This is a genomic window from Pseudomonas sp. IT-P100, assembly GCF_949767185.1.
Classification (GTDB): Bacteria; Pseudomonadota; Gammaproteobacteria; order Pseudomonadales; family Pseudomonadaceae; genus Aquipseudomonas; species Aquipseudomonas fluorescens_B.
This window is the reverse complement of sequence record NZ_CATKQK010000059.1, coordinates 169,138-226,808: the sequence shown is the minus strand read 5'-3', so window position 1 is coordinate 226,808 and position 57,671 is coordinate 169,138. Positions and strand designations below refer to the sequence as shown.

The following is a 57,671-nucleotide window of genomic DNA, read 5'->3' as shown; positions in this document are numbered from 1 at the left end:
GACCCGCGCCTGCAAGTGGTGGTGTGCACCGCATATTCCGACTATTCGTGGGATGACCTGCTGGACCGTTTGCAGGCCCATGACCGGCTGCTGATTCTGAAAAAACCGTTCGACAACATTGAAGTCCAGCAGATGGCCAACACCCTGCTGACCAAATGGGACATGACCGAACGGGCCTTGGTGCAGATGAGCCACCTGGAGCATCTGGTGGATCAACGCACGGCCCAGTTCAAACAGGCCAGCGAGGCGTTGCAGCGGGAAATCGACGAGCGCAAACAGCTTGAGTCACAACTGGTGCAATCGGAGAAACTCGCTTCACTGGGGCAACTGGCGGCCGGTGTCGCCCATGAAATCAACAACCCCATCGGTTTCATTTCCTCCAACCTCGGCGCCCTCGATGGCTATTTCAAACAGCTGCAGGAAATGCTCGACGCCTATCGTGATGCGGAAAAGGCGATGGGTTCCAGCGAACTGGTCGAGCGTTTGCAACAGCTTCGTGACCGGGTGGAACTGGAATTCCTGCGCGACGACATACCGTTGCTGATCAAGGAATCCAAGGACGGTATCAACCGCGTCGGGCAGATCGTCAGGGACTTGAAGGACTTCTCGCGGGTGGATTCCAACCAGGAATGGCAGTGGGCGAATCTGCAAAACGGCATCGAATCGACGCTGAACATCGTGGCCAATGAACTGAAGTACAAGGCCGATGTGGTGAAGGACTATCAGGCCCTTCCCGATATCGAATGCCTGCCTTCGCAGATCAACCAGGTGATCATGAACCTGATCGTCAACGCGTCGCAGGCCATCGGCGCGGAACGCGGCACCCTCACCCTGCGCACCGGGTCTGAAGGGGAAACCGTATGGATCGAAGTCGCCGACACCGGCACCGGCATCCCGCCGGAAAGCCTGCAGAAAATCTTCGACCCGTTCTTCACCACCAAACCGGTCGGCCAGGGGACAGGGCTGGGGTTGTCCCTGTCCTATGGCATCGTGAAGAAACACCGGGGGAATATCCTGGTGCGCAGTGAAGTCGGCGTTGGCAGCACTTTCCGCGTCGAATTGCCGATCCACCAATCAAAACCGGCTGCCTGAACACAACTCCACATGTGGGAGCGCACCCTTGTGGGAGGGAGCTTGCTCCCGCTGGGTCGCGAAGCGGCCCCAAAAGCATTGCGACTGCTACGCCCGGACGCGGATCGGCCGGCGGGAGCAAGCTCCCTAACCACAAAAGGCTCGCTCCCACAGCGTTCTTCATCAGTCCGGTGGTCAGGTGGCTTCCTGAAAATCCATCTCCGGTGGCTGACGACGGAATCCGCCCGTCAGCACCGCCAGGTACACCACGCCAATCGCCAGCCAGCTCAGCCCCAGATAGATCGCCAGGTGATCGAGGCTGACCATCAGCCACAAATCCGCCGCCAGGCCTATGAACGGGAAGATCAGGAACAGCACCAATTCACGCAGGCCTTTCTTCTCGCCGCCGATCCAGTAGTGAAAGATCACCGACAGGTTCACCAGACTGAACGCCAGGAACGCGCCGAAGTTGATGAAGGAAGTCGAGGTGGTGACGTCCAGTTTCAGCGCCAGCAACGCTACCACTGCGCACAGCAGGATGCTGTTGATCGGCGTCCCGAAACGTTCATGCAACGCTCCGAAGAAGGATTTCGGCAGCACGCCGTCCCGGCCCATGGCATAGAGCAGACGCGAACCGCTGGCCTGAGCCGACAGCCCCGAGGCAAATTGACCGACGATCAGACCGATCAGGAAGATCGACACAAACAGGTCGCCACCGATGTTGCGGGCAATTTCATAGGCCGCCGAATCGACGCTGTCGAACTGGAACGACGGGTGCGCAATCTGCACGAAGTACGACACGCCGACGAAGATCAGCCCGCCGATCAGGGTAATCAGCATGATCGCCCGCGGGATGGTGCGGCGCGGGTCGCGGGTTTCTTCGGTGAGGGTGCTGACCGCGTCGAAACCGAGGAACGAGTAACAGGCGATAGCGGCACCGCTCATGATCAGTGGCATCTGCATGTCACCGTTGAAGAACGGTTTGACCGACCACAACGGCGTGCTCGCATCGCCGCCGACGTAATGCACGCACAGCGCAACGAAGGCGATCAGCACCAGAAACTGCACCAGCATCAGCAAGGCGTTGATACCGTTGGCCAGTTTCAGGCCGACGATGTTGATCGCGCTGGTGATGCCGATGAACGCCAGCACCCAGATCCACTGCGGCACTGCCGGGAACGCGGAGTTGAGGTACGCCGCGCCGATCAGCCAGATCGCCATCGGCAGGAACAGGTAATCGAGCAGCACCGCCCACCCGGCGATGAAACCGAGTTTCGGGCTGATCGCCTTGCGCACATAACTGTACGCCGAGCCCGCCACGGGAAATGCCGAAGCCATTCGGCCGTAACTCATGGCGGTGAAGAACATCGCCACCAGCGCCGCGAGGTACGCGGCCGGCACCATGCCGGCGGTGGATTGAGCAAGGATGCCGAACGTGCCGAGCACAATGATCGGCGTCATGTAGGCGATGCCAAACAGCACCACCGACCCTAACGAGAGGGTGCGTTGCAAACGAGCCATGAGCGACTACTCCGGATTTTATTGGATTTATGGCAGAGCCGAGTTCGGCGCAAATTACGGGTGTTGCGTTTGTTGTTTTGAAGTTTTTCAGATGAATTGTGGGGCGCCGCAAAGATCTTCAGCTCCGAGGAATCAACAGCTCCCGAAGTCCAGAAGCATGTTCAACCCTCTCCCCCGGCAACTTCAGCCGCTGATCATCCAGGTACCGATAATCCTGTCGCGCCGCTTCCAGCTGACTGAAGTCCAGCTCCACCGCAAACTGCCCTTCATCGCGTCCGGCCTCGAACAACAGCGTGCCCAGCGGATTCACCAGCGCACTGCCACCGGCGAACAACAACCCGCCATCGCCCTCTTCCACCCGGTTGACCATCAGCGCAAATGCCTGGTTTTCCTGGGCGCGGGCCATGATGGCGGTACGATGAGTCGGGCCGTACGGGTCCATGTTGCCGTTGGTGACGATCAGCAGTTCGGCGCCCAGTTGCGCCAGGGCGCGGGCGGTTTCCGGGAACTCGATGTCGTAGCAAATCAGCAGGCCGACCCGCACGCCATTCCACAGGCACGTGGCGTAGCGGTCGCCCGGCTCGTACACACCGCGGTCCGACGCCCACAGGTGGGTCTTGCGATATGTCAGCGCGATGCCTTCAGGGGTGATCAGCAACGTGGTGTTGAAGAAGCGACCGTTGTCGTTCTCGGCCGTACCGATCACCACGGCGATGTTGCGCTCGCGGGCAGCGGCGACGATCGCGCTGACGGTGGGGCCGGTCAGGGGTTCGGCGACCGCCGCGACGGTCTCGGCGGACGGGAAGCCCATCAGATGGCTTTCCGGAAACATGATCAACTGTGTGTCGCTCGCGCAGGCAGCAATGGCCGCCAGCGCGTGTTCAAGGTTGTAAGCCGTGTCGTTGTCACGGCCCGCCAGTTGGGCGAGTTCGACCTTCATGGGTAGTCCTTGTTCTGGTGGCCGGGCGGCAGAAAGATTGCCCGGCCGTTGTCTGTGCGCCAGTATGCGCAGCAAGCAACCGGCCAGGGAATCACGCGGCCGGGGTAACCCGATAGGGGTAGACCCATGACACTCTCGTTAGACGACATCGCCTGGCACCGTTCGGTCGGGCAACTGATCGACGCCCTCGACAAGCCCAATTTCTGGACGCAGCTGGTGCGCCTGCTGGATCAGTACGTGCCTTTCGACAGCTGGGTGGCGCTGCTTTTCAGCGCCGACCAGCACCCGCAAGTGTTCGCCGAATGCCCGGGCGAGGACGGCAGCCCGGATCAGTTGTTCCAGGATTACCTGCGCGGCTTGTACCTGCTCGACCCGTTCTACATCGCCTGCCGCGAGCAGTCGCGCACCGGGCTCTATCGCCTCTCGGAAGTGGCGCCGGAGCACTTCGAGCTGACCGAGTATTACCAGCGCTACTTTCGTCTGAATGTGGTGGCCGACGAAATCCAGTTCAATTGCCAGCTCGAGGGTGACCGTACGCTGTGCCTGTCGTTGGGCAGCAAGCAGCGTTTCAGCAGTCAACAGATTGCCTTGCTGTCGTTGATTCAACCGTGGGTGCTCGGCCTGTTGCGCCAGCGCCTGCCTTACGAAATCAACGAAGTCGTGGCCCTCGCGCCGGCGCCGGTCCAGGGTGACTGGCGCGTTCAACTGGAAGCTTCGGTGCAGCAACTCAAAGGTGCACAACTGACCGCGCGCGAGCTGGATGTCGGACGCTTGATGCTCAGCGGTTGCTCCAGTAAAGAAATCGCCCGTAAGCTGGAAATCTCTGTTGAAACCGTGAAAGTCCATAAGAAACACATGTACAGCAAACTGGGGATCAAATCCCAGTCCGAGCTGTTTTCGATTTTTCTCCAGGCCCAAAATGCCTGACAACCGCTGCGGCGCCGCAAACGCCTGTGGCGAGGGAGCTTGCTCCCGCTGGGCCGCGAAGCGGTCCCGATACAGGCACCGCGTGCAGCCAGACAGAACCCGTCAGCAGGTTTTGCGGTTGCTGCGCAGCCGAGCGGGAGCAAGCTCCCTCGCCACAGAACTTGAACAGCATTGCCAAACAATGACCGAGTCCGAACCCAAGGAAACCGTATGAGCCTGTCACTCCTGAGCCGCTACGCCTTCTTTGCCGCTTGTGTGATCTTCACCCTCGCCAGCCTGCCGTTCCTGGCGCACGACTGGCTCTGGCCGATCACCGCCGTCACCGGCGTGCTCAGCCTCGTGGGCCTGTTCGATCTGCTGCAAAGCCCCCACGCCGTGCGTCGCAATTACCCGATCCTCGGCAACATCCGCTATCTGGTGGAGGGCATCCGTCCGGAAATCCGCCAATACCTGCTCGAGTCCGACAGCGACGCCCTGCCCTTCTCCCGGGCCCAGCGTTCGCTGGTCTATTCGCGCGCCAAGAACGAAAGCGCCGACAAACCCTTCGGCACGTTGATCGACGTGTACCAATCGGGTTTCGAATTCATCGGCCACTCCATGCGCCCGGCACCGTTGAGTGACCCGAGCAGTTTCCGCACCCTCGTCGGTGGCCCGCAGTGCACCCAGCCGTACTCGGCATCGGTGTTCAACATCTCGGCCATGAGTTTCGGCTCCCTCAGCGCCAACGCCATTCGCGCCTTGAACCAGGGCGCCAAGCTCGGCAACTTCGCCCACGACACCGGCGAAGGCAGCATCAGCGCCTATCACCGGGAAAACGGCGGCGACCTGACCTGGGAGCTGGGCAGCGGCTACTTCGGTTGCCGCACCGCAGACGGGCGCTTCGATCCGGAACGCTTCGCCGCACAAGCGCAGACGCCGCAGGTGCGGATGATCGAAATCAAGATGTCCCAGGGCGCGAAACCGGGCCACGGCGGGATTCTGCCCAAGCACAAAGTCACCAAGGAAATCGCCGAGACCCGCGGCATCCAGATGGGTGAAGACTGCATCTCGCCGTCGCGGCACAGTGCATTCTCCACGCCAATCGAACTGATGCACTTCATCCAGCAATTGCGTGAACTGTCCGGCGGCAAACCGGTGGGCTTCAAGTTCTGCCTCGGCCATCCGTGGGAATTCATGGGCATCGCCAAGGCCATGCTGGAAACCGGCATCCTCCCGGACTTCATCGTCGTCGATGGCAAGGAAGGCGGCACCGGTGCGGCGCCTGTGGAATTCACCGACCACATCGGCGTGCCGATGCGCGAGGGCCTGCTGTTCGTGCACAACACGCTGGTGGGCCTGAACCTGCGGGACAAAATCAAACTCGGCGCCAGCGGCAAGATCGTCAGTGCCTTCGACATTGCCAGCGTGCTGGCCATCGGCGCCGACTGGGCCAACTCGGCGCGCGGCTTCATGTTCGCCATCGGTTGCATCCAGTCGCAGTCGTGCCACACCAACAAATGCCCGACCGGCGTCGCCACCCAGGACACCTTGCGCCAGCGCGCCCTCGTCGTCCCGGACAAGGCCCAGCGCGTGTTCAACTTCCACCGCAACACCCTCAAGGCACTGGCGGAAATGCTCGCCGCCGCCGGCCTCGAACATCCGTCGCAGTTGTCGGCCAAGCACCTGGTGCGGCGCATGTCGGCGACCGAGATCAAGCTGTTCTCGCAGCTGCATGTGTTTTTGAAACCGGGGGAATTGCTCACCGGCGAGGTCAACGGCGAGTTTTATTCGCGGATGTGGCAGATGGCGCGGGCGGACAGTTTTGAACCGAATGAAATGGCAGCAGCTTGAGTCCAACGGGGCGCTTCACCAGCGAAGCGTCTTGATCGGGGCGGGTTCTTTCATGACGATGAAACCGTAATCACCGATCAGATAAATCCGGTAGTACTGGCGCTCCAGCAACGGTGGATAGCCCTGATAACCCACGCGCGTCGCATTGCGGCGCTCCTTCTCCGCGACCACATTGGTAATGCCCACTTTTGGCAGGTTCTCGGCCAGCATGAAAAAGTCGATGTTCAGCAAATAGCGCAACACCGGCATCTGTTTGAACGAACCCGCAGCCCCCCGCAACCAGTGATCGGAGTACGTCACCGACATGTAAATCCGCTTGGCCTCGCGCAATTGTCGATGAGTCGCTATGTCGCGCTCCAGGCTGAACAGCGCACTGGTCGTGAAGGCTTTCTGCACCGTCAGTACCCGGCCGTACGCGAACGACAACGACAACATCGCTAGCAATGGCACCATCAGCAACAGCGGCAGCCGTTCGTGGATCTGCGCCAGCGCCAGGTGGCTCAAGTAGAACAACAGCACCAGCAGCACGGCGAAGCCCATCAAGGTCCGGGCGCCCTCGTTGAAGTCGCGAAAAAACAGCGCGACGCCCGACACCAACAGCGTCACCACCGGCAAGGTCAGCAAACACAACAGGCCGATCAGGCTTTTCTTCACTCCGCTGTCCTGACGCGCACGCACCTTCAGCCCCACCTGGACAGCACCGGCAATGGCGCAGAGCAACAGTGCGGCGAACACCCAGGCGAATCCGCCATGAAACAGGAGCACGACTTTTTCCAGCACTCTGCCGATGTTGACGTGCAGTTGCAGCAGCGGCGCGGCGGCCCAGTTCAACAACAACGCGCGATCCTGACTCATGAACGCCACGGCACTGCCGCAATACATCAGCCAGCCCATGGTCACCTGCGCCACTTTCCAGCCAACCAATTCGCACAGCTGCGGCCAGGCCAATCGGTCATTTGCGCCCCTGAGCAACTCCAGGCAACACAAGCCCAGAAACACATTCAGGCTGATCTGATACAGCCCCAGCGCCAGCGCAATCAGCAACGCTGGCACCAGCCATTGCCAACTGCGCGAGGGGTGACGAAAAGTGATCGCATAGATCATCGCCACCAGGCTCAAGGCCATGGCGGGACCGTCATATTGATAGGACAGGTTCTGCAGAAAAAACGGGTTGTACCAAAGTGGCAGCGGCACCAGGCAACAGGCTATCGTTGGCTGTGGAAAGTAATGAAACGTCAGCCGGGTCAATGCCGTGGCCATGCCCAGCGTGGCAATCAACAGTGGCAATGGAAAGATGTTTGGCGCGGCGTTGCCGAACGTCAGCAGGTTATAGAACAGCTGGGTAAACAAGCGTCCCTGTTCCGCCCACGCCATGCCGGCCGACAGCGAACGCCAGTTGTCATCGATGTACGGGTAGTCTGCGAGGATCAGAGGCACGACATACAGCAACGTCGCCAGCAGAAAAAACAGCCAGACCTGGCGTGGCCCCAGTTCTTTACCGAGAAAATCGCTGAACCGGCCCATGCTAGAGCCCGAGCCGGTCTTTGCCGCCGACGATGTCTCGCACCACATAGCGCGGTCGATGCTTGGCTTCGATGTATATCCGCCCGACGTACTCGCCAAGGATGCCGATACCGATCAATTGCACACCGCCGAGAAACAGAATGGCGGTCATCAACGACGGGTAACCCGGGACGCTGTTGCCGAAGAAAACCTTGTCCAGGACCATGTACACCGCGTAAAGCACCGCGAAGATCGAAATGCCGCCGCCGATGTACGTCCATAAACGCAATGGCACGGTGCTGAACGAGGTCACGCCTTCGAGCGCCAGGTTCCAGAGTTTCCAGCCATTGAACTTGCTGGCACCGGCCACCCGCCCGGCTCGCTCGTATTCGACCACCGCCGTGGTGAATCCGGCCCACGACAGCACACCCTTCATGAACAACTGGTGCTCGGGCAGTGCGCGGATCACGTCGACCACCTTGCGATCCATCAACCGGAAATCGCCAACGTTTTCCTCTATCCGGGTGTACGAAATACGGTTCAGCACATGGTAGAACAGCGATGCCGTGAGGCGTTTCAGGTAACCATCGGTGGCACGATTGCGGCGCTTTGCGAGCACCACGTCCGCGCCCTTCTGCCACTCGTCTATCAGCAGGGGAATGACGCTGATCGGGTCTTGCAGATCGACGTCCATCGGGATCACCGCGTCGCCGGTCGCATATTCCAGACCGGCGAACAGTGCTGGCTCCTTGCCGAAGTTGCGCGAAAAGTTGATCAGCAGCACCAGATCATCGACCCGCGCCAGCGCTTTGGCCTGCTCTGCCGTGCCATCGGAACTGCCGTCGTTGATGAACACGATCTCGACCTCGTTGCCGCCAAGCCTCAACTCGTGGCGCACCGCCTGATAGAACAGGCCGATCGCCTGCTCTTCGTTGAACACCGGAACGATCAGCGAAACCTTCACGTTTCACGCTCCTGAACAATGCCGTGTAACCGTTCGACAGAGTCCGTTCGCCGTCGTTCTTGTGCGCCGTCGCCCCGCCAGACCGGTGGGCGGATTCGTACATCCAGCTTAGGTCAAGGCGGGCATTTGAGACATTCAGTAATATCGGGATTTTGCAATTGCCCACGAATCACGCCACCCTGCGCGCCGCCAATGTGCGGCGCGCAACCTTCGGCGCCTCCGTCCACCTTTAATTCAACACCCGTTCACGAGCCCGCTGTCATGACGTTTGAACGCGATCATCGAATCGACTTTTTTCGAGGCCTGGCGCTGATCTTCATCTTCTGGGATCACGTGCCCCACAACCCCCTCGGTCAAATCACCCCGCGTAACTTCGGTTTCAGCGATGCCGCCGAAATTTTCGTGTTTCTGGCCGGTTATGCGGCGGCCCTGGCCTACGGCAAAATCCTTCAGCGCGATGGTTACCTGATCGCCTGCGTGAAGATCCTGCGCCGCGCCTGGGTGCTCTACGTGGTGCATATTTTCCTGCTGGCGATGCTGATGGGCATCGTGTTCTTCGCCAACAGCCATGTGGAAACCCGGGATCTGGTGGAAGAAATGGGCATGCACCATTTCATCACCAACCCGCAGCAAGCCCTGGTGGATGAACTGCTGCTGCGCTTCAAACCCAACCTCATGGACCCGCTGCCGTTGTACATCGTGCTGCTGGCCGGTTTGCCGCTGGTGTTGCCGATGCTGGTGCGCAAGGCCTGGGCGGTGGTCGCGGTGTCGTTGACGGTGTACCTGCTGGCGCCGTGGTTCGGCTGGAACCTGGCCGCCATCAAGGATGGCGTGTGGTACTTCAACCCGGTCGTCTGGCAACTGTTGTTTGTACTCGGCGGTGCCGCTGCGACTCACGGGCAGCGGCCACGGTTACCCGAGACTCGTGCGCTGCGGCGTCAGCCATTGTTTATCAGTGCGTTGATTTACGTGGTCATCACCGGCGTGATTACCGTCTCGTGGCGATGGCCGGAAATTCATGACGCGGTCATGCCGGGCTGGCTGAGCAACCTGATATACCCGATCAGCAAGACCGACCTGTCGCCGGTACGGCTGCTGCACTTCCTGGCGCTGGCGTACGTCACTGCGAAATTGTTGCCGGATACCGGCTGGACCCAAAACTGGCTGGCGCAGCAAAGTTGTCGCATGGGGCGTTACTCGCTGGAAATTTTCTGCCTCGGCGTGTTGTTGGCGCCACTGGCCGATATGGTCAACGCCATGACCGACGATGCCTTTGCCATGCAGATATTCACGGCGCTGGTGGGGCTCGGGTTAATGGCTCTGCTGGGAGCATGGCTTGATTTCAACAAACGATTGACCGCTCCGGCACAGGTCGCCGCCGCCCGATACTGACTGTGTAAATCCCCTCGCCACAGGAGATCTCATCAGCCAATAAAAAGCCCCGGTCAATTGACCGGGGCTTTTTCATTTCAAGCGTAACGATTTACGAAGCCGAAGGCACCGCACCTTGCGATACGTTGGTCGGTTGCAGCTTGAACACGTAGAACAACACTGTCAGCAACACCAGGAACGCCGGCCCCACATACAGCGCAACGCGGGTGTCCGGGAAGTAAGCCATCAGGCCGACCACCAACACCAGGAACGCCAGCGCCAGGTACGAGCTGACCGGGTACAGCCACATCTTGTATTTCAGGCCGGCCCGTTCGCTGGCGCTCAGGCCTTTACGGAATTTGAGCTGGGCCAGCAGGATCATCACCCAGGTCCAGATGGCGCCGAAGGTGGCAATCGCCGTCACCCAGACGAAAACCTTCTCAGGCACCAGGTAGTTGAGCAGTACGCCCAGCAGCAAGGCGAAAATCGACAGCAGCAGTGCACGACGCGGCACGCCGTTGTTCGAAGTCGTGGCGAAACCGGCCGGGGCCTGGCCGTTCTGCGCCAGGCTGTAGAGCATGCGCCCGGTGCTGAAAATGCCACCGTTGCAGGACGACAGCGCCGCGGTGATCACCACAAAGTTGATGATGCCGGCGGCGGTCTTGATGCCCAGACGCTCGAACGTCATCACGAACGGGCTGCCCTGGGTGCCGATTTCATTCCACGGGTAGATCGACAGGATCACGAACAACGCACCGACGTAGAACAGCAGGATCCGCCAGAACACCGAGCCGATGGCATTGGGAATGGTCTTCTGCGGGTTCTTCGCTTCACCGGCGGTCAGGCCGATCATCTCGACGCCGAGGTAGGCGAACATCACCATTTGCAGGGACATCAACACGCCTTGCACGCCGTTGGGCATGAAGCCGCCATGGGCCCAGAGGTTGGAAACCCCCAGCGCCACGCCGTCGTTACCGAAACCGAACGCGATCACACCGATGCCGCCAACCACCATCGCAATAATGGTGACGATCTTGATCAGGGCGAACCAGAACTCGAATTCACCGAAGGCTTTCACTGCGATCAGGTTGATCGAGCCCATGCTGACCAGCGCCGCCAGCGCCCAGATCCAGCGCGGCACCTCGGGGAACCAGACACCCATGTACACCGCCACCGCGGTGATTTCCGCGACGCAGGTCACCAGCCACAGGAACCAGTAGTTCCATCCGGTCAGGAAGCCCGCCAGGGGACCGAGATAATCCTGGGCATAACGGCTGAACGAGCCGGCGACCGGGTTGTGCACCGCCATTTCGCCGAGGGCGCGCATGATTACCAGGATTGCCAGACCGCCAATGATGTAGGACAGCATGATAGCCGGGCCGGCCATTTCAATGGCCTTGGCCGAACCGAGAAACAGACCGACGCCGATACAGGCACCGAGCGCCATCAAGCGAATATGCCGTTCGCCGAGTTCGCGTTTAAGCGGGCCGCCTTGAGCGGTCTCGCCGTGGGGCAGGTGATTGCCGACTGGCATAGGGGTACAACCTCGTCTTGTTATTGGATATGACCACCGAGTGTCGAAGCACTGACCGATAAGCCAGTGCTTGCCTGAAACCGGCCCTGCTTCGTGGGCAGAACCGTCCTGTAGGACAAAACCTCCAGGATCAGCGGGGCATGCAGTATAAAAAGCTGACAGCAGAGATTTTCACTCTATAAATCACAAAATTCAGGCGTACATCTCGATAAAAATGCGATTTCAGGAGATGGATTGTCTGGATTTGTAGGATTTTTCGCCATTTGAAACACCGCCGAGTATTGCACGGTATTGGTGCAGCGTCATGCCCCTGCCTACGCGGAATTTACCTGCCGACCCCTCTACCTCAACGATTTCAGACCATTACGTTGCCTTTTGGGTGAGGTTGTCGTTGTGGCGAGGGGATTTATCCCCGTCCGGCTGCGTAGCAGCCGTAAACCCTTCAAACGCGATCTCTTTGAAAGAACGGGGATGACTGATTTGGGGCGGCTGCGCCACCCAACGGGGATAAATCCCCTCGCCACAAAGGCACTTTCACCACAAGGGCAGCTTCAGCACAAACGCATCCTCGCCACATCCTTCTCAGGAAACAGAATTTTCGCTCAACAATTGCAGCGCCGAACCGGCCTATCGGGCACTAGCCTGAAAGCGTCATCCGACGATCCCCAAGGAAGCAATGGATTGCCTACTCAACCTAACTCTCATCGTCTGCGCTTCGGCCGACATTCCGAAACCGGTCGTGCCTATCTCATCACCGCAGTCGTCCATGATCGCCAACCTGTATTTTCTGACTGGCGATTGGGTCGCCTTCTCGTCGCAGAAATGCAATGGACTCATGATTCGGGTGTTGTAGATTCACTTGCCTGGGTTGTCATGCCCGATCACTTTCATTGGCTGATGCAACTGCAAGACAGCAATTTAGGGAATGTCATCGGCGCTACCAAGGCACGCTGTACCCAGGCAGTGAACAAAATGACCGGACGACGCGGCCCCCTGTGGCAAACCGGCTTTCACGACCGGGCAATCCGTGATGGCGAAGAACTCCTGCCCTATGCTCGCTACATTGTTGCCAACCCATTGCGTGCTGGGTTGGTGAAAAAAATCGGCGATTACCCGCTCTGGGACGCCTGCTGGCTCTAACATCGAACACCACTTCTGTGGCAGCCCCCTGTGGGGAGGAGACTTATTGTGGAGAGGGGATGAAGGGTTTACGACTGCTGCGCAGCCGAACGGGGATAAATCCCCTCGCCACAACCGCTCCGTCTTGCCAAAAATTTCGACACTCCACGCATCATTTACTACTCCACAATTTTTTCACCATCGCCAACCACCGTCTAAGCTTCAAACAAGTCCGATCAATCTGCGTGAATGGATCAGTCGACTATGGGTGCTTTGTGGCAAACCGATTCGAGTAAAACTGTGGTTCCGACTGAACGTTTGGATGAAGCGCCTTTACCTGAAAAACCTCGCCGTAGTCGCACGAAACACGGCTGGGGCGCCTTCTGGTTGTTGCTGTTGATTATCGCGATTGTCGTGGGTCTGGCTGCCGCCAAAGAAATGCGCACCTCGAAGCTTCAATCCCGGGAAGCCAGCAAATTTGCAGCGACCCTGAAATATGATTTGCAACCCGGTCCCAGCGACGCCATTCGCTACCCCGGCACCGGGCCGTTCGATCTGCGATTGGGCTACAGCTCGCTGGGTGAATTCCTGCCGCGATTGCTCAAGCGTGATTACGTCATCTCGGCCCAGACCCGATTTTCCCAGGCGCTGATGGACTACAGCGACAACGGTCTTTTCGTGCCCTACCCGGAGAAGATCCAGGCCGGGTTGTTGATCACCGATTGCCGGGCGGCACCGTTGTATCAGTACAAATATCCGCAACAACTCTATTCGAGCTTTGATGCAATCCCACCCGTGGTCGTCAACAGTTTGCTGTTCATCGAAAACCGCTTCCTGCTCGACCCTCGTCAACCCCGGGCCAACCCCGCCGTGGATTGGCCACGGTTCGGCATGGCCGCGTGGTCGCAGGTTGCCAAGTTGCTGCACATGCCCGGCCAGTCAGCGGGCGGCAGTACCCTGGCGACGCAACTCGAAAAATACCGTCATTCACCGGATGGCTTGACGGTGTCGGGTGGGGAAAAAATCCGCCAGATGATTTCCGCCACCGTGCGCGCCTATCAGGCCGGCCCGGAAACCCTTGAGGCTCGCAAGAACATCGTGCGCGATTACCTTAATAGCGTGCCGCTGTCGGCTGTGCCGGGGCACGGCGAAGTCCATGGCATGGCCGAAGGTCTGCGTGTCTGGTACGGCGCCGACTTCAACAAGGCCAACGAGGCGCTGGCCAGTACTGCCACGGACCCGCAGAGCCTGGCCGCCAAAGGCCTGGCCTTGCGTGAGATGCTGTCGTTGATGATCGCCCAGCGCCGCCCTTCCCACTACCTGACCAAGGGCCGTGACGAACTGGCCGACCTCACCGACAGCCACATTCGTCTGTTGGCACAGAACAATGTCATCGATGCGCCGTTTGCGGCGGCCGCACTGGCCAGCAAAGTGACCTACCGCGACTGGCAGACCCAGCCGACCATTCAACCGATCGAAACCAACAAAGGCATCAGCGTGGCGCGCAGTCGACTGGGCGGCTTGCTCAATCGGCCGCTGTACGACCTTGATCGCCTCGATCTGTCGGCCACCACCACCCTGCAAGGTGACCTGCAAACCCAGGCCACCGAATACCTCAAGCATTTGGCCGACCCCGCCTTTGCCGCGCAAATCGGCCTGATGGGCGAACGCCTGCTCACGCCCACCAGCACCACGCAAGTGCGCTATAGCTTCACGCTGTTCGAACTGACCCCGGACGGCTCGCGGGTGCGGGTGCAGACCGACAGCACCGATCAGCCATTCGACATCAACGAGGGCAGCAAGCTGGAGTTAGGCTCCACCGCGAAAATGCGCGTGCTGACCACTTATCTGCAAATCATCGCCGAGCTGCACGACAAGTACGCCGAAATGACCGTACCGGAATTGAAGAAAGTCGACGTCCCGGATCAGGATCGCCTGAGCCGCTGGGCTGTCGATTACCTGATTGAGAACAAGGACCGAAACCTGCCGGCCATGCTCGGCGCCGCGCTGGACCGCAAATACTCCGCCAGCCCCGGCGAAGCTTTTTTCACCGGTGGCGGGCTGCACACCTTCGTCAACTTCCGCAAGGAAGACAACGGCCGCCTGCCGACCCTGCGCGATGCCCTGCGCGAATCGATCAACCTGCCGTTCATTCGGCTGATGCGCGATCTGGTGCGCTACACCACCTACTCCGGCCCGAACAACAGCGCTGCACTGCTCGGCGACGACCGCGATCCCCGGCGTCAGGAATACCTGGCCGAGTTCGCCGACCGCGAGGGCACTTCGTTCCTGCTCAAGTTCTGGAAAAAGTACAAGAACAAGGACACCCAGGCACGGCTCGAAACGTTCCTCGACAGCATGCGCCCGACGCCGATCCGTATAGCCGCCGTGCATCGTTATCTGCTGCCGCAGGCCAGCCAGGAAAGCTTCAACACCTTTGTGCGCGCGCACCTCACAGGCGTCAAGCTCACCGAAAAACTCACGGATGAACGCCTTCAACGGCTCTATGAAAATTACAGTCCCGGCCGCTACGACTTGCCGGATCAGGGCTTCATCGCCAAGGTTCACCCGTTGGACTTGTGGCTGATGGGCTATCTGCTGAACAACCCGGATGCCAAGTGGAGCCAGATCGTCAAGGCCAGTCAGTTCGAGCGTCAGGAAGTCTACAGCTGGCTGTTCAAGAGTCGTCACAAGGGCGCCCGCGACAGCCGTATCCGCACCATGCTGGAAATCGAGGCGTTTCTCGACATTCACGCGCGCTGGCAGAAAGTCGGCTATCCGTTCGATCACCTGGTGCCCTCGCTGGCCACCGCCATCGGCAGTTCCGGCGACCGTCCGGCGGCGCTGGCGGAGCTGATCGGCACCATTCTCAATGACGGCGTGCGCATGCCGACGTTGCGCATCGACAGCCTGCATTTCGCCGCGAATACGCCCTATGAAACCAAGCTGATCAACGATCCGGATGTGGGCAAACGGGTGATGCCCTCCGAAGTCGCCACGGCCATGCGCGAGGCCTTGTCACAAGTGGTCGATGCCGGTACGGCGAAACGCGTTTCCGGCAGCTTCATCACACCCGATGGCAAACCGTTGGGAATGGGTGGCAAAACCGGAACCGGGGACAACCGCATCGAAGCCATTGGCTCCGGTGGGCGAATCCTGAGTTCGAAGTCGATCAACCGTACTGCCACCTTTGTGTTCTTTATCGGTGAAAGCCACTTCGGCACGATGACCGCGTTTGTGCCCGGGCGCACGGCCGAAGCCTTCAAGTTCACCTCGGCGCTACCTGTGCAGGTGCTCAAGGGCATGGCACCGATTCTCACGCCGTATCTGCAACCCGGCACGCATACCCAATGCCTGCCGGTGGAGGTGGCGCGACGCTGATAAACAATGGCGGTAATTAATTATTTTCGGCATTGATAATTCCAATGTCTTTTCACAGAGGAACGCGGATCAAGCAGCGGTAATTCAAACTTTTACTTTGAGCCTCGGGCGTTAGGCTGGTCACTCCACTTAATGCTCAAGGTTTATGAAAAGCATGACTGACTTACACGGACGTATATCAGCGCTACCGACACCCGGGGACGACGACAACAAAGGCCGCCACTACGCGTTCATCAAGCGCCGTATCCACCCCGCTTTCAAGGGTGCTTCGCTGCGACGGATTCGGGAGCTGAGCCTCACTCGAGCGACTTCGGGGCATTGGGTACAGACCACCAGGGATTTCGATCACACGCCGTTACAGGAAGCCAACCTTGAACTCTGGTCCGCTCAAGACACAGTCGACCAGGTCATGGAAAAGGTGCAAGGCGTTTACGAGTTCGCCGAACCGTTGCTGACCGACGCGTTACTGAAACAGTTCGGTGTCGACGTCGATGTAAAGACAACCTGCTTGTACCTTTATCTACCCAAACAGCTTCCCTGGTATGCCAGCAACATCAACGGCGTGGTGACCCGAACCGTTTCCTTGCTGGACGCGGCACTGCATAACTTCTCGAGCAAGGAAACCTGCGAGGTCGACTCGAATTACATCAGCCAGCCTGATGCGCTCGGGCACTTCGACATCCTGCCGATCAAACGCAAAATGCCCATTGCCCGGTTCCAGAGCCTCTGTCGCGAACTGGATATCGGGGCGCGTTACACGAAGTACCTCGAAGAACAGTTGCTGCCCAGTGACGGCCTCGCGCAGGTTGTTTTGAAACGCAAGATCGTCGAGAGCGAAAAAGCCGCGTTCAAAGCGGCCGCTGAACTGGCCGTTCTGACAGGCGAGATCGATGCCGAGGCCCGCGACCTGGTCCTGAAGATGCTCGATGGCCAGCGCAACCTGACCCGCAAAGGCCGGGTGATGCACTTCGCCGAATTGTCCATTCTCGACAGCCTGCTGACCGGAATCGTGTTGATCGCACCGAGGCCGGAACAACGCATCCGTGACGTGACACCGGTGATTGTTTACGTCCCGCAGGACCCTGAGCACCCGTTGAAAGAGTACCCCTCGACCGTCGCGTTCATGAATGAACTGACGCGTCAGTTGCGCGACAACGACATCGCATCGTCCACCGGCATGACCTACCAGCAATACTTCAGCCGGTTCGTCGATCAATCAGATCGAGGGCATTTTTTCGGTGGGCTGCAACAACGTCTGTTCGAGGTGAAATCGCATCAGAAAGAGCCGCTGGACCAGGGGCCGAGTTGGCGGGAAGTGCCGGTTGACAACCCTAATCTGCATTTCAAAGCCGCACCGATTCCCGGCGAACTCTGGGAGTACCTCTTCCAGCAAAAACTCAACAAAGTCCTTAATGACGCCCGGCACATTGCGGTGTCCACCGCCGATGCCGATTCCAATGCCCGATGGGCCTGGTGGGATAACTTCAAGAAAATATTCTCGGACATCTTCAACATCGCCCTGATGGTCGTCACGCCGTTCGTTCCCGGGCTGGGTGAAATGATGATGATCTACTCCGTGTATCAGATGACCAGCGACGTCGTCGAAGGCATTGTCGACATGTCCTTCGGGATGTGGACCGAAGCCGGCGAGCATATTGCCGGTGTGGTCTCAGACTTTCTTTCGCTGGTGGCGTTTGCCGCCGGCGCGAAGATCGGAAACCTTGCACGCCTGAAACTGTCACCGCTGATCGAAGGCATGAAACCGGTCACCCTGCCCAACGGCGAACCCCGGCTGTGGTATCCCGACCTCAAGCCCTATGAGCGGCCCGATGTGAAGTTACCGGCTGACTCCCGCCCGGACGCGCTGGGGCTGCATGCCCACGAAGGCGAAGATGTTCTGCCACTGGATAACAAGCACTACGCCGTGCAAAAAGACCCGCAAACTGGCAACTATCGCGTCAGACACCCGCACCGCGAGCATGCTTATTTACCCGAGTTGAAACACAACGGCCTCGGCGCCTGGACCCATGAGGCCGAGGCTCCGCGAGCATGGGATCGACCGACATTGATGCGTCGCCTCGGCCACTCGGTGGAGGGCTTCAACGACCTGCAACTGGACAACGCTCGCATCGCCAGCGGCACTGACGACGCTGCGCTGCGCCGGATGTACGTCGACAACACCGCCCCGCCACCGCTACTGGACGACAGCCTCACACGCCTGAAAATCCAGCAGCAGACCCGGCACGCCATTGAACGGATTCGCACTGGTCAGCCGCTGGACCCTGCCTCCTGGTGGTTTGAACCCCTGGCGACTTACCTGGACGGCTGGCCGGCGGATAAAGCCCTGAAGGTTTACGAAGACGTCGACATGAGCGGCCGGTTCCGCCAGTACGGCAATGCCGAGGCGAGCGATGCGCAGACGCTGTCCACCAGCCAGTCGCAGCTCATGAGCGAGCAGTTTGCGCCCAGACTTGTCGAGTTCCTCAGCGAGGAAGAGCTGCAAGCGGTGCTCGGCCGGTCAACCGTCAAAAGCGAACGGGTGCAAGCATTGCGTGATCGTCTGGCGGACGAAGCCAGTCGACTGAACGCTGACATCGTCAATCAGCTTTACCAAGGTGCCCAACCGTCCGACGATCCGCAGATCCGGCTCGTTCGCCAGGCATTTCCCGAGCTGCCAACCCGTGCGGCACAGACGCTGCTGAACAGTGCCGACGCTGCCGACCTCATGCGCCTGAGCGAGGAGCAACGTCTGCCGTTGGGCCTGAAAAGCCGAGCGCGTGAAGCGGCCTTCGAAGCCCGGACCAACCATGCGTACGAAGGCTTTCATGACGGCGCGCAGTGGGTAGCGGAAACCGAACGCCTGGTGCTGAACGCATTGAGGATTCATACCGACACGTTCGCGCAATTGCGCATCGAGGTTCGCGAAGGCAACGATGCCGGCCCCTTGCGCAGCAGCGTGGGTGCACACGATTCGGCGACGGTCCGGGTGCTGGTCAAGGATGATGTGAACCAGTTCGAGGTCTGGGACGCCGCCAACCACAAACTGCACGAAGCCACGGATTTTTACGAAGCGGTCCTCAACGCGTTGCCGAAAGACAAACAGGCGCAGTTGGGTTATCGACCGGGCCAGGGTGCCTTTCTCAAGCAATGGGTGATGGCCAAGACCGAGACACCGGCGCAGCGCCGCACTGCCCTCGCCGCACCGCCGATCCGCCCGACGGCGGACCACGAAGCCATGATGCTGTTGCGCGGCCCCGGTTTCTCCACGACAGCCGCCACACTCACCGAACGGGTGCAGGATATATACCCCCACTTCAACGAACGCGAGGTCAATACCTTCGTCCGCTCCCTGGGATCGCAGGAACAGGGGCATCAGACACTGACCCGACTGGACCGCGAACTGGATGACCTGCGGGTGCTGTTCAATCGCTGGCGCTACCAGCAGCCGGACAGTTGGGGCCCGGATCAACGCGGATTCATGAACAGCGGCGGATTGCACATCGTTGAACGGTTCATCGATTGTTTCAAACGCAAGTCCACGGTCTTTGGTGAGCGCAGTCTCACAGCCGACGGCGGTTATGCGCTGGACCTGTCCACGGAGTTCGAGGTGCTCGACCTCGAACGCTGGTGGAAGGATCTGCCGGAGATCAGACACTACCTCGATCAGATCAGCACCTTGAATCTGGACCGCACGACCTTTTCTGAAACCGCCTCCGGCCTGTTGAACGACTTCCCTCATCTGCGGCAACTGAGCGCCCGCAGTTGCGGGTTGACGCGACTGCCCGAAACCATTGGCAAGATGCACCACCTGCAAACCTTGCGGCTGATGAACAACGACATCACGTTGACCCCGTCCGCCGTCGAGCAACTGCGCAACCTGACACGCCTGGAAACCCTCAGGCTCGATGACAACAGGCAACTGGGCAGGCTCCCGGACGTCGGGCGCATGCCCAAACTGAGAATCCTGAGCTTGAGCAACACCGGGGCCACCACCTGGCCCGATGGCCTGTTCGGCCCCTTCAACAAGCGTCGACCCCGTGGCTTTTTTCTGGATTTGCAGGAGAACCCGATCAGCGTCATTCCGACGGTTGTACCCGGCTCCGAGGATGCCTTCCTCCTGGCGCGGACCCGCTTGTACGAAAAGCAACTCTCGGACAAAAACCTGGTCATTTTCAAAGCGTATCGACGGTCAGTCGGCATCGCACCCAAACAGGTCTACGCCGACGCTGCACGAGACACGATGAACCTGTGGCCGATGAAAGACGACTCGGTCTGGTGGAGTGCCGAGGTCTCAGGGCTGGGGACTTTTCGGGAGGAAGCCTGGCACGATCTGATGACCGAGCCTGGCTCTGAAGATTTCTTTGCCTTGATCCAGAAGCAGACCCGCTCGGCCGATTACCGGGCCGGCGGCGAATTGCGCCAACAGCTCAGCAGCCGGGTATGGCGCATGATCGAAGCCATCGATCTGGACACCGGGTTGCGCAAGGATCTGTTCGAAATGGCCAGGGCGCCCACCACCTGCGCCGATGCCGGGGCCCAGGTGTTCAACCACATGGGCATCAAGGTGCTCGCCTCCGAAGCCTATGCCCTGTCGACGTCCAACGCCGTCCTTGAAAGCAAACTGGTGAACCTGGCAAAGGGCGCCGCTCGCCTTGCGCGCGTTGATGACATTGCCCGTGCCGATTTCGGCAGCCGGCCCGGCAATCCCGATGAAGTGGAGGTGTACCTCGCCTACGAAACCGGCCTGGCCCAGCGCCTCGGTTTACCCTGGCAATCGGAGTCGATGCTGTATCGCCGTGTAGCCGGCGTGAGCGCCGAAACTCTCGACACGGCCTTCGAGACGGTGATGTCGATGGAAGCGGGCGATGGCTTGGTCAACGACATGCTGGAACAGCCGTTCTGGCAGAAATACCTGCGTGACACCTACCCGAACGAGTTCCGGCGCAACACCCGGCTGTACGAAGCCAGGAGCGACTTGCTGGAAGAGTTGCGCGAAGTCCAACACGCCTGGGCCAACGCCAAAGGCCAGCAGATTGCGCAACGACGCGCACTCAAACAACGCCTGCTGGACCTCGCTCGCCGACTGGATATTGATGAGAGCGTGGTACTGACTGATCAAGACATGACCGATGAGGTCTACGGCGGATTGCTTCACGACATGGGCTACGAAGAAAAAGAGCTGAGCAGAAAGCTGACCCGTGCAGCGCTGCAAAAAGACGCACGGCAGTAATCGGCAAAACCCTGATGCATCGAGTGATGCATCAGGGTTCAACCCTTAACCCACTTCCGAATCCCAGACGACCGTGACAAGGCCGGAATAGGATCGGGCGGTACCGGGCTTGATCATTTCCTCGACCTCGTCCCGGGCAATCTCGAAGTGCAATGTTCCCGGCCTGCGATCGACATAAAAGTGTGGCAGGAACAGCTCGGTTCCAATGCCGTCGCGCCGCAACGGTCGGCGGTTGACCGGTTGCGCGGTGGCATCCACCAGGCCATTGGGCAGGGTCACGCTGACGTCGAGCGGTACGAAATGACCGGAAACCGGGTCGCGCACCGAACAGCGGTTACCGTCCATGGTGTACTGGCAGTCGAGGTTCATCTTGAAGCGACTCGACGAAGACACATTGAATGTCTGATCCCGGAACAGCCGTGTCGGCTTGCGCCCCTGCGTCAGCCACGCTTGCCAGCCGCCCTGCGGAACCAGTTCAACGCGATTGCCACCGGGTGGAATTTCCACCTTGAGCGTGTGCTGCACTTCCAGAGTGAAATTCAGCTTCAGTGTCGAATCGCTTGGCAGCATGACGTCACCCATGTCGAAATCACCATTCGGTCCAACGCTGTAGGTCAGGCTTCCCGAATAACGGCCCGAAGACATACCCAACGGGTTGGGTGTGAACAGTTCATAGGCGAAATCCAGATAGTTGTAACGCAACCAGGGCACGTTGAACCTGGCCTGCTTATCGCAGCTGGCCTCTGCTGGTGTTTTCCAGAAAAAGGCATAGCGATTCGGCCCGTAAAACGCTACGCCACTATAAAGACAGGGAGCGGGCGCATACACCCAATCAGCGCCCCACAGTTGAGCGTGGGCTAGTTGATAGTCGCTCCCTCCACCGACAAGACTGATAACGTCCTCCGTCACATACTGGGAGCCCAGACCTGCAATTCGAACCTTGACCGTCTCGGGTTCGCCCGTCGTTTCATGCACCACGGACAACTCACGCCACTGTGCAGGGACTTTGAACGTGGCACCCTGGCGCGACGACGGGTGATTCGCCTGGATCGGCGCATTGGAGCTGAACTGAATCGGCACGCGCAGGCTGAACATGTCGTTGTCACGGCACTCGCCAGGGTAACTCGCGCAATAACCACTGGAAGGTGTGTCATTCCTGAATTTATTCTGCTGAGGGTTTGCAGAATCCGGTCTGAACGACGCCAGGATCGAGACTTCTTCCGACCAGGCTGAAGAACAGGTGAGCAACGATAAAATCCCGATCCCGACACAGCAAAGTACCTGCCGCCCCATGCCATGTGAATGATTCATGTTTTTTCCTCTGAAACGAGTCAGGTCAACAGCCAATCCTGCATGGCATCACGCACCCGGCAGCACTGCGTTGAAAATCAAATTGACGCTGCCGAAATAGCTGCCCGGTTTATAAATCCCATCCACAGGCGGCATCGGCACGATCTCCAGCAACACACGTTTACCCGGCGCGGCATCGCTCATCGACACCACCTCGCTACTGTTCAGTTCATTCAGCACATGGCCGTTGAACAGCACGCGCAAACCAATGTCATGGGCATCCGTCCCGTTGGACAGATAGGGCCTGCCCTCAAGGCGGGCTTCGATGGAACCGGACTCATTCTTGACATCGAAATACTTGCGCAAGCTGCCCAACGTCGAGGTCGCCAGATTCCATGGCAATTTCTGTTCGCGATGAATCCAGCCAGGGTCAGCGGGGATGACGTAGAACGCCTGGCTCGGGATCGTCACGAACACGTCGAATTGATGCACCTCGCGAGCGGCAAACGCCGAACTGCTTGCCCACAGAACCAGCGCTGGCATCAGCAATACCATCAGTTTTCTGAACATGATCATCAGCCTTTCACGTCGAGTTTCTTGCTGCTCTCGCCTTCAACCAGGGTGAAGCGATACTCGCGACCGGCCTGTTTCTCGAACTCGAAACTGCGGCCCGCCAGAATGTGATGCTTGGTAGTCGGCTGGCAGTCCTGTTCTTTCTTGACCGCGCAGTCCTTGAATTCGTCGATCACCACCACGGTGTTGCCGTTGTTGCGGATACGGTAACGGCTCGCGTCGTTCTCGATCACGCTGGCGTAACGCGTATCCTTGGGACGGACGAAAAACACCGCGCCATACCCGGCCAGCACCGTGACGCCGGCGGAGAGGGTTTTCTTGTATTCCTCGCGTTCTTCACCCGAGACCGCGAATTCGTCTTCCTTCTCGGGCACCACCGGCACGAAACGCACGCGGAAGTATCGCTCGCGATCACGCTCGCCCATGTACAGCAGTCGCGTGCCCTGCATGCCACCGGCGGGCACGATCAGCCGCGCCGGGCTGGCCATCAAGCCGTCCCGGGCGCTGCCGTCGGCACTGGATTCGAGCGGCACTTCCTGCGACTTGCCGTCGGCGTCATAAAGGATTTCCAGGATGTTGACCTTGACGAACGCGGTGCTGTCGCCGCCGTTGAACACGCGTTTCAAGAACGTACTTTTGTCGCCATCCAGATAGTCGTAAACCGTGCCGATATTGATGCTCGGCCCAGCGTGTGCGATTTGTGCAACCAGTAAAAAACCAAACAGTGCCAACAGGGATTTCATTGTTCTGAACCTCGTCAAATGAACTACAGCAAAGTGCGACCCGCTAAACTTCCGAATCCCAGACAACCGTCACAGTCCCGGAATACTGTCGCTGATGACCCGGTTGCAGCATCTGCTCAACTTCGCGGGAAGGAATCTCGAAGTGCAGCGTTCCGGGTCTGCGCTCCACGTAAAACGCCGGCTGGAACAGTTCGGTACCGCTGCCATCCATCAGCAAGGGCCGCCGTTCGACGGCTCTGCCGCTTGCATCGCTCAAGCCACGGGGCAGGCTGACGCTGACGTTCAGCGGCACGAAATTGCCGGATACCGGCTCGCGCAACGAGCAAGTCCTGCTGTCTTGGGTGTGCTCACATTCGAGTTTCATCTTGAAGCGCGAACTGGCCGAGATGTTGAAGGTCTGGTCACGGAACAGCCGCGTGGGTCTGCGGCCCTGTTGCAGCCAGGCCTGCCAGCCGCCTTGTGGCACCAGTTCGACGCGATTGCCACCCGGCGGGACTTCGACTTTGAGGGTGTGCTCGACGGTGAGGGTGAAGTCGAGCTGGATGATGTTGTCCGAGGGCACAACGATGTCACCCAGATCGAAGTCGCCGCCCGGGCCGATCGTGTACACCTGGGTCCCGGTGTACACCCCGGTGGACATTTTCAGCGGGTCAGGGGTGCGCAGCTCGTAGGTGAAATCCAGATAGCTGAAATTGAAACCGGGAATAAGAAACTTCGCCTGTTTCGCACACACCGTTTCCTGAGGCGTCAGCCAGAAGAACTGATAACCGGTAAATCCGTATTGATTATTTGGGCCAATCGCCACGCATGGACTGGGCGCCGTTTGCCAACTGGTGCCACCCCACAGCACGCTGTGAGCCATATTGGTGTTTGTTTCGCCGGTAAGCTGTCTTACATCATTACTGAGGTTGTGAACACCGCCCAGCCCGGCTATACGGATTTCCACCTCGGCGAGCTCGCCGGTGTCACGATTAAGGACCGTCAACGAACGCCACGCGGCGGGCGTCTTGATCATCGCGCCCTGTCGCACATCCTGGTGATTGGGCAGGATGGGACCACCGAACGGAACATTCCCCACGTGGGAGCGCAGGCTGAAAATATTGTGAGTCTTGCAGATGGCGGGATAGTTGCGACAGAAGCCCTGATTAGGCGTGGTATTCCTGAACTCATTCTTCTGCGGATTGCTCGGGTCAGGGTTGAAGGTGGCTGTAATCGGCATAACCCTGGCCTCGATCTGCGGAGCCGAAACGATCAGGCAGGCGCCAAGGAGCAAGGCGCTGGTGCTCGTACGCCCGAGGGCAGTCAATGATTTCAGCACATTAAAAACTCCAGAAAATTGAGCAGCGTCCATCAACCCGCCCTCTGCACGGCATCGGCGACGTCCGCCAGGGTGTCCGGCGTGCAACGCAGGTCGCCGATCATCAGCACGTTGTTTTCCGCGCGACCATTGCTCGGGTCGAGGCGGAACTGGCACAGCAACTGGTTGCCGTGGCGCACTTCCAGGGTCGGGGAACCAGCGTTCATTTCCATGGAGAAGAAGCCGTCCACTTCACTCACCCCACGGCTGGCGTGGTTGATGATGTGGTGGCCCTTGAGCGGCTTGCCCTGAGGGTCGATCAGACGACCGAGCACGGTGAGAGTTTTCATCACGCGAATCTGGCGATAGTCCACGCCGCCCTTGTTCAGGTGGTAGCTGGAGCGCGCCGGCTGGATGGTTGCAGCCGGAACGTGATTGCCCTCGAAATCGAAACTGACCGAGCTGCTTTTGTAAGCCGTGATCGGTACGAAATTGCGCCCCGGCTTGAGTATCGCGCTGCCGCCGCTCAAGTCGTCGGCACGCAGGGCGATGTCATCGATGTCCGATTCGACATCGATGATCATGCCCGCACCGTTGCGGTGGTACTGGCTGGTCATGACCATTTTTTGCCCGCCGACGGCGACGGTGCTGTCGAGGTTCAGGCCACCGGTGAAGTCGTTGTTGTAAGAGGAACGCTGGATAAATCCGTCGGCGTTGGCCAGGTCCGATTGCATCGTCGCCATCGCGTTCATGCCGATGCCATAGGTGTCGGTGATGGCCGTGGCGGAAACGCTTTGCAGCAGGTGATCCTGCAAGTCTTTGCGGTAGGTGACCGAAGCATTGTTATCGCGCCCGCCGTCGCGATCGGTACGGGTGCCGATGCTGCCGGAGATCTGTTCGCCCGGACCGCCCAGGGCAATGTTGAGGCTCAGGTCGACGCCGCGATTACGGTCATTCCCCGAGCTGAAGCTGCCCGGTCTGTCGAACAGCGACAGCCGCCAGTTGGCGTCGCTGCCGAACAATCGGCCGCGCTGGCTCCAGCCCAGATCCACGCCAACGCCTTCGGTGTTGCCCTCGCTGTGGGACACCCGGGCATTGACCGAACTTTTACTGGTGAGCCGATGGTTCACCGACAGCGAAGAGTTACTGGTCTGGCCGATAAATACGTTGCGTTGCCGCACTCGCGTGCCGTCCGGCAGCGTGTCGTAGAGCCGGGTGGTGTCGAGCCAGCTGCGATTGTGGCTGGCGACGATACTGCCGCTGCCGTAGGAATACAGACCCTGCACGTCGAGGCCGGTGCCGTAGTCCTCGGTCTTGTAGACGTTGGCATAGACACTCGCGTTGTTGACGATCGCCCAGTCGACCGACGTGCCGTATTGCAGGGTGTCTTTCACCTGTCGGCCCGACAGGCCGAGGATCACCCGCGGGTGCAGCAGGAAGTTGAATGCGGCGCCGGCCGTCATCTCGCCGTCAGCCTGATCATCCCAGTTGCTGAGCATTTTCGATTCACGCCCGGCGAACAGGTTGTAGCGCCAGCGCTCGTCATGATTGCGCCAGTTGTTGGGTTTATAGACCAGTTCCTGCGTGCTGGAGGTGATCTGGCCATCTTCGATCAGACGCACTTCCACTTCATAAATGCCACCGGGCAGTGGCCGCGTATCGAGGGTCTGCAAACCGGCCGGTATCGCCTGAGTATTGATCAGCAAACCGTCGCGATAGATTTCCACCGAACCCTGCCGATTGGCCGTGACGTAGATCGGGTAGACCGCCGGTTTCGGGTTGTTGATGGCCAGGCTGTCGGAGCTGCCGTACATGACGCCCAGCGCGGTGTCGGGGCTGGCGCCAAAGGAGCGCGGCTGACGGGTCAGGCCTTCCGAGTTGGGCGTGAATAAACCCAGGCGCAGAAAATTGCCTTCCAGTTCGCGCTGAGTGAAAAGCTCGTGCACGGCGTGATAAAGCTGATTGTCCACACCGCCCAGTCGCGACAGTTGCAGGTTCACCGCTTGAGTCCAGTTACCGAGACTGCTGCTGGCTTCCAGACCGTAACGACCACCGAGGTCCTGGTTCTGGCCACCGTTGAGGTTCAGCTGATTGCGCACGATCAACCCGGTGCTGCCGCCTTCGGGCTGGTTGTAGTAACGCTGGACCTGATCGTCGCGTTCGGCGTTTTCCGTGAGAATCGACACCAGCGAGTTTTCCAGGCTGTAGTACACGGCCAATAGCTGCTCGGGGCATTTCGCCTTGCAGTCGCCCAGCGCCACGCCTTGTTTCAGGTAATTGGTCCAGGTCTCGCGTTCACTGTCTTTGATCGTGCTGTCGCTGACATCGGTGAAGTCAACGAGGGTGATGCGGTCGTCGCGGGTTAACACGACCATCGCCTCACCGAGAAATTGTTGGTCACGTTCCACGCGCACCGCCAGCGGCACATCAAAGAAATGTTCTTCAAACTCGCTTGGCAGCCCCTTGGCCTGCGCCAACAAACTTCTCGGTGTATTGCCGTTTTCCATGGGTGCGGCCAAGGCCGATGCGCAAAAAAAAAGGGCAAGCGCCGTCGCGATGGGAGTCATCGGGAACATGAACAAAATACTCAATGGATAAATTCGTTAAAGCCGATCGACAGACAAAAACTTGCCTGCCGACCGGTCAGGCTACCAAGCAGGACGAGCCTTGGTTCAAGACTTAAATGCGGGGGACAGCATCGAAAATCACAGTAGGACTAACGGTGTACAGGCCGTTCTGGTCGGCAGCCGGTTTGGCGGCGGATATACGCAGTTCCGCGCGCATGCCGCCATTGGATTCGGCGTCACCTACCACCTCCTGAGTGGTACCGGTCAATACTTTTCCATTGAAGGTGTAAGTCAGGGGAATGTTTTTCGCCGTATTACCGTTGAACAAGGGTTGCGGGCCGCCTTCGACGTAAGCGTTCACCGAACCTTCGGTGTGTTTGATATCGTACATGCCAACCACGTCTGTCAGGGTTCCGTCAAGGACGCGGTATTGCATTCTCTCGTCTTTACCAAAGTCCGGGTTTACAGGCTGGGCATAAAAGATCGAGCTCGGGATTTCCGCGGTAATGTTGATCGAGGAGCGCGATTCTTCCGCAGCGAACGCCATCGAAGAACTCAGGGCCAGGAGGGTCATCGGAACGGCGATTGCAAACTTCTTGAACATTGTTGAGTACCTGTCTTTTTCAAAGTGATTGGTCCGTGGAAAGCGTGAGCGATGCAAATAGCGGACTTAGATAGTGGCAATTTGGCTCAACTTTCAACGCAGAGAATGATCGACCAATTTTCGTAGAAAGTAAGTACGAAACTTCCGAAGAACATGTAGTCACAACAGCCCATAACAAGAAAGAAAAAACCTGAAATTCAATAATTAATCCGTTAACCCGACAGAAACATACTACAAACAGTTTTAATAAAAAAAGCATACAGACAAATAGAAACAAATGTTCTGTGAGAAAAAGACTACTCAGGCGTAACTATTAAAAATTCCCGCTGTTAGTTGCGCACAATTAGATCAACCACTCTAAAACAGCAAGCCACAAAACGGCGTTTTCCCACCCCTGCACTGAAGTCCGCCCTACGTCCTTCGGCGACGACCGTTGGTCCTGTTCGCTTGCCTTGCCATTACGATATATCTTAAGTTGTATCTAAACACGCCAGAGACAAGGAAAAATGAGAGACCATCATTCCCCCCACCGCGAACACGGTGACGGCCGCGACGGCTTCGAGAAACGCCCCGGTCGCGAGCGTGGCGGCCGAGGCCCCCGGGTGTTTGCCCCCGGCGATCTGAAATTGCTGCTGCTCGCGCTCATCGCCGAACGGCCCTGCCACGGCTATGACTTGATCCGTCAGATCGAAGGTATGTTCGACGGTGCCTACAGCCCCAGCCCCGGCGTGATCTACCCGACCCTGACCTTCCTGGAAGAAAGCGAAATGATCCAGGGCGACGCCGAAGGCGGGAAAAAACGCTACAGCGTGACCGAGACCGGACGTCTGTCTTTAAGTGAGCAAGCGGTTGCACTGGACGGGGTGCGCATGCGCATCGATGTCAGCAAACGCTCGTTACGCGGCCATGACCGTCCGGCCGAAATTCACGAAGCGGTGCATAACCTGCGTCATGCGTTACAACTGCACCACGGTCGCTGGAGTCCTGAAGAAATCCTGCGGGTCGCCGCTTTGCTCAACGACACCGCCAAAGCCATCGTTGATGGTCCCTTGGTTCAATCCCCTGCGGAGAAAGCTGAATGACTGAAGTGATCGAGCACACCATTCACCGCGTCATGCATGAAATCAAACGCCGCCGCCTGCAAGTCTTGCGCGTGGTTGACCTGACCCCGCGCATGCGCCGGATTACTTTAGGCGGCCCTGAACTGGCCGGCTTCATCAGCCTGGGCACAGACGACCACGTCAAACTGCTGTTCCCGCAGAACGCGGCAGAACAAGCGGCGCTGGAAACCCTGGTTCTCGGTGCGGGCAAAGACAACGGGCCGATGCCGGCGATGCGCGACTACACCCCGCGGCGCTATGACCTGGACACGCTGGAACTGGACATCGACTTCGTCCTGCACGGCGACGGCCCTGCCTCGACCTGGGCCGAGCAGGCCAGGCCGGGGCAATTCCTGCACATCGGTGGACCACGGGGATCGATGATCGTACCGGACATGTTCGACAGCTATTTGCTGATCGGCGATGAGACGGCAATTCCCGCGATTGCGCGGCGTCTGGAGGGTTTGGCGGCCAATCGGCGAGCGCTGGTGATCATTGAGGTGGAGAACGGCGCGGAACAGCAAAAGCTCGAAAGCCCGGCGCAGGTCAATGTGATCTGGGTGTTGCGCGACGGTGGCAGGAACAATCTGCTGACCACGGTGAAGGAATTGCAGATACCCGCCGGCCATCTGTACACGTGGGTGGCCACAGAGAGCAAAGTGTCACGGCAGATTCGTCGGGTATTGCTGGACGAGCACGGGCTGAACGATCAATTCCTCAAAGCCGTCGGCTATTGGCGGCTGGACGACAGCGACGAGGAGTAACAACGCAGGTCAGGGTTGATCAGACGTCAGTGTGATCAGCCTCGACGGCGATCCAACGCGATCACCACCAAGGCAATCAGCACAAACCCCGCCAACAATCCCCCGGCATTCACAAACACCTGTGGATAACCCAGCGTATCCACATCAATGAACGGGTATGGATAAGTCGCCAGCAGATGCCCGCGCAGCAGTGCATACGCGAAATACAGCAACGGGTAAATCACCCACAGCGCGATGTGCCGCAGACGCAAGGTGCCTTTGGGCACGCACAACCACCACCAGGCCAGAAACAGCAACGGCATGACATCGTGCAGCAGCTCATCGGCCAGCCATTGCCAGCCTTCGGGATGCCACAGATGGCGCAACAGGACGTTGTAGGCCAGGCCGACCACGGCGATGCTCACGGCAATCCCGCTGCTCACCCACGGTTGCAAAAACCAGCGCCGTGCAGCGGATTCGCGGGACGTCAGTGCGCAGGTCAGCACAGTGGCCACCAACGTATTGGTGAGCACAGTGAAATAGCTGAAAAAGCTCAGCAGCCCACCCAGCAAACTGGCGCCCAGGGCCCAGCGCGAATAGAAAATCAGGTACAGCTGAATGCTCAATCCTGCCCAGCCGAGCAGCACCGCCACCGCCACAAAACGACGCCTCGCGGCAGACTGGCTGACCATGTTCAGAGCGGTCGCTTGGTGCGCATCAACTTCACATACAACCGCTCGACTTTTTCCCGCGCCCACGGGGTCTTGCGCAGGAACGTCAGGCTCGACTTGATGCTCGGATCACTCTTGAAGCAGCGGATATCGATGCGCTCGGCCAGCCCCGTCCATTCGTAATGTTCCACCAGAGTGTTCAGGATCTGCTCCAGCGTCACGCCGTGCAGCGGGTTGTTGTTCTGTTCGGTCATGCCGGGCCTTCGAGCGATGAATGAAATGCAAGGCGCGCACCTTATCCGAGGGGGTGGTCCGGTGGAAGGGCTGTGCGCGCTATCTGTTAAATGTAGGTGAACTGCGACAGATCGCCCCGCGACACTGTTACCAAATCCGAAAGAATTCATGTCGGTAAAAGCGCTTTCTCTATTTGTAACAGAACATTATCCTTGCGCCCCGACAAGCTGAAACGATTCTTCCATTCGCTTCAATCCTGCTGTTCCCCGTTCACTCCCTAGAAAAAGACCAAGAATTTCTTCTCTATGCCTTATTTTCAATCTTCGCGAGACAGCGCTGTCTGCCTTGCTGTTGCCAGCCGAAAAGCCTTGAACCTGGTCGGCGGATTCACCGCAATGGGTCTCGCCACCTGCGCTCAGGCTGCACCGGCCTTTGATAGCGAATCGCCTTGGATGCTCGGCGACTGGAACGGCACGCGCACCGAGCTTTCGGAAAAAGGCTACGACTTCAAAGTCGATTACACCGGCGAAATGGGCAGCAATCTGCACGGCGGCTACGACCACGATCGCACCGCACGCTACAGCGATCAGTTCGGCCTCGGCGCACACCTCGATCTGCAAAAGATCCTGGGCTGGGACGACGCTGAATTTCAGCTGACCATCACCGAGCGCAACGGCAACAACATCAGCAACGACCGCATCAACGATCCACGGGTCGGTGGTTTCACTTCCGCTCAGGAAGTCTGGGGCCGCGGGCAAACCTGGCGCCTGACGCAGATGTGGTATCAGCAGAAATTCTTCGACCGCAAGCTCGACATCAAGGTCGGCCGTTTCGGCGAAGGCGAAGACTTCAACAGCTTCCCCTGCGACTTCCAGAACCTGGCGTTCTGCGGCTCTCAGGTCGGTAACTGGGTCGGCGGCATCTGGTACAACTGGCCGGTCAGCCAATGGGCGATGCGGGTCAAATATCACCTGACGCCAGAGCTGTACGCGCAAGTCGGCGCGTATGAGCAGAACCCGTCGAACCTGGATCGCGACAATGGTTTCAAGCTCAGCGGCAGCGGCACCCAGGGCGCGATCCTGCCGGTGGAACTGGTCTGGACACCCAAGCTCAACGGCCTGCCGGGGGAATACCGCGCCGGTTATTACTACAGCAACGCCAACGCCACCGACGCCTACAAGGACCGCAATGGCCAGCCCGCCGCCCTGAGTGGCGAGGCCTACCGCAGCGCGTCCAGCAAGCACGGCGTGTGGCTCGGTGTGCAGCAGCAACTGACCAGCCGTGCCAGCGACCACTCCCGTGGCCTGAGCGTGTTCGCCAACGGCACGATGCACGACAAGAAGACCAACGCCATCGACAACTATGTGCAGGCGGGCGTCGTCTACAAAGGCTTGTTCGATGCACGGACCAAGGATGACATCGGTTTCGCGATGGCCCGGGTTCATGTCAATCCGGCGTACCGCAAGAACGCCGAGGCGAGCAATCAGGCCCGTGCGGTCTACGACTTCGACGACCCGTCCTTCCTGCCACCGCAAGACACCGAATACAGCGCCGAACTCTATTACGGCGTGCACGTCACGAACTGGCTGACCGTGCGCCCGAACCTGCAATACATCCGCCACCCCGGTGGCGTGGACAAGGTCGATGACGCACTGATTGGCGGGATCAAGGTCCAGTCGTCGTTCTAACCCACAGGGACTTGCATCAACGAACCCAATTGATATGAACCATGCCCGCGCCGGATCGTCATCTACAGTGAACTTGCGCGGGACTACTTGAAACGTCACGGAGAACCACACTATGAGCACTGATGGTGCTTTGAGTCGAAGCCGTCTATTGCCGACCCTGCTCGGCATTCTGCTTCTGCTAATGGGCCTGGCCATGCTGGCCGGGGGGATCAAGCTGAGCATGCTCGGCGGCTCGCTGTATTACCTGCTGGCCGGTATCGGCCTGGCACTGACCGGCGTGCTGCTGATTCTGGCCCGCCGCGCCGCCCTCGGGCTTTACGCACTGGTACTGTTCGCCAGCACCGTATGGGCCTTGTGGGAAGTTGGCCTGGACTGGTGGCAACTGGTGCCGCGCCTGGCGATGTTGTTCGCGCTGGGTATTGTCATGCTGCTGCCGTGGTTCCGTCGTCCGCTGCTGCGCGAAGGCGAAGCGAAGACGGGCACTGGCGCGCTCAGCATCGCTGTGGTGCTCGCCGGTGTTGCCGCACTGGCCAGCCAGTTCACCAACCCCGGTGAAATCAAGGGCCAACTGGACCGCGACAGCGTCCCGGGCATGACCAACACCGCGCCAGCCATGCCGGATGGCGACTGGAACTCCTACGGCCGCAGTGCCCACGGTGATCGTTACTCGCCTCTGACACAGATCACTCCGCAGAACGTGAACAAGCTCGTTCCGGCCTGGACCTACCGCACCGGCGACCTGCCGGGGCCGAACGATCCGGGTGAAACCACCGCCGAAAACACCCCGCTGAAAGTCAACGGCATGCTCTACGTGTGCACACCGCACAGCCAGGTGATCGCGCTGGACCCGGACACCGGCAAGGAAATCTGGCGTTTCGATCCGAAGCTCTCCACGCAGAACGCGGCGAACTTCAAGGGTTGGGCGCACATGACCTGCCGTGGCGTGTCGTATCACGATGACGCCGTCTACGCTTCCGAGCAGAGCCCGACCGGCAGCGCCAGCGCTCCCGTCGCCAGCGTCTGCCCGCGCCGGATCTTCCTGCCGACCGCCGACACCCGTCTGATCGCCCTGAACGCCGACACCGGCAAGATGTGCGAAGACTTCGGCAACAAAGGCCAGGTCGACCTGAGCGCCAACATCGGCGGCTTCAATGCCGGCGGTTACTACTCCACCTCGCCTCCAGCCGTCACCAAAGACCTGGTGGTGATTGGCGGCCACGTCACCGATAACGTTTCCACCGACGAGCCGAGCGGCGTGATCCGCGCGTTCGATGTGCACACCGGCAAACTGGTGTGGAACTGGGACAGCGGCAACCCGGACGACACCACGCCGATTGCCGAAGGCAAGGTCTACACCCGCAACTCGCCGAACATGTGGTCCATGTTCGCCGTCGACGAAAAACTCGGCATGCTTTATCTGCCGATGGGTAACCAGACTCCGGACCAGTTCGGTGGTGCGCGCACCCCTGAATCGGAATTGCACGCCGCCGGCCTCACCGCCCTCGACATCGCAACCGGCCAGGTACGCTGGCACATGCAGTTCACCCACCATGACCTGTGGGACATGGACGTCGGTGGTCAGCCAACCCTGATGGACCTGAAAACCGCTGACGGCGTGAAGCCGGCGGTGCTCGCGTCCACCAAGCAAGGCAGCATCTACGTGCTGGATCGCAGCACTGGCCAACCGATCGTGCCGATCAACGAAGTGCCGGTGCCTCAGGGCGCTGTCGAAGGTGATCACACGTCCCCGACCCAACCGAAATCCGACCTCAACCTGATGCCGCCGCCGCTGCAAGAGCGCGACATGTGGGGCGTCACCCCGTTCGACCAACTGATCTGCCGGATCGACTTCAAATCCATGCGCTACGACGGCCCGTTCACCCCGCCGTCGCTGCAGGGTTCGATCGTTTACCCAGGCAACTTCGGTGTGTTTGACTGGGGCGGTTTCTCGGTTGACCCGGTGCGTCAGATCGCTTTCGTGAACCCGAGCTACATGGCGTTCAAATCGAAAATGATCCCGGCCGCCGAAATCGCGGCCCAAGGCCCGCGCAAAAGCGAAACCGAAGGCGTGCAGCCGAACAAAGGCGCGCCGTACGGCGTGGTCCTCGAAGCACTGCTGTCGCCAATGGGCTTGCCGTGCCAGGCGCCGGCGTGGGGCTATGTGGCGGCGATCGATCTGACCACCTCCAAAGTCCTGTGGAAGCACAAGAACGGCACCGTGCGTGACAGCTCGCCGGTTCCGATCCCGCTGAGCATGGGCGTGCCTAGTCTGGGTGGCACCATCACCACGGGTGGTGGCGTTGGTTTCCTGAGCGGCACCCTCGACCAGTATCTGCGTGCCTACGACGTGAAAAATGGCAAACAGTTGTGGGAAGGTCGTCTGCCTGCAGGCGCGCAAACCACGCCAATGACCTACACCGGCAAGGACGGCAAGCAATACGTGCTGGTCGTCGCGGGCGGTCACGGTTCGCTGGGCACCAAGCAAGGTGACTATGTGATTGCGTACAAACTGTCCGAGTAAGTTTTAGCGGCGGTAAAAGGAAAGGCGACTCCTGTGAAGGGGTCGCCTTTTTTGTGGGTGAATGAACGCAATCCTTTGTAGGTTTATAAATACTGGGCAACAAAAAACCCGCCTTGGCGGGTTTTTCATTGCAGCGGCCTTGGGATCAAAAATCCTCCAACCGCCACACTTCGTAAGCCGGTGTCTCGTAGGGATGGCTCTGTTTCAAAGCCGCCACCACCGCCCGGATCAACTCATCCGCCACCACCAGCTCAACTTTCCATTCCTCAACCTGTTCGACCTGCCCCGCTTCGCCAATGAACGGCTGGCTGCCATCCAATGGGCGAAACTGACCCTGGCCCAACACTTGCCACGCGCAGTGATCGTAAGCCCCGATCCGTCCGCCACCGGCAGCGAATACGGAGCTTTTGACCCTTTCGACATGACTGTCGGGAACAAAAAAGCTGAGCTTGTACACGGCGCTTAGTTCACCCACACGCGAGCGTTACGGAACATGCGCATCCATGGCGCGTCTTCGTTCCAGTCTTCCGAACGCCACGAGTTCTGCACGGCGCGGAACACTCGCTCCGGGTGCGGCATCATGATCGTTACGCGACCGTCGCGGCTGGTCAAACCGGTGATCCCGCGCGGCGAACCGTTCGGGTTGGCCGGGTAGTTTTCGGTGACCTTGCCATGGTTGTCGACGAAACGCATCGCAACGCAACCGGACAGATCGGCTTCCAGCAACGCCTCTTCGCTTTCGAACTCGGCATGACCTTCACCGTGTGCGATGGCGATCGGCATGCGCGAACCGGCCATGCCCTGCAGGAAGATCGAATTCGACTCCTGGACCTGAACCATCGCCACGCGGGCTTCGAACTGCTCGGAACGGTTACGCACAAAGTGCGGCCAGAACTCGCTGCCCGGAATCAGCTCGTGCAGGTTGGACATCATCTGGCAACCGTTGCACACGCCGAGGGTGAAGCTGTCGTTGCGTTCGAAGAAGCCCTGGAATGCATCGCGAGCACGGCTGTTGAACAGCGCGGACTTGGCCCAGCCTTCGCCGGCACCCAGTACGTCGCCGTAGGAGAAACCACCGCAAGCCACCAGACCTTTGAACTCGTTCAGGTCGACACGGCCGGCGAGAATGTCGCTCATGTGCACGTCGATCGCGTTGAAACCGGCGCGGTCGAACGCGGCGGCCATTTCCACCTGACCGTTGACGCCCTGCTCACGCAGCACGGCAACCTGTGGGCGGATGCCTTTCTTGATGTAAGGCGCGGCGACGTCCTGGTTGACGTCGTAGCTCAGCTTGACGCTCAGGCCCGGGTTGTCTTCTTCCAGCAGCACGTCGAACTCTTGTTCGGCGCAGTCGGCGTTATCGCGCAGACGCTGGATCTGGTAGCTGGTCTCGGCCCACTGACGTTGCAGCAGACGACGCTGACCTTCGAACACGGTGTCACCGTTGAAGGTGATGTTGATCTCGCCGTTGTTTATCGGCTGACCGATCACCGACACGCACTCGCCCAGGCCGGCAGCGCTGAACTGCGCGAGGATGTCCGGGGTGGCGTCCTGGCGAACCTGAATCACGGCGCCCAGTTCTTCGTTGAACAGGATCGCGGCGATGTCGGCGGAAGTTTCTGCCAGACCGTCGAGGTTCAGGCTCAGGCCGCAGTGGCCGGCAAAGGCCATTTCCACAACGCTGGTCAGCAAACCACCGTCGGAACGGTCGTGGTACGCCAGCAGGTGACCGTCGGCGTTGAGGCCCTGGATCACCGCGAAGAAGGCTTTCAGGTCTTCGGCATCATCGACGTCCGGCGCTTGCGAGCCAAGCTTGCCGTGAACCTGGGCCAGGATCGAGGCGCCCATGCGGTTCTGGCCACGGCCCAGATCGATCAGGATCAGGTCGGTGGTGCCCTTGTCCATGCGCAGTTCCGGGGTCAGGGTCTGACGGATGTCAGCCACTGGCGCGAAACCGGTCACGATCAGGGACATCGGCGAAGTCACGGTCTTGTCGACCCCTTCGTCGTTCCAGCGGGTGGCCATGGACATGGAGTCCTTGCCCACCGGGATGGTAATGCCCAGGTCAGGGCACAGTTCCATGCCGACCGCTTTCACGGTGTCGTACAGGCGCGCGTCTTCACCCGGGTGACCGGCTGCGGACATCCAGTTCGCCGACAACTTGATGTCGGAAATCTTGTTGATGCGCGAAGCGGCGATGTTGGTCAGGGTTTCGCCGATGGCCATGCGGCCCGACGCCGGAGCGTCCAGCAGTGCCAGCGGAGTACGCTCGCCCATGGCCATCGCTTCACCGGTGTAGACGTCGAAGCTGGTGGCGGTGACGGCAACGTCGGCTACCGGAACCTGCCACGGGCCGACCATCTGGTCACGGGCCACGAGGCCGGTGATGGTGCGGTCGCCGATGGTGATCAGGAAGCTTTTGCTCGCCACGGCCGGGTGATGCAGAACGCGTTCGACGCAGTCTGCAATTTCCAGCGTGGCTGGATCGAAATCGTCACCCAGTTCGTTTTCACGCACGGCCGAACGGTGCATGCGCGGGGCTTTGCCCAGCAGCACTTCCAGCGGCATGTCCACCGGGCTGTTGCCGAAGTGGCTGTCGGTGACCGTCAGTTGCGGCTCTGCGGTGGCTTCGCCGACCACGGCGAACGGGCAACGCTCGCGTTCGCAGATTGCCTGGAAGCGTTCGAAGTCCGCCGGGCCAACTGCCAGAACGTAACGCTCCTGGGATTCGTTACTCCAGATTTCGTGCGGGGCCATGCCCGGCTCGTCGTTTGGAATGTTGCGCAGTTCGAAGCGACCGCCACGGTTGCCGTCGTTCACCAGTTCCGGGAACGCGTTGGACAGACCACCCGCGCCGACGTCGTGGATGAAGCTGATCGGGTTCTTGTCACCCAGCTGCCAGCAACGGTCGATGACTTCCTGGCAGCGACGTTCCATCTCAGGGTTTTCGCGCTGTACGGACGCGAAGTCCAGGTCAGCCGAGCTGGTGCCGGTGGCCATGGAGGAAGCCGCGCCGCCGCCCAGGCCGATCAACATCGCCGGGCCGCCGAGCACGATCAGCTTGGAGCCGACGGTGATTTCGCCTTTCTGTACGTGTTCGGCACGGATGTTACCCATGCCGCCGGCCAGCATGATCGGCTTGTGGTAGCCCCGAACTTCGTCGCCACGCGGGGTGGTGATCGACTGTTCGAAGGTACGGAAATAACCGGTCAGGGCCGGACGGCCGAATTCGTTGTTGAACGCGGCACCGCCCAACGGGCCTTCAATCATGATGTCCAGCGCGGTAACGATGCGCTCAGGCTTGCCGTACGGCACTTCCCACGGCTGTTCGAAGCCAGGGATCTGCAGGTTCGAAACGGTGAAGCCGGTCAGGCCAGCCTTTGGCTTGGCGCCGCGACCGGTAGCGCCTTCGTCGCGAATCTCGCCACCGGAACCGGTCGACGCGCCCGGGAACGGGGCAATCGCGGTCGGGTGGTTGTGGGTTTCGACTTTCATCAGGATGTGCACCGGTTCCTGCACCGCGCCGTACTGGCGGGTTTCAGGGTCCGGGAAGAAACGGCCGGCAACGTTACCGACGATCACCGAAGCGTTGTCCTTGTAAGCGGACAGAACGCCTTCGCTGTGCATCTGGTAAGTGTTCTTGATCATGCCGAACAGGCTTTTTTCCTGGCTCTGACCGTCGATGTCCCAACTGGCGTTGAAGATCTTGTGACGGCAGTGCTCGGAGTTCGCCTGGGCGAACATCATCAGTTCGATGTCGTGCGGGTTGCGCTTCAAACCAACGAAGGCGTTGACCAGGTAGTCGATCTCGTCTTCGGCCAGGGCCAGGCCCAGCTCGGTGTTGGCTTTTTCCAGCGCGGCGCGGCCGCCGCCCAACACGTCGATCGCGGTCAGCGGCTTCGGCTCGGCGTGGCTGAACAGACCGGCAGCCTGTTCCAGGTTGCCGAGGACGATCTGGGTCATGCGGTCGTGCAGCGCATCAGAGATCAGCTGCGCGTCGGCGTCGCTGAACTGGCCGGCCACGTAGAACGCGATGCCGCGCTCCAGGCGCTGGATCTTGCTCAGGCCACAGTTGCGAGCGATGTCGCTGGCTTTACTGGACCACGGCGAGATAGTGCCGAACCGCGGCAACACCAGGAACAGGCGACCGGTCGGTTCCTGGACCGGAACGCTTGGACCGTACTTCAGAAGGCGCGCGAGCACCTGCTGTTCGTCGCCGGCCAGGACGCCGGTAACTTCGGCGAAGTGAGCGAATTCAGCATACAAGCCGCTGACAGCCGAAACCTTCTGGCTCAGTTGCTCAAGGAGTTTGCTGTGGCGAAAGGCAGAAAGGGCAGGAGCGCCGCGCAGGATCAACATCTTCGGGACAGCCTCGGGAAGGGGTGTGCTTTGAGGCCGTGCATTCTAGCCTAAACCGCCCGCGACATCACCCGAAACGGTACGCACGGCCGTACCCGAACGTCGGGCCGGGTATTCGGGCCTGCAACAGCGGTCCGTCAGGTGTTATTTTTTGTGTCACAAATTGCGGTTCAAGCCCATTCCTGCGGGCTCCAGAGCGGTTTTTCACTCTCTAGCAGACAAGGCCTTCGCTGTCGAGATATGGCGCTCGTGGTCCTTTGCGTATACTGCGCAGATGTTTTCCCCAACGGCTTTGCGTCCGCGGTACGCCAAATGGCTGATCGCAACCGGACTCTTCCTGGTGCTCAGTGGCTGTGTTGATAAACCCAACACGCTGGAGCGCGTAAAGGAGGATGGTGTGCTGCGGGTGGTTACCCGAAACAGCCCCGCCACCTACTTTCAGGATCGCAACGGTGAAACCGGCTTCGAATACGAGCTGGTGAAGCGCTTCGCCGACGATCTGGGGGTCGAACTCAAGATCGAAACCGCCGACAACCTCGACGACCTGTTCAACCAGGTGGGCAAGCCCAACGGCCCGGTCATCGCGGCGGCCGGCCTGGTCAGCAGCGAATCGCGCAAGAAGCAGGTGCGGTTTTCCCACCCCTACCTGGAAGTCACCCCGCAGGTCATCTATCGCAACGGCCAGTCGCGGCCGACCGATCCAAAGGATCTGGTCGGCAAGAAGATCATGGTGCTCAAGGGCAGCACCCACGCCGGGCAACTGGCGGAGCTGAAACAGAAATTTCCCGGCATTGAATACGAAGAGTCCGACGCGGTTGAAGTCGTCGACCTGCTACGCATGGTGGATGAAGGCCAGATCGATCTGACCCTGGTCGACTCCAACGAAGTGGCGATGAACCAGGTCTACTTCACCAACATTCGGGTCGCCTTTGACCTCGGTGACGCCAGCAATCAGAGCTGGGCCGTGGCGGCCGGCGACGACAACAGCCTGCTCAACGAGATCAACGACTACCTCGACAAGGTGAAGAAGAACGGCACCCTGCAACGCCTGAAAGACCGCTACTACGGGCACGTCGATGTGTTGGGCTACATGGGCGCCACCACCTTCGCCCAGCACTTGCAGCAACGGCTGCCCAAGTACGAGCAGCACTTCAAAACCTACGCCAAGAAAGAAAAAGTCGACTGGCGCCTGCTGGCGGCGGTCGGTTATCAGGAATCGCTGTGGCAGGCAGCCGTCACCTCGAAGACCGGCGTCCGCGGCCTGATGATGCTGACCCAGAACACCGCGCAGGCCATGGGCGTGTCCAATCGCCTCGATCCGAAACAGAGCATCATGGGCGGCGCCAAGTACCTGGCTTATATGAAGGACCAGCTGGACGAATCGATCCAGGAACCGGACCGCACCTGGTTTGCACTGGCGGCCTACAACGTCGGCAGCGGTCACCTGGATGACGCGCGCAAACTGGCGGCCAAGGAAGGTCTGAATCCGGACAAGTGGCTGGACGTGAAGAAAATCCTGCCGCGCCTGTCCGAAAAGAAGTGGTACAGCAAAACCCGTTACGGCTACGCCCGGGGCGGCGAGCCGGTGCATTTTGTGGCGAACATCCGTCGCTACTACGACATCCTGACGTGGGTGACGCAACCGCAGCTGGAAGGCAATCAGGTCGCCGAAGGCAACCTGCATGTGCCGGGGGTCGACAAGAGCAAGCCGAATCAGGAAACCCCGCAGCTTTAAAAAAGAAAAAGATCGCAGCCTTCGCTAGCGCCTACAGGGTATGTGCACACCTGCAGGCGCTAGCGAAGGCTGCGATCTTTTGATCTTAGCCTTTCAAGGCCGCAGCCAGAATCAGCGCCTTCATTTCCGACACCGCCGACTTGAACCCGACAAACAACGCATGCGCCACCAGCGCATGGCCGATGTTCAGTTCATTGATACCCTTGATCGCCGCGACGGCTTCGACGTTGTGATAGTGCAAACCGTGGCCGGCATTGACGATCAGCCCCTGGGCCAGGCCAAACGCAACGCCATCCGCCACGCGCTTGAGCTCTTCAGCCACATCCGTCGGTGTCTCGGCGTCCGCGTAACGACCGGTGTGCAGCTCGATGGCCGGCGCACCAACACGGCGGGACGCTTCGATCTGCCGCTCGTCTGCATCGATGAACAGCGACACTTCGCAACCGATCTTCGCCAGGCGATCCACCGCAGCCTTGATCCGTGCTTCCTGCCCCGCCACGTCCAGACCGCCTTCGGTGGTCAGTTCCTGACGCGTTTCCGGAACCAGGCAAATGTGCGCCGGACGGATGCGTTCGGCGAACGCCATCATTTCTTCGGTGACGCCCATTTCAAAGTTCATGCGGGTCTGCAATACATCCTTGAGCAGCAGTACGTCACGTTCCTGGATGTGCCGACGGTCTTCACGCAGGTGCACGGTGATGCCGTCAGCGCCCGCCTCTTCCGCGTCCAGTGCAGCCTTGACCGGATCGGGATAGCGAGTGCCCCGGGCCTGACGCAGGGTGGCAACGTGGTCGATGTTCACGCCAAGAAGAATGCGATTGCTGGTGGTCACGGAAGCGCTCCAGAAGTAGAGAAAGTTCGGTGCACAGCATACGGGGTGATCAGGGCTTGCGAAACAACTCGCGACTGACCAGGGGACGACCGCCCAAGTGAACGGCCAATGCCTGACGCATCAAACGCTTGGCGGCGGACAACGCGCCAGGGGCTGACCAGTCGGCATCGGCCATGGCCAGCAGCTCGGTGCCGTTGAACAGACCGGGTTGCAGCAAGTAAACCCGCTCCAGACCAGCATCGACCTGCAAGCGATAGAGGCCGTCCGGTGCGACGGGTGCATCATGGATGTCAGTCGTCAGGGCGAAGCCGTAACCGAGATCGTCGAGCAGGCGCCATTCGAAGGAACGCAACAACGGCTCCAGCGGACGACCTTCGGCCAGCGCAAGCAACGTCGCGGCGTAGTGGTCGAATACAGCGGGATGGGGGTCTTCGGAGGGCAACAGACGAATCAACAGCTCATTGAGGTAAAGACCGCTGAACAGCGCTTCGCCGTTGAGCCAGGTGGAAACGCCAGCACTTTCCATGCGCCCGACGTTCTTCAATTCCCCGCGACCGCGGAACTCGACCTCCAACGGCACGAATGGCCGCGCCAGCGTCCCGGCCTTGCCCCGCGCACTGCGCAACACCGCCCGCAGCCGACCTTGCGGCGTGAGGAAATCCACCAATGCGCTGTTTTCACGGTAGGCACGGGAGTGGAGGACGTAGGCGGGTTGGCCGATGGGTTGGGACATGGAAATCGCAGATCTCAATGAAGGAGCGCAGTTTTACAAACAGCCCAAAACCATTGTGGGAGCGAGCCTGCTCGCGATAGCGGTCTGTCAGTCAACATTGATGTTGAATACCAGGCCCTCATCGCGAGCAGGCTCGCTCCCACGGTGGATCTTTATGCAGTACTACAGGTCGCCGTAACCCAGCGAACGCAGCGCGCGCTCGTCATCGGACCAGCCACCTTTCACTTTCACCCAGAGGTTGAGCATGATCTTGGAGTCGAACAGCAGCTCCATGTCCTTGCGCGCCTCGGTGCCGATGCGCTTGATGCGCTCGCCCTTGTCGCCAATGATGATTTTCTTCTGGCCATCACGCTCGACGAGGATCAAGGCGTGAATGTGCAGGGTTTTGCCCTGCTGCTTGAACTCTTCGATTTCCACGGTGATCTGGTATGGCAGCTCGGCGCCCATCTGGCGCATGATTTTCTCGCGCACCAGTTCAGCGGCGAGGAAACGGCTGCTGCGGTCGGTGATCTGGTCTTCCGGGAAGAAGTGATCGTTTTCCGGTAGGTGCTCGGCGATCACCCGCTCCAGCGTTTCGAGGTTGTGCCCGTGCTGCGCCGAGATCGGCATGATCTGCGCGTTCGGCAGTTGTTCCTGCAGCCAGGTCAGGTGGGGCATCAGCTCGGATTTGTCTTCGATGCGGTCGGTCTTGTTCAGCGCCACGATCAACGGGCCGGTCACGTACTGGACGCGCTCGAGAACCATCTGGTCTTCGTCGGTCCATTTGGTGCGATCCACCACGAAGATCACCACGTCGACGTCTTTCAACGCTGCCGAAGCGGTCTTGTTCATGTAGCGGTTCAAGGCCTTTTCGCCGCCCTTGTGCATGCCCGGGGTGTCGACGTAGATCGCCTGCACGGCGCCTTCGGTCTTGATGCCCAGCATGTTGTGGCGGGTGGTTTGCGGCTTGCGCGAGGTGATCGCGAGCTTCTGGCCGAGGATGTGGTTCAGCAGCGTGGACTTGCCCACGTTGGGACGGCCGACGATGGCAACATAGCCACAGCGTGTTGCGGTTGAATCAGTCATTGCCATTCTCCACACCCAGGGCAATCAGTGCTGCGGCGGCCGCTACCTGTTCGGCAATACGACGACTCACACCCTGACCTCGGCTTTTTTCATTCAGTAAGGTGATTTCACATTCGACGAAGAACGTCCGGCAATGCGGCTCACCCTGGATATCCACCACTTCGTAACGCGGCAGCTCACAACCACGCGATTGCAGGAATTCCTGCAAGCGGGTTTTTGGATCTTTGTTGGTGTCGACCAGCGTCAGGCCTTCGAACTCTCCGGCCAGCCAGGCCAGCACGCGCTCGCGCGCCACGTCCATGCCCGCGTCGAGGTAGATCGCACCGATCAACGCTTCCAGGGCATCGGCCAGAATCGACTCGCGACGGAAACCACCGCTTTTCAACTCGCCGGAACCCAGACGCAAGTACTCGCCCAGATCGAAACCGCGGGCCAGTACCGCCAGAGTCTCACCTTTCACCAGGCGTGCGCGCAATCGCGACAACTGGCCTTCGCGGGCCAGGGGGAAGCGATCGAACAATGCCTCGCCAGCGACGAAGTTGAGGATGGCGTCACCGAGGAATTCCAGGCGTTCGTTGTTGCGCCCGGCAAAGCTGCGGTGAGTCAGGGCCAGGACCATCAGTTCCTGATCCTTGAAGGTGTAGCCGAGCTGACGCTCTAGACGGCTTAAGGAGACGCTCACGGTTTATCCACGCTGAGTTCGTGGCTGGATTCCACCGCCATCGCCGTGGTGCGGCGCAGGCTTGGGACAATTAACGCTGTGTTCAAAAATTACATCCTGAATATCATTGTTTTCATGCCTCTGGCGCCGATTGTGGCGGTTCCAGAAATGCATTCGGCGCTGTGTTCAACAGCGCCGTGTGTGATTACTTGATCAGGCCAACCCGCGAGAAATTCGGCAGGTGACTGAGTTTGGGTTCCGGCCAGCTCATCCAGACTGCGAAAGCCTTGCCGACGATATTCTTGTCGGGAACCATGCCCAGCAGATCCTTGGGAATGTTCGGATCATCCCAGTAGCGACTGTCGTTCGAGTTGTCGCGGTTGTCGCCCATCATGAAGTAGTGCCCGGCAGGCACGGTCCAGGTATGGTCCGGCGATGCGCGATAGCGGCTCATTTCCTTGCGGATCAGGTGCTCGGCGACGCCGAGTTTTTCCTTGTAGAGCTCGGCACTGCCCAGCGTGCCCGGCTCGGAGCCGACGAGTTGCTCGGCGATCGACTCACCGTTGACGAACAGACGCTTGTCAGCGGTGTAGCGAATCTGGTCACCCGGCAGGCCGACTACACGCTTGATGTAGTTGACGTTCGGATCGCTCGGGTAGCGGAACACCATCACGTCGCCGCGCTGCGGATCACCCACTTCAATGACTTTCTTGTCGATCACTGGCAGGCGGATGCCGTAGGAAAACTTGTTCACCAGAATGAAGTCGCCGACGTCCAGGGTCGGTTTCATCGAGCCGGAAGGAATCTGGAACGGCTCCACCAGGAACGAACGCAGCACCAGCACGATGAACAACACCGGGAAGAACGACTTGCCGTATTCGACCAGCAACGGCTCTTTGTTCAGTTTTTCGACCACCACCCCATCAGGCTGGCTGACGCTGCCCTGATAGGAGGCAATGGCCGCACGCCGACGCGGCGCCAGGAAAACCAGATCGAGCAACGCCAACAGGCCGCAGACGAACACGGCGATGACCAGCAACAGCGGGAAATTTAGTGACATAGGACCTAACTATCCAACCTGAGCACTGCAAGGAAGGCTTCTTGTGGAATTTCCACGTTGCCGACTTGCTTCATGCGTTTCTTACCGGCCTTTTGCTTTTCCAGCAGTTTCTTCTTACGGCTGACGTCACCACCGTAGCATTTGGCCAATACGTTCTTTCTGAGTGCCTTGACGGTTGTCCGCGCCACAATCTGACCGCCAATGGCGGCCTGGATTGCCACGTCGAACATCTGCCGTGGAATCAGTTCTTTCATCTTCTCGGTCAACTGGCGACCTTTGTAGTTCGCATTATCGCGGTGCACGATCAGCGCCAGGGCGTCGACCTTGTCACCGTTGATCAGCACATCCAGTTTCACCAGACTAGCCGATTGATAACGATCGAAATGGTAATCCAGCGAAGCATAGCCGCGGCTGGTGGACTTGAGACGGTCGAAGAAGTCCAGGACCACTTCGTTCATCGGCAAATCGTAGGTCACCTGGACCTGCGAACCGAGGAACAGCATGTCGTGCTGCACGCCACGCTTCTCGATGCACAGGGTAATGACGTTGCCCAGGTGCTCTTGCGGCACAAGAATATTGGCCCGCACGATCGGCTCACGCATGTCTTCGATCGAGGACAGGTCAGGAAGCTTCGACGGGTTATCGACGTAAATCGTTTCACCGGTTTTCAGCAACAGCTCGAAAATCACCGTCGGTGCCGTGGTGATCAGGTCCAGGTCGTACTCGCGCTCCAGGCGCTCCTGGATGATTTCCATGTGCAGCATGCCGAGGAACCCGCAACGGAAGCCGAAGCCCAGGGCGTCGGAGCTTTCCGGGGTGTACTGCAGGGACGAATCGTTGAGCGTGAGCTTTTGCAGGGCTTCGCGGAAGTCTTCGAAGTCGTCGGAGCTGACCGGGAACAGACCGGCGTAGACCTGCGGCTGAATGCGTTTGAAGCCGGGCAGCACGTCAACGTCCGGCGTGGAGCTCAAGGTCAGGGTGTCACCGACCGGGGCACCGTGGATGTCCTTGATGCTGGCAATGATGAAGCCTACTTCACCAGCCTTCAGGTCAGCGGTAGGGGTATGTTTCGGGTTGAACACGCCGACGCTGTCCACCAGGTGAATCTTGCCGGTGGATTTGACCAGGATCTTGTCGCCCTTCTTCACACGACCGTGACGCACACGTACCAGGGAAACAACGCCCAGGTAGTTGTCGAACCAGGAATCGATGATCAACGCTTGCAGCGGATCTTCGATGTTGCCGGTCGGCGCAGGAATGGTGTGAACCAGACGCTCGAGCACTTCATCGACGCCCAGGCCGGTCTTGGCCGAGCACTCGACGGCGTCGGTAGCATCGATGCCGATGATTTTTTCGATTTCTTCCTTGACGCGCTCCGGATCGGCCTGTGGCAGGTCGATCTTGTTCAGGACCGGCATGACTTCCAGGCCCTGCTCGATCGCCGTGTAGCAGTTGGCTACCGATTGCGCTTCAACGCCCTGACCGGCATCGACTACCAGCAATGCACCTTCACAGGCCGCCAGCGACCGGCTGACTTCGTAGGTGAAGTCAACGTGGCCCGGGGTGTCAATGAAGTTCAACTGGTACTTGATACCATCGCGAGCGGTGTAATAGAGGGTGACGCTGTGGGCCTTGATGGTGATCCCGCGTTCACGTTCCAGGTCCATGGAGTCCAGCACCTGGGCTTCCATTTCGCGCTCGGCAAGGCCGCCGCACATCTGGATGAAGCGATCGGCCAGCGTCGACTTGCCATGGTCAATGTGGGCGATGATGGAGAAATTGCGGATATGACTCAAATCACTCACGGATCAACACTCAAAAAGGCTGCAGGCATAGCCCGCCGAAAAATAGCCGGGAATTGTACCTGATCCACGGCGCAAGCGTCACGTTCGCAGGTCAGACGGCACCTACAAAAAACGCCCCGGTCTTGCGACAGGGGCGTTTTTATCGGCGTCGAGGACGGGAAATACCCGTTATCAACCGGCCCGGCGTAACAACCAGACCCCGGCCAGGGCGCACACACCCGCCGGCACCAGCACCGCAAACAGCGGCGAGAAACCGAACACCAGGCTCGAAGGCCCGAGCAGATCCTGGACGATGCGGAAGGTAAAGCCCACCAGTACGCCAGTGAAGACCCGCTGACCGAGGGTCACCGAGCGCAGAGGACCGAAGATGAAGGAAATCGCCATCAGTACCAGCGCGGCAGTGACCAGCGGTTGCAACACCTTGACCCAAAATGCCAGCCAGTACCGGCCATTGTTCAGGCCCTGATCCGCCAGGTAGTGGATGTATCCCCACAGACCGGTGATCGACAGCGAATCCGGCGACATCACCACGGTACTCAGCAACTGCGGGCTCAACGCCACGTTCCAGCGCTCGACCGGAGTCGTCACCACTTCAGTGCTCTTGTCATGGAACAGCGTGGTAGTGACATCGCTCAACTGCCAGTGATCCTTGTCGAACTCCGCACGCTTGGCGAAGCTCGAGGACAGCATATGGCGCTGATCGTCGAAGCGATAACGGGTCACGCCATACAGCAGACCGTTGGGCTGCACCGAGTTGACGTGGATGAACTCGTCGCCCTGACGGTGCCACAGGCCATGCTTGGCGCTTTGTGCATCGCCACTGCCCTGAGCCAGCGAGCGGTTGGCCTGCGCCGTGCTTTCGGTCGCCGGCGCGATGTACTCGCCGATCAACAGACCGACCAGCATCAGCACCAGCATCGGCTTCATCACCGCCCAGACGATCCGCCCGACCGACACGCCCGCAGCGCGCATGATGGTCAGTTCGCTGTGGCTGGCCAGACTGCCGAGGCCGATCAGGCAGCCGATCAGTGCCGCCATCGGCAACATGTCGTACAGACGGCGCGGTGCCGTCAGCAGGACGTAGCTCAACACATCGACCAGGGTGTAGGTGTCGCTGGCGTCACCCATCTCGTCGATGAAGGCAAACAGTGTCGCCAGGCCGAGAATGATCCCCAGTACCGCCAGGATCGCGACGAAGACGCTGCTGCCGATGTAGCGATCGAGCTTAACCACGGGCCACCTCCAGCGCGCTGCGGCGACTTGCCCGCTTCAACTGCAAGGGTTCCCAATAGAGCAGCCCCAGGCCGATGGCCAGGAAAATCCCATGAACCCACCACAGGCCCAGCGCAGGCGGGATCTTGCCCTTTTCGAGGGCGCCGCGAGCGGCAATCAGGATGCTCAGATAAGCCATATAAAGAAGAATCGCCGGCAACAGCTTGAGGAAACGGCCCTGGCGCGGATTGACCCGCGACAGCGGCACCGCCATCAAGGTCACGATGAAGACCAGCAACGGCAACGACAGTCGCCATTGCAGTTCGGTGCGAGAACGCAGGTCGTCACTGCCGAACAAGGAACTGGTGGGCATTGCATCACGGTCGGTGACTTCGCTGCTCACGTCCGGTTTAGGCAGCAATACGCCGTATTCGTCGTACTTGATTGCACGGTAGTCGGCCTGCCCCGGGTTACCGTCGTAGCGATAGCCATTGTCGAGAATCAGGTAGCGGTTACCGTCGGGACGGATTTCCTGACGGCCCTTCTCGGCCACCAGCACGGAAATCCCGCGATCCTTCTTGTCCGACGAGATGTTCTTTTGCGAAATGAACACGCCGCCGAGGTGGATGCGGTCATCCGACAGCGTTTCGGTGTAGGTCACCCGGGTTCCGTCGCGCAGCGCCTGGAAGCGACCCGGCTCAAGGGTATCGAACTCGGTCAGGGCGTCCTGTTTGTTCAGCAGCAACTGGAACTGATTGGCCCCTTGTGGCGCCAGGCTCAGGCTCAGCCAGGCGACAACCAGCGCAACCAGCGTGGCCGGAAACAGCGTCATGGTGAACAGACGTTGCTGGCTCATGCCCGTGGCCGACAGCACCGTCATTTCGCTTTCGAGGTACAGGCGACCGTAGGCCAGCAGAATCCCGAGGAACAGGCCCAGAGGCAGGATCAGCTGCAGAAAGCCTGGCAGACGAAAGCCCATGATCAGGAACAGCGAGCCCGGATCCAGAAGGCCGGCAGCCGCCTGGGCGAGGTATTTGATGAAGCGTCCGCTCATGATGATGACCAGCAGCACGGCGCTGACGGCGCTCAAGGTCAACAGGACTTCGCGGGACAGATAACGGAAGACAATCAAACCAGACACTCCAGGGTTGTCAGGCTAAGGCGGCCAAACAAGCAAACGTATCAGGCAGCACGCAGGGCAGAGCCGCCGAAAAAAGTTGGCGCATTATCCTGTGATTGGGTGCGCCTGTCACTGCGCACGCTCAAGCAGGCGGCTAAAGCGTAGAAGATCGTACAACCGAGGGTTGTCAGGCTCGGGGCCCGAGGTTCAAACTGCGGCCTTTGTCGCAAGCCGTGACTTGCGTCTTTCTATCTATAAGCAGGCTCGAGCGCAGGTCGTCGAGCACTGGTTGACCCATCACTCAGGGACCCCGACATGGAACTGGTTGTAAAAAGCGTTAACCCGGAAACGTTGAAAACCTCCACCCTGGTAGTCGCCGTCGGCGAAGGCCGCAAGCTCGGGGCCGTTGCCAAGCAACTTGACGAACTGAGCGGCGGCGCGATCAGCGCTGTGCTCAAGCGCGGCGATCTGGCCGGCAAAGTCGGCCAGAGCCTGCTGTTGCACAGCCTGCCGAACCTCAAAGCCGAACGCGTGCTGCTCGTGGGCGTGGGCAAGGACGAAGAACTGGGCGACCGTCCGTTCCGCAAAATCATCGCCGGCGTCCTCAACACCCTCAAAGGCCTGGGCGGCAGCGATGCCGTGCTGGCGCTGGACGAAGTCGTGATCAAGGGTCGCGACAGCTATGGCAAGACCCGCCTGCTGGCGGAAACCCTGGTGGACGGCGAATATTCCTTCGAGCAGTTCAAGAGCCAGAAAGCCGAACCGCGCGCCCTGAAGAAAATCACCCTGGTGACCATCAAGGCCGCCCAGGCTGAAGTGCTACGTGCCGTGGCCCACGCCACCGCCATCGCCAACGGCATGGCATTCACCCGTGACCTGGGCAACCTGCCGCCGAACATCTGCCACCCGACGTTCCTCGGCGAACAAGCCAAGAACCTCGGTAAAGAATTCAAAACCCTGAAAGTCGAAGTCCTTGATGAAAAGAAGATCAAGGAACTGGGCATGGGCTCGTTCTATGCCGTCGGCCAGGGCAGCGCCCAGCCGCCGCGCCTGATCGTCATGCAATACAACGGCGGCAAGAAATCCGAGAAGCCGTACGCACTGGTCGGCAAAGGCATCACCTTCGACACCGGCGGCATCAGCCTGAAGCCGGGCGCCGGCATGGATGAAATGAAGTACGACATGGGCGGCGCAGCCAGCGTCTTCGGCACCCTGCGTGCCGTGCTCGAGCTGAAGCTGCCGATCAACCTGGTGTGCATCCTGGCCTGCGCCGAGAACATGCCGAGCGGCAACGCTTCGCGTCCGGGCGACATCGTCACCACCATGAGCGGCCAGACCGTGGAAATCCTCAACACCGACGCCGAAGGCCGTCTGGTGCTGTGCGACGCCCTGACCTACTCCGAGCGCTTCAAGCCACAAGCCGTGATCGACATCGCGACCCTGACCGGCGCCTGCGTCGTTGCACTGGGTTCCCACACCTCGGGCCTGCTGGGCAACAACGACGAACTGATCGGCCAGCTGCTGAGCGCCGGCAAGGCTGCCGACGACCGTGCCTGGCAACTGCCGCTGTTCGATGAGTATCAAGAGCAACTGGACAGTCCGTTCGCCGACATCGCCAACATCGGCGGCCCGAAAGCCGGCACCATCACCGCCGCCTGCTTCCTGTCGCGCTTCACCAAGAACCTGAACTGGGCGCACCTGGACATCGCCGGCACGGCCTGGACCAGCGGCGGCAAGGACAAGGGCGCCACTGGCCGTCCGGTTCCCCTGCTGACCCAATACCTGCTGGACCGCGCCAAAGCCTGAAACCGATGACCTTGGGCGGCGTTACTCTCGAGTGACGCCGCTCCAGGCTCAGGAACCGCAATGACCAAAGTCGACTTCTATATCCTGCCCAGTGCCGATCCTTCGGCGCGACTGGATTTCGCCTGCAAGCTCACCGAAAAAGCCTGGCGCATGGGACATCGCATCTACCTGCATTGCAGCGATGTCGCCCAGCGCGACGATCTCGATGCGCGCCTGTGGGCCTTCAAGGGCGAAAGGTTCGTGCCCCACGGCCCCGCCGAAAGCGAGCCCGACGGTTTGATTGTGCTCGGACTTGGCGATGACTGCGGTCAGCATCAGGATTTGCTGGTCAACCTTGACCTGAAAGTCCCGGCCTTCGCCAAACAGTTCGCCCGCGTGGCGGAAGTGGTGGTCGAAGATCCGACGATTCGTGCCGCGGCGCGGGAGAGTTTCCGTTTCTACCGCGAACAGGGCTATCCTCTGCAAGATCACCGTTTACAGCGACTCTGAGCATTCCGATGGACACTCCAAAACCGCTGCAAAAGTCCGCGCACCTGCTGGACGACCTCGAGTCGATCCGCCAGTTGCTCGGCGATGACAACCTGCAACCACCTCTGCTGACCGACACGGTCGAGGACGGAGACCAGGAACAGATTCCGATGTTGTTCGACACGGTCAGCGCGTCTCAGCCGACCGTAGAACCGACTCCACCCGCCGCTGCCACCTCGCCGGTAGCCGCCCCCGGCAAGAACCCCGACGACCTGCTGCACCTGGACAGCGAACTGCGCGCCGCCGCGCAATTGATCATGCAAGACGTGATCGACGACTTCGCCCCGCACATCGAAACCGAAATCAAACGCCGCCTCAGCGCGCGCCTGGAACGGTTGTTGAGCCAATACAACGACTGAGCCACCTGCGGGAGATTCTATATTTGCCCCCCAAATATAGAATCTGGCTCCCGGCATTGGCACTCCTGATCGCGCACGATTGGGGGGGATCCACAAAATTCCGCTTGCCAGTTCGCCTTTTTCCAATAGGCGACTGAAGTTGAGTACTGTCGCTTCATCGAAAATCCCGATCCAGATGCAAACCCGAGAACGGACGCAAATCGTGGTTTCGTAAAGCGCATCTTCCACTGCCGGATCGCTGCAGCCCGAATAAAGGCGGACACTCCACCAATTCTGGACGTTTCTTTAAGAATGTCCCCTTTGGAAAATAACGCTCCATACAACAATTCGAATTAGTAGCTTAGTCCCCCCGTCAATTACCGCATCCGCCAACTAAATACTGTCAAAAACCGCTCAACAGCCAACAAATAAATCTGTTGATTATTCAACTAAGCCTTCTTATATTTGCCCTGCCTTAGCGCACTTGGGGCCGATCAGGATTCGACGTCGGTAACAAAACTCTAGGGGCATGCCGAGTGGGTAACAGCACTCGTAAATCCACTGTTGCATACTTGATAGTTGCCAAACTTGCCAACTACGGTGCTCCTGCAGTGAACGATTCCTTCTTCAAGGAAAAGCTCTACGCTTAAGCACTTCTGGCTGCCTCGGCGCCAGCAATCACAAGGGGATTTCTGTAAACCCGACCTGATTGTCATACAGAACAGAATCGCCGCGTAGTGTGCTGTGGACGTAACGGCTAAATATTACACAGCTCGCCCTTAGCACCCTGCCCCTCGGGCGGCGACGGGTTAACTCAATTGAACGGGCTAAGCATGTAGAACCGACAGCGGAGTACTGGCGGACGGGGGTTCAAATCCCCCCGACTCCACCAAATGAAGTCAACACTTCACCCATTTGCTGACAAATGTCATTGGCAGCGAAAAAGGTCATCTGGAGAGGTGACCGCCAGGTCGTCAGAAGTGATGACCGATTTAAAGCCATCCCTAGGGGTGGCTTTTTTTTTGGTTTTTTTACCGTACTCAAGAGACAACAAAAATAAGTAAGCCAATTTGATTGATGCTCTTTTCACAAGCAAACACATTAACCAAAAGACATACTTATGCTCTATACAATCAACTACTTTTCTGGAGGGATGGTCTACCGTCTCGATCAAGCCTGATGGCGAACGCCAGGGTCCCCTCTGAAACCCGGAGCTATCTGCCTCCTTTCCAGTGGTTGACGCCAAAAGGACGTTCCGACAAATCCCGTCGCCCAAATCACCCTGCGCCTGTCTGCCCCCGCTCGCCCTGTGCCCCATGCCCCGCTATACTCGTCGGCTTTTCCTGAATTAATGCCAATAGGGTCCCGCCGCGCATGGATAAGACCTACCAGCCGCACGCCATTGAAACTTCCTGGTACAACACCTGGGAGTCAGAGAATTACTTCGCCCCGCAAGGCGCGGGCGAGTCCTACACCATCATGATCCCGCCGCCGAACGTCACCGGCAGCCTGCACATGGGTCACGGCTTCAACAACGCGATCATGGACGCCCTGATCCGTTTCCGCCGCATGCAGGGTCGTAATACCCTGTGGCAGCCGGGTACCGACCACGCCGGTATCGCCACGCAAATGCTGGTGGAACGCCAACTCGAAGCCCAAGGCCAGAATCGTCACGACCTGGGCCGTGAGAAATTCCTCGAGAAAGTCTGGGAATGGAAGGATCAGTCCGGCGGCAACATCAGCCGTCAGATCCGCCGCCTCGGCTCGTCCGTGGACTGGGGTCGCGAGCGCTTCACCATGGACGACGGCCTCTCGGAAGCCGTTAAAGAAGCCTTCGTACGTCTGCACGAAGACGGCCTGATCTATCGCGGCAAGCGCCTGGTCAACTGGGACACCAAGTTGCACACGGCGATTTCCGACCTCGAAGTGGAAAACCACGACGAGAAAGGTTTCCTGTGGAACCTGAAGTACCCGCTGGCCGACGGCGTGAAGACCGCTGAAGGCAATGACTACCTGATCGTCGCGACCACTCGCCCGGAAACCATGCTCGGCGACGCCGCCGTGGCCGTTAACCCGAACGATGAACGCTACAAAGCCTTGATCGGCAAATTTGTCGAGCTGCCGCTGGTCGGCCGCCGCATCCCGATCATCGCCGACGATTACTGCGATCCGGAATTCGGCACCGGCTGCGTGAAAATCACCCCGGCCCACGATTTCAACGACTATGAAGTCGGCAAGCGCCACAACCTGCCGCTGCTGAACATCTTCGACAAGAACGCCGCCGTGTTGCCGGCCTGTCAGGTGTTCAACCTCGACGGCACGCTGAACGAAAGCATCGACGGCAAGATCCCGGCCGAATACGTCGGCCTCGACCGCTTCGAAGCGCGCAAGCAAATCGTTGCGGCGTTCGATGCGGCCGGCCTGCTGGTCAGCGTCAACGATCACGCGCTGAAAGTGCCGAAAGGCGACCGTTCCGGCACCATCATCGAGCCGTGGCTGACCGACCAGTGGTACGTGTCCACCAAGCCGTTGGCCGAGCCTGCAATTGCCGCCGTTGAAGACGGCCGTATCCAGTTCGTGCCCAAGCAATACGAAAACATGTACTTCTCGTGGATGCGCGACATCCAGGACTGGTGCATCAGCCGCCAGCTGTGGTGGGGCCACCGGATTCCGGCCTGGTACGACGAGTCGGGCAAGGTCTACGTCGGTCGCGATGAAGCCGAGGTGCGGGCCAAGAACAACCTCGGCCCGGACGTTGCGCTGCAACAGGACAACGACGTTCTCGACACCTGGTTCAGTTCGGGCCTGTGGACGTTCTCCACGCTCGGCTGGCCTGAGCAGACCGAATTCCTTAAGAAATTCCACTCCACCGACGTGCTGGTGACCGGTTTCGACATCATTTTCTTCTGGGTTGCCCGGATGATCATGCTCACCATGCATTTGGTGAAAAACGAAGACGGCACACCGCAGGTTCCGTTCAAGACCGTTTATGTGCACGGTCTGGTGCGAGATGGCCAGGGCCAGAAGATGTCCAAGTCCAAGGGTAACGTCCTTGACCCGCTGGACATCATCGACGGTATCGAGCTGGAAGATCTGGTGCAGAAACGCACCTCCGGCATGATGCAGCCGAAACTGGCGAAGAAGATCGAGAAGCAGACCCGCGAGGAGTTCGCCGACGGCATCGCCAGCTACGGCACCGACGCCCTGCGTTTCACCTTCTGCTCGCTGGCGTCCACCGGTCGCGACATCAAGTTCGACATGGGCCGCGTCGAAGGCTATCGCAACTTCTGCAACAAGATCTGGAACGCCGCGCGCTACGTGCTCGACAAGGGCGAAGACTGCGGCCAGAACGGCGAAGCCTACGAGCTGTCGCTGGCGGATCGCTGGATCATCTCGCAGCTGCAACGCACCGAAGCCGAAGTGACCCGTCAACTCGACCAGTTCCGCTTCGACCTCGCGGCACAAGCCTTGTACGAGTTCATCTGGAACCAGTATTGCGACTGGTACCTGGAACTGTCCAAGCCTGTGCTGTGGGACGAAAACGCGCCGGTTGAACGTCAGCGCGGCACACGTCGCACGCTGGTCCGAGTTCTGGAAGTTGCCCTGCGTCTGGCGCACCCATTCATGCCGTTCATCACCGAAGAGATCTGGCAGCGCATCGCGCCGCTGGCCGGTATCGAAGGCAAGACGATCATGCTGCAGCCTTGGCCAGTGGCCAATGAAGAGCGCATCGATCCGGCGGCCGAGAACGATATCGAATGGCTCAAGGAACTGATGCTCGGCACGCGCAACATCCGTGGCGAAATGAACATCGGGCCAGGCAAGCCGCTGAACCTGTTCCTGAAAAACGTCAGCGCCGAAGATCAGCGCCGCCTCACCGAAAACGAAGCCCTGTTGAAAAAACTGGCGCGCCTCGAATCGATCACCGTGTTGGCTGCCGGCGAAGAAGCACCGCTGTCTGCCACCGCGCTGGTGGGTGAGATGGAAGTGCTGGTGCCGATGGCCGGCCTGATCGACAAGGACGCCGAACTGGCACGTCTGGACAAGGAAATCCTGCGTCTGCAGGGCGAAGTCCAGCGCGTGGGCGGCAAGCTGTCCAACGCCGGTTTCGTCGACAAGGCCCCGGCCGAAGTCATCGAGAAGGAACGCGCCAAACTGGCTGAAGCTGAACAGGCTTTGGGCAAGCTGGCCGAGCAGCACGCGCGGATTGCCAGTTTGTAACGGCAGATCGCAATGGAAGAGGGAGGCCCGAGTGGCCTCCCTTTTTTGTGCCTGCTCCGTTATTCCAAGCATCGAAAATCCCCTGTGGGAGCAGCCTGCTCGCAAAAGCGGTTTGTCATTCAACATTGATGCTGGCTGACACGGCCTCTTCGCGAGCAGGCTTGCTCCCACAGGGGTATGGCGCTGTTATTCACAATTGCGTTCACAACAGCTGGATGTGGGACAATACCCGCCACTTTTAGCCATACCCGAATCGACCACGCCCATGACTGCCCCCCGCACACCCCGCCCTGCGCGCAAGAAGCCTGACTCCGCCACCCCGGCCAAAACCGTGGAACCGCGTGAAAAGGCCAGCCTGCACCCGCGCAATCGCCATCAAGGTCGTTACGACTTCCCGGCGCTGATCAAAACCACGCCGGAACTGGCGAAGTTCGTGATCATCAATCCGTATGGCAAGGAAAGCATCGACTTCGCCAGCCCGGACGCGGTGCGGGTGTTCAACCGGGCGCTGCTCAAGTCGTTCTATGGCATTGCTCACTGGGACATTCCGGCGGATTACCTATGCCCGCCGGTGCCGGGCCGTGCTGATTACGTGCATTTCCTGGCCGACCTGCTGGCCAGCGTCAACGACGGCGAAATCCCGCGTGGCGCGCCGGTCAAGGTGCTCGATATCGGCATGGGCGCCAACTGCGTCTACCCGTTGATCGGCTACAGCGACTACCGCTGGCACTTCCTCGGCTCGGAAATCGACCCGACGGCCGTGGCTGCCGCCAA

At 59.6% G+C, this 57,671-nt stretch carries 40 protein-coding genes, 1 other RNA gene and 1 pseudogene (2 of these 42 only partly in view); 18 read left to right on the top strand and 24 right to left on the bottom strand.

Going from position 1 to position 57,671, the window contains the following annotated elements; genetic code table 11:
* Positions 1-1,092 carry the 3' portion of an ATP-binding protein gene (locus ACM6IQ_RS30355; protein WP_017340601.1) on the top strand. 315 nt of this gene lie to the left of the window's left edge, so only the last 1,092 of its 1,407 coding nucleotides appear in the window; its start codon lies beyond the left edge, outside the window; its stop codon occupies positions 1,090-1,092.
* A 174-nt stretch (positions 1,093-1,266) separates the two neighbouring features.
* On the opposite strand, the gene ACM6IQ_RS30350 is transcribed toward ACM6IQ_RS30355, so the two are convergent.
* Both ACM6IQ_RS30350 and ACM6IQ_RS30345 read right to left on the bottom strand, forming a co-directional pair.
* Complete coding sequence (locus ACM6IQ_RS30350; protein WP_414880570.1) at positions 1,267-2,592, bottom strand: APC family permease; 1,326 nt, start codon at positions 2,590-2,592, stop codon at positions 1,267-1,269.
* A gap of 118 nt (positions 2,593-2,710) precedes the next feature.
* Complete coding sequence (locus tag ACM6IQ_RS30345) at positions 2,711-3,532, bottom strand: carbon-nitrogen hydrolase family protein (RefSeq protein ID WP_414880569.1); 822 nt, start codon at positions 3,530-3,532, stop codon at positions 2,711-2,713.
* A gap of 126 nt (positions 3,533-3,658) precedes the next feature.
* Between ACM6IQ_RS30345 and ACM6IQ_RS30340 the strand changes: the two genes are divergently transcribed.
* Positions 3,659-4,459: a helix-turn-helix transcriptional regulator gene (locus ACM6IQ_RS30340; protein ID WP_017340603.1), complete on the top strand. Its 801-nt coding sequence runs from the start codon at positions 3,659-3,661 to the stop codon at positions 4,457-4,459.
* 210 nt (positions 4,460-4,669) lie between these two features.
* The gene (locus ACM6IQ_RS30335) at positions 4,670-6,289 is read left to right on the top strand and encodes an FMN-binding glutamate synthase family protein (RefSeq protein ID WP_017340604.1); all 1,620 of its coding nucleotides are present in this window, start codon (positions 4,670-4,672) and stop codon (positions 6,287-6,289) included.
* A 15-nt stretch (positions 6,290-6,304) separates the two neighbouring features.
* On the opposite strand, the gene ACM6IQ_RS30330 is transcribed toward ACM6IQ_RS30335, so the two are convergent.
* Both ACM6IQ_RS30330 and ACM6IQ_RS30325 read right to left on the bottom strand, forming a co-directional pair.
* Positions 6,305-7,813: a glucosyltransferase domain-containing protein gene (locus ACM6IQ_RS30330; protein WP_414880568.1), complete on the bottom strand. Its 1,509-nt coding sequence runs from the start codon at positions 7,811-7,813 to the stop codon at positions 6,305-6,307.
* Position 7,814: 1 nt separating this feature from the next.
* Positions 7,815-8,756 (bottom strand): glycosyltransferase family 2 protein, encoded by a 942-nt coding sequence (locus ACM6IQ_RS30325; RefSeq protein ID WP_017340606.1) that lies wholly within the window; start codon positions 8,754-8,756, stop codon positions 7,815-7,817.
* A 261-nt stretch (positions 8,757-9,017) separates the two neighbouring features.
* Between ACM6IQ_RS30325 and ACM6IQ_RS30320 the strand changes: the two genes are divergently transcribed.
* Positions 9,018-10,148: an OpgC family protein gene (locus ACM6IQ_RS30320; protein ID WP_414880567.1), complete on the top strand. Its 1,131-nt coding sequence runs from the start codon at positions 9,018-9,020 to the stop codon at positions 10,146-10,148.
* 91 nt (positions 10,149-10,239) lie between these two features.
* Here the strand turns inward: ACM6IQ_RS30320 and ACM6IQ_RS30315 are convergent, their stop codons facing one another.
* Positions 10,240-11,661 (bottom strand): amino acid permease, encoded by a 1,422-nt coding sequence (locus ACM6IQ_RS30315; RefSeq protein ID WP_414880566.1) that lies wholly within the window; start codon positions 11,659-11,661, stop codon positions 10,240-10,242.
* Between the two features lie 681 nt (positions 11,662-12,342).
* Here ACM6IQ_RS30315 and ACM6IQ_RS30310 point away from each other — a divergent pair.
* From ACM6IQ_RS30310 to ACM6IQ_RS30300, 3 genes are all read left to right on the top strand, one after another.
* Positions 12,343-12,801, top strand: a complete 459-nt coding sequence (locus ACM6IQ_RS30310) for an REP-associated tyrosine transposase (protein ID WP_414880584.1) — start codon at positions 12,343-12,345, stop codon at positions 12,799-12,801.
* A 243-nt stretch (positions 12,802-13,044) separates the two neighbouring features.
* Positions 13,045-16,161 (top strand): transglycosylase domain-containing protein, encoded by a 3,117-nt coding sequence (locus tag ACM6IQ_RS30305; RefSeq protein ID WP_017340610.1) that lies wholly within the window; start codon positions 13,045-13,047, stop codon positions 16,159-16,161.
* 154 nt (positions 16,162-16,315) lie between these two features.
* A complete protein-coding gene (locus ACM6IQ_RS30300; RefSeq protein WP_414880565.1) occupies positions 16,316-21,391 on the top strand; it encodes an NEL-type E3 ubiquitin ligase domain-containing protein in 5,076 nt (1,691 codons plus the stop codon).
* A 45-nt stretch (positions 21,392-21,436) separates the two neighbouring features.
* Here ACM6IQ_RS30300 and ACM6IQ_RS30295 read toward each other — a convergent pair whose 3' ends face one another.
* The 6 genes from ACM6IQ_RS30295 to ACM6IQ_RS30270 all read right to left on the bottom strand — a co-directional run bounded on the left by ACM6IQ_RS30295 (position 21,437) and on the right by ACM6IQ_RS30270 (position 28,465).
* Positions 21,437-22,702: a hypothetical protein gene (locus tag ACM6IQ_RS30295; RefSeq protein WP_414880564.1), complete on the bottom strand. Its 1,266-nt coding sequence runs from the start codon at positions 22,700-22,702 to the stop codon at positions 21,437-21,439.
* Positions 22,703-22,750: 48 nt separating this feature from the next.
* Positions 22,751-23,251: a CS1 type fimbrial major subunit gene (locus ACM6IQ_RS30290; RefSeq protein ID WP_031319102.1), complete on the bottom strand. Its 501-nt coding sequence runs from the start codon at positions 23,249-23,251 to the stop codon at positions 22,751-22,753.
* Between the two features lie 5 nt (positions 23,252-23,256).
* The gene (locus tag ACM6IQ_RS30285; RefSeq protein ID WP_414880563.1) at positions 23,257-23,997 is read right to left on the bottom strand and encodes a molecular chaperone; all 741 of its coding nucleotides are present in this window, start codon (positions 23,995-23,997) and stop codon (positions 23,257-23,259) included.
* A 43-nt stretch (positions 23,998-24,040) separates the two neighbouring features.
* On the bottom strand, positions 24,041-25,312 hold the full coding sequence (locus ACM6IQ_RS30280) for a hypothetical protein (RefSeq protein WP_193393038.1): 1,272 nt from the start codon (positions 25,310-25,312) through the stop codon (positions 24,041-24,043).
* A gap of 35 nt (positions 25,313-25,347) precedes the next feature.
* On the bottom strand, positions 25,348-27,870 hold the full coding sequence (locus tag ACM6IQ_RS30275) for a TcfC E-set like domain-containing protein (protein ID WP_414880562.1): 2,523 nt from the start codon (positions 27,868-27,870) through the stop codon (positions 25,348-25,350).
* A gap of 103 nt (positions 27,871-27,973) precedes the next feature.
* Positions 27,974-28,465, bottom strand: coding sequence for a CS1 type fimbrial major subunit (locus ACM6IQ_RS30270; protein WP_017340617.1), 492 nt, complete (start codon positions 28,463-28,465; stop codon positions 27,974-27,976).
* A 506-nt stretch (positions 28,466-28,971) separates the two neighbouring features.
* On the opposite strand from ACM6IQ_RS30270, the gene ACM6IQ_RS30265 reads away from it, so the two are divergent.
* Together ACM6IQ_RS30265 and ACM6IQ_RS30260 are read left to right on the top strand one after the other, a co-directional pair.
* On the top strand, positions 28,972-29,547 hold the full coding sequence (locus ACM6IQ_RS30265) for a PadR family transcriptional regulator (RefSeq protein WP_017340618.1): 576 nt from the start codon (positions 28,972-28,974) through the stop codon (positions 29,545-29,547).
* The gene (locus ACM6IQ_RS30260) at positions 29,544-30,329 is read left to right on the top strand and encodes a siderophore-interacting protein (protein WP_017340619.1); all 786 of its coding nucleotides are present in this window, start codon (positions 29,544-29,546) and stop codon (positions 30,327-30,329) included. The genes ACM6IQ_RS30265 and ACM6IQ_RS30260 overlap by 4 nt, the downstream gene beginning before the upstream one ends.
* Before the next feature lie 35 nt (positions 30,330-30,364).
* On the opposite strand, the gene ACM6IQ_RS30255 is transcribed toward ACM6IQ_RS30260, so the two are convergent.
* Positions 30,365-31,000, bottom strand: a complete 636-nt coding sequence (locus ACM6IQ_RS30255; protein ID WP_414880561.1) for a Pr6Pr family membrane protein — start codon at positions 30,998-31,000, stop codon at positions 30,365-30,367.
* Between the two features lie 2 nt (positions 31,001-31,002).
* Positions 31,003-31,233, bottom strand: coding sequence for a VF530 family DNA-binding protein (locus ACM6IQ_RS30250; protein ID WP_017340621.1), 231 nt, complete (start codon positions 31,231-31,233; stop codon positions 31,003-31,005).
* A gap of 285 nt (positions 31,234-31,518) precedes the next feature.
* On the opposite strand from ACM6IQ_RS30250, the gene ACM6IQ_RS30245 reads away from it, so the two are divergent.
* Positions 31,519-32,901, top strand: coding sequence for a carbohydrate porin (locus ACM6IQ_RS30245; protein ID WP_017340622.1), 1,383 nt, complete (start codon positions 31,519-31,521; stop codon positions 32,899-32,901).
* A 112-nt stretch (positions 32,902-33,013) separates the two neighbouring features.
* Positions 33,014-35,422, top strand: a complete 2,409-nt coding sequence (locus ACM6IQ_RS30240) for a glucose/quinate/shikimate family membrane-bound PQQ-dependent dehydrogenase (RefSeq protein ID WP_414880560.1) — start codon at positions 33,014-33,016, stop codon at positions 35,420-35,422.
* A gap of 145 nt (positions 35,423-35,567) precedes the next feature.
* On the opposite strand, the gene ACM6IQ_RS30235 is transcribed toward ACM6IQ_RS30240, so the two are convergent.
* Positions 35,568-35,879 (bottom strand): YqfO family protein, encoded by a 312-nt coding sequence (locus ACM6IQ_RS30235; protein WP_031319105.1) that lies wholly within the window; start codon positions 35,877-35,879, stop codon positions 35,568-35,570.
* 5 nt (positions 35,880-35,884) lie between these two features.
* Positions 35,885-39,781 (bottom strand): phosphoribosylformylglycinamidine synthase, encoded by a 3,897-nt coding sequence (gene purL, locus ACM6IQ_RS30230; RefSeq protein WP_414880559.1) that lies wholly within the window; start codon positions 39,779-39,781, stop codon positions 35,885-35,887.
* 274 nt (positions 39,782-40,055) lie between these two features.
* On the opposite strand from purL, the gene mltF reads away from it, so the two are divergent.
* Positions 40,056-41,516, top strand: coding sequence for a membrane-bound lytic murein transglycosylase MltF (mltF, locus tag ACM6IQ_RS30225; protein ID WP_017340626.1), 1,461 nt, complete (start codon positions 40,056-40,058; stop codon positions 41,514-41,516).
* 85 nt (positions 41,517-41,601) lie between these two features.
* Here the strand turns inward: mltF and pdxJ are convergent, their stop codons facing one another.
* From pdxJ to lptF, 8 genes are all read right to left on the bottom strand, one after another.
* Positions 41,602-42,348, bottom strand: a complete 747-nt coding sequence (gene pdxJ, locus ACM6IQ_RS30220; protein WP_008151581.1) for a pyridoxine 5'-phosphate synthase — start codon at positions 42,346-42,348, stop codon at positions 41,602-41,604.
* A 49-nt stretch (positions 42,349-42,397) separates the two neighbouring features.
* Positions 42,398-43,081, bottom strand: coding sequence for a DNA repair protein RecO (gene recO / locus ACM6IQ_RS30215; RefSeq protein ID WP_031319106.1), 684 nt, complete (start codon positions 43,079-43,081; stop codon positions 42,398-42,400).
* 162 nt (positions 43,082-43,243) lie between these two features.
* Complete coding sequence (era, locus tag ACM6IQ_RS30210) at positions 43,244-44,146, bottom strand: GTPase Era (RefSeq protein ID WP_017340628.1); 903 nt, start codon at positions 44,144-44,146, stop codon at positions 43,244-43,246.
* Entirely contained in the window at positions 44,139-44,828 is a 690-nt protein-coding gene (gene rnc, locus ACM6IQ_RS30205; protein ID WP_017340629.1) for a ribonuclease III, read from the bottom strand. The genes era and rnc overlap by 8 nt, the downstream gene beginning before the upstream one ends.
* A gap of 184 nt (positions 44,829-45,012) precedes the next feature.
* Complete coding sequence (gene lepB / locus ACM6IQ_RS30200) at positions 45,013-45,867, bottom strand: signal peptidase I (protein ID WP_017340630.1); 855 nt, start codon at positions 45,865-45,867, stop codon at positions 45,013-45,015.
* 5 nt (positions 45,868-45,872) lie between these two features.
* Entirely contained in the window at positions 45,873-47,672 is a 1,800-nt protein-coding gene (gene lepA, locus ACM6IQ_RS30195; RefSeq protein WP_017340631.1) for a translation elongation factor 4, read from the bottom strand.
* Between the two features lie 171 nt (positions 47,673-47,843).
* The gene (gene lptG / locus ACM6IQ_RS30190) at positions 47,844-48,905 is read right to left on the bottom strand and encodes an LPS export ABC transporter permease LptG (RefSeq protein WP_017340632.1); all 1,062 of its coding nucleotides are present in this window, start codon (positions 48,903-48,905) and stop codon (positions 47,844-47,846) included.
* Positions 48,898-50,016 carry an LPS export ABC transporter permease LptF gene (gene lptF / locus ACM6IQ_RS30185; RefSeq protein WP_017340633.1) on the bottom strand — a complete coding sequence of 373 codons (1,119 nt, stop codon included), beginning with the start codon at positions 50,014-50,016 and terminating at the stop codon, positions 48,898-48,900. Before lptF ends, lptG begins: the two co-directional genes overlap by 8 nt.
* A gap of 303 nt (positions 50,017-50,319) precedes the next feature.
* Between lptF and ACM6IQ_RS30180 the strand changes: the two genes are divergently transcribed.
* From ACM6IQ_RS30180 to ACM6IQ_RS30170, 3 genes are read left to right on the top strand one after another with little or no spacing between them, the layout of a single operon-like run.
* Positions 50,320-51,810 carry a leucyl aminopeptidase gene (locus ACM6IQ_RS30180; protein ID WP_414880558.1) on the top strand — a complete coding sequence of 497 codons (1,491 nt, stop codon included), beginning with the start codon at positions 50,320-50,322 and terminating at the stop codon, positions 51,808-51,810.
* 60 nt (positions 51,811-51,870) lie between these two features.
* Positions 51,871-52,299, top strand: coding sequence for a DNA polymerase III subunit chi (locus tag ACM6IQ_RS30175; protein WP_414880557.1), 429 nt, complete (start codon positions 51,871-51,873; stop codon positions 52,297-52,299).
* 8 nt (positions 52,300-52,307) lie between these two features.
* Positions 52,308-52,697, top strand: coding sequence for a DNA polymerase III subunit chi (locus tag ACM6IQ_RS30170; protein WP_414880556.1), 390 nt, complete (start codon positions 52,308-52,310; stop codon positions 52,695-52,697).
* Positions 52,698-52,790: 93 nt separating this feature from the next.
* Here the strand turns inward: ACM6IQ_RS30170 and ACM6IQ_RS30165 are convergent.
* A pseudogene (locus tag ACM6IQ_RS30165) lies at positions 52,791-52,943 on the bottom strand (transposase); the annotation flags it as partial.
* A gap of 219 nt (positions 52,944-53,162) precedes the next feature.
* Here ACM6IQ_RS30165 and ssrA point away from each other — a divergent pair.
* From ssrA to rlmF, 3 genes are all read left to right on the top strand, one after another.
* Positions 53,163-53,568, top strand: a transfer-messenger RNA (tmRNA) gene (gene ssrA, locus ACM6IQ_RS30160).
* A 482-nt stretch (positions 53,569-54,050) separates the two neighbouring features.
* Positions 54,051-56,897: a valine--tRNA ligase gene (locus ACM6IQ_RS30155; RefSeq protein WP_017340638.1), complete on the top strand. Its 2,847-nt coding sequence runs from the start codon at positions 54,051-54,053 to the stop codon at positions 56,895-56,897.
* Positions 56,898-57,162: 265 nt separating this feature from the next.
* Positions 57,163-57,671 carry the start of a 23S rRNA (adenine(1618)-N(6))-methyltransferase RlmF gene (gene rlmF, locus ACM6IQ_RS30150; protein ID WP_414880555.1) on the top strand. It continues 514 nt past the right edge of the window, so 509 of the gene's 1,023 nt are visible here — the first part of the coding sequence; it begins with the start codon at positions 57,163-57,165; its stop codon lies beyond the right edge, outside the window.

Coding starts and splice junctions, on each gene's coding strand:
- era (WP_017340628.1), bottom strand. CDS start 44,146: ATGACTGATTCAACCGCAACACGCTGTGGCTATGTTGCCATCGTCGGC.
- ACM6IQ_RS30345 (WP_414880569.1), bottom strand. CDS start 3,532: ATGAAGGTCGAACTCGCCCAACTGGCGGGCCGTGACAACGACACGGCT.
- ACM6IQ_RS30315 (WP_414880566.1), bottom strand. CDS start 11,661: ATGCCAGTCGGCAATCACCTGCCCCACGGCGAGACCGCTCAAGGCGGC.
- ACM6IQ_RS30330 (WP_414880568.1), bottom strand. CDS start 7,813: ATGGGCCGGTTCAGCGATTTTCTCGGTAAAGAACTGGGGCCACGCCAG.
- lepB (WP_017340630.1), bottom strand. CDS start 45,867: ATGTCACTAAATTTCCCGCTGTTGCTGGTCATCGCCGTGTTCGTCTGC.
- ACM6IQ_RS30290 (WP_031319102.1), bottom strand. CDS start 23,251: ATGTTCAGAAAACTGATGGTATTGCTGATGCCAGCGCTGGTTCTGTGG.
- ACM6IQ_RS30175 (WP_414880557.1), top strand. CDS start 51,871: ATGACCAAAGTCGACTTCTATATCCTGCCCAGTGCCGATCCTTCGGCG.
- ACM6IQ_RS30340 (WP_017340603.1), top strand. CDS start 3,659: ATGACACTCTCGTTAGACGACATCGCCTGGCACCGTTCGGTCGGGCAA.
- ACM6IQ_RS30335 (WP_017340604.1), top strand. CDS start 4,670: ATGAGCCTGTCACTCCTGAGCCGCTACGCCTTCTTTGCCGCTTGTGTG.
- ACM6IQ_RS30285 (WP_414880563.1), bottom strand. CDS start 23,997: ATGAAATCCCTGTTGGCACTGTTTGGTTTTTTACTGGTTGCACAAATC.
- mltF (WP_017340626.1), top strand. CDS start 40,056: ATGTTTTCCCCAACGGCTTTGCGTCCGCGGTACGCCAAATGGCTGATC.
- ACM6IQ_RS30170 (WP_414880556.1), top strand. CDS start 52,308: ATGGACACTCCAAAACCGCTGCAAAAGTCCGCGCACCTGCTGGACGAC.
- ACM6IQ_RS30275 (WP_414880562.1), bottom strand. CDS start 27,870: ATGTTCCCGATGACTCCCATCGCGACGGCGCTTGCCCTTTTTTTTTGC.
- ACM6IQ_RS30255 (WP_414880561.1), bottom strand. CDS start 31,000: ATGGTCAGCCAGTCTGCCGCGAGGCGTCGTTTTGTGGCGGTGGCGGTG.
- ACM6IQ_RS30295 (WP_414880564.1), bottom strand. CDS start 22,702: ATGAATCATTCACATGGCATGGGGCGGCAGGTACTTTGCTGTGTCGGG.
- ACM6IQ_RS30240 (WP_414880560.1), top strand. CDS start 33,014: ATGAGCACTGATGGTGCTTTGAGTCGAAGCCGTCTATTGCCGACCCTG.
- purL (WP_414880559.1), bottom strand. CDS start 39,781: ATGTTGATCCTGCGCGGCGCTCCTGCCCTTTCTGCCTTTCGCCACAGC.
- ACM6IQ_RS30320 (WP_414880567.1), top strand. CDS start 9,018: ATGACGTTTGAACGCGATCATCGAATCGACTTTTTTCGAGGCCTGGCG.
- ACM6IQ_RS30270 (WP_017340617.1), bottom strand. CDS start 28,465: ATGTTCAAGAAGTTTGCAATCGCCGTTCCGATGACCCTCCTGGCCCTG.
- ACM6IQ_RS30305 (WP_017340610.1), top strand. CDS start 13,045: ATGGGTGCTTTGTGGCAAACCGATTCGAGTAAAACTGTGGTTCCGACT.
- recO (WP_031319106.1), bottom strand. CDS start 43,081: ATGTCCCAACCCATCGGCCAACCCGCCTACGTCCTCCACTCCCGTGCC.
- ACM6IQ_RS30350 (WP_414880570.1), bottom strand. CDS start 2,592: ATGGCTCGTTTGCAACGCACCCTCTCGTTAGGGTCGGTGGTGCTGTTT.
- ACM6IQ_RS30180 (WP_414880558.1), top strand. CDS start 50,320: ATGGAACTGGTTGTAAAAAGCGTTAACCCGGAAACGTTGAAAACCTCC.
- ACM6IQ_RS30245 (WP_017340622.1), top strand. CDS start 31,519: ATGCCTTATTTTCAATCTTCGCGAGACAGCGCTGTCTGCCTTGCTGTT.
- ACM6IQ_RS30155 (WP_017340638.1), top strand. CDS start 54,051: ATGGATAAGACCTACCAGCCGCACGCCATTGAAACTTCCTGGTACAAC.
- ACM6IQ_RS30260 (WP_017340619.1), top strand. CDS start 29,544: ATGACTGAAGTGATCGAGCACACCATTCACCGCGTCATGCATGAAATC.
- ACM6IQ_RS30250 (WP_017340621.1), bottom strand. CDS start 31,233: ATGACCGAACAGAACAACAACCCGCTGCACGGCGTGACGCTGGAGCAG.
- ACM6IQ_RS30300 (WP_414880565.1), top strand. CDS start 16,316: ATGACTGACTTACACGGACGTATATCAGCGCTACCGACACCCGGGGAC.
- ACM6IQ_RS30265 (WP_017340618.1), top strand. CDS start 28,972: ATGAGAGACCATCATTCCCCCCACCGCGAACACGGTGACGGCCGCGAC.